General features: G+C 72.8%; 55 protein-coding genes and 1 pseudogene (2 of these 56 running past the window's edge). 32 read left to right on the top strand and 24 right to left on the bottom strand.

All coding sequences use genetic code 11. The annotated features are described in order from the left end of the window. Together AB0A74_RS04705 and AB0A74_RS04700 are read left to right on the top strand one after the other, a co-directional pair. Nucleotides 1-305, top strand: the 3' end of a protein-coding gene (locus AB0A74_RS04705; protein WP_358247513.1) for a DUF3027 domain-containing protein. 700 nt of this gene lie to the left of the window's left edge; only the last 305 of its 1,005 coding nucleotides appear in the window; the start codon falls outside the window, past its left edge; the stop codon is at nt 303-305. Further along, the gene (locus tag AB0A74_RS04700) at nt 302-3,130 is read left to right on the top strand and encodes a hypothetical protein (protein WP_358247512.1); all 2,829 of its coding nucleotides are present in this window, start codon (nt 302-304) and stop codon (nt 3,128-3,130) included. Before AB0A74_RS04705 ends, AB0A74_RS04700 begins: the two co-directional genes overlap by 4 nt. 436 nt (nt 3,131-3,566) lie before the next feature. Here AB0A74_RS04700 and AB0A74_RS04695 read toward each other — a convergent pair whose 3' ends face one another. Continuing rightward, nucleotides 3,567-3,827: a DUF2530 domain-containing protein gene (locus AB0A74_RS04695; RefSeq protein WP_358247511.1), complete on the bottom strand. Its 261-nt coding sequence runs from the start codon at nt 3,825-3,827 to the stop codon at nt 3,567-3,569. Nucleotides 3,828-3,901: 74 nt separating this feature from the next. Between AB0A74_RS04695 and AB0A74_RS04690 the strand changes: the two genes are divergently transcribed. The 4 genes from AB0A74_RS04690 (at nt 3,902) to AB0A74_RS04675 (ending at nt 7,965) form a co-directional block, all read left to right on the top strand. Beyond that, the gene (locus AB0A74_RS04690; protein WP_358247510.1) at nt 3,902-5,374 is read left to right on the top strand and encodes an NCS2 family permease; all 1,473 of its coding nucleotides are present in this window, start codon (nt 3,902-3,904) and stop codon (nt 5,372-5,374) included. Between the two features lie 49 nt (nt 5,375-5,423). After that, nucleotides 5,424-5,855, top strand: a complete 432-nt coding sequence (locus tag AB0A74_RS04685; protein WP_358247509.1) for a MarR family transcriptional regulator — start codon at nt 5,424-5,426, stop codon at nt 5,853-5,855. Nucleotides 5,856-5,936: 81 nt separating this feature from the next. Beyond that, the gene (locus AB0A74_RS04680) at nt 5,937-7,184 is read left to right on the top strand and encodes an MFS transporter (RefSeq protein WP_358247508.1); all 1,248 of its coding nucleotides are present in this window, start codon (nt 5,937-5,939) and stop codon (nt 7,182-7,184) included. A gap of 16 nt (nt 7,185-7,200) precedes the next feature. Continuing rightward, complete coding sequence (locus tag AB0A74_RS04675; RefSeq protein ID WP_358247507.1) at nt 7,201-7,965, top strand: ABC transporter permease; 765 nt, start codon at nt 7,201-7,203, stop codon at nt 7,963-7,965. Nucleotides 7,966-8,134: 169 nt separating this feature from the next. On the opposite strand, the gene AB0A74_RS04670 is transcribed toward AB0A74_RS04675, so the two are convergent. Continuing rightward, entirely contained in the window at nt 8,135-8,758 is a 624-nt protein-coding gene (locus tag AB0A74_RS04670) for a superoxide dismutase (RefSeq protein WP_358247506.1), read from the bottom strand. A gap of 103 nt (nt 8,759-8,861) precedes the next feature. Between AB0A74_RS04670 and AB0A74_RS04665 the strand changes: the two genes are divergently transcribed. After that, nucleotides 8,862-10,472, top strand: a complete 1,611-nt coding sequence (locus AB0A74_RS04665) for an ABC-F family ATP-binding cassette domain-containing protein (RefSeq protein WP_358247505.1) — start codon at nt 8,862-8,864, stop codon at nt 10,470-10,472. Nucleotides 10,473-10,476: 4 nt separating this feature from the next. Further along, complete coding sequence (locus AB0A74_RS04660; protein ID WP_358247504.1) at nt 10,477-10,887, top strand: hypothetical protein; 411 nt, start codon at nt 10,477-10,479, stop codon at nt 10,885-10,887. Between the two features lie 257 nt (nt 10,888-11,144). Here AB0A74_RS04660 and AB0A74_RS04655 read toward each other — a convergent pair whose 3' ends face one another. Then, nucleotides 11,145-12,647 (bottom strand): glutamate-cysteine ligase family protein, encoded by a 1,503-nt coding sequence (locus AB0A74_RS04655; RefSeq protein ID WP_358247503.1) that lies wholly within the window; start codon nt 12,645-12,647, stop codon nt 11,145-11,147. Nucleotides 12,648-12,852: 205 nt separating this feature from the next. On the opposite strand from AB0A74_RS04655, the gene AB0A74_RS04650 reads away from it, so the two are divergent. Further along, a complete protein-coding gene (locus AB0A74_RS04650; protein ID WP_358247502.1) occupies nt 12,853-13,629 on the top strand; it encodes an RNA methyltransferase in 777 nt (258 codons plus the stop codon). Between the two features lie 46 nt (nt 13,630-13,675). Continuing rightward, nucleotides 13,676-14,275 carry a DUF2537 domain-containing protein gene (locus AB0A74_RS04645; RefSeq protein WP_358247501.1) on the top strand — a complete coding sequence of 200 codons (600 nt, stop codon included), beginning with the start codon at nt 13,676-13,678 and terminating at the stop codon, nt 14,273-14,275. Here AB0A74_RS04645 and AB0A74_RS04640 read toward each other — a convergent pair. Both AB0A74_RS04640 and AB0A74_RS04635 read right to left on the bottom strand, forming a co-directional pair. After that, entirely contained in the window at nt 14,272-16,116 is a 1,845-nt protein-coding gene (locus AB0A74_RS04640) for an ABC transporter ATP-binding protein (protein WP_358247500.1), read from the bottom strand. The two genes, AB0A74_RS04645 and AB0A74_RS04640, sit on opposite strands and share 4 nt — an antisense overlap. Beyond that, the gene (locus AB0A74_RS04635; protein WP_358247499.1) at nt 16,113-17,927 is read right to left on the bottom strand and encodes an ABC transporter ATP-binding protein; all 1,815 of its coding nucleotides are present in this window, start codon (nt 17,925-17,927) and stop codon (nt 16,113-16,115) included. The genes AB0A74_RS04640 and AB0A74_RS04635 overlap by 4 nt, the downstream gene beginning before the upstream one ends. Nucleotides 17,928-18,022: 95 nt before the next feature. Between AB0A74_RS04635 and AB0A74_RS04630 the strand changes: the two genes are divergently transcribed. Further along, nucleotides 18,023-18,262 (top strand): hypothetical protein, encoded by a 240-nt coding sequence (locus AB0A74_RS04630; RefSeq protein WP_358247498.1) that lies wholly within the window; start codon nt 18,023-18,025, stop codon nt 18,260-18,262. Between the two features lie 15 nt (nt 18,263-18,277). Here the strand turns inward: AB0A74_RS04630 and AB0A74_RS04625 are convergent, their stop codons facing one another. The 5 genes and pseudogenes from AB0A74_RS04625 to AB0A74_RS04605 form a co-directional block, all read right to left on the bottom strand. After that, nucleotides 18,278-18,700 carry a hypothetical protein gene (locus tag AB0A74_RS04625; RefSeq protein ID WP_358247497.1) on the bottom strand — a complete coding sequence of 141 codons (423 nt, stop codon included), beginning with the start codon at nt 18,698-18,700 and terminating at the stop codon, nt 18,278-18,280. After that, nucleotides 18,693-19,067, bottom strand: coding sequence for a hypothetical protein (locus AB0A74_RS04620; protein WP_358247496.1), 375 nt, complete (start codon nt 19,065-19,067; stop codon nt 18,693-18,695). Before AB0A74_RS04620 ends, AB0A74_RS04625 begins: the two co-directional genes overlap by 8 nt. A gap of 278 nt (nt 19,068-19,345) precedes the next feature. Beyond that, a complete protein-coding gene (sepH, locus tag AB0A74_RS04615) occupies nt 19,346-20,227 on the bottom strand; it encodes a septation protein SepH (RefSeq protein WP_358247526.1) in 882 nt (293 codons plus the stop codon). 93 nt (nt 20,228-20,320) lie between these two features. Further along, the gene (locus AB0A74_RS04610) at nt 20,321-21,454 is read right to left on the bottom strand and encodes a HAMP domain-containing sensor histidine kinase (RefSeq protein WP_358247495.1); all 1,134 of its coding nucleotides are present in this window, start codon (nt 21,452-21,454) and stop codon (nt 20,321-20,323) included. A gap of 7 nt (nt 21,455-21,461) precedes the next feature. Next, nucleotides 21,462-22,109 (bottom strand): annotated as a pseudogene (locus AB0A74_RS04605) (response regulator transcription factor); the annotation flags it as partial. An 88-nt stretch (nt 22,110-22,197) separates the two neighbouring features. On the opposite strand from AB0A74_RS04605, the gene AB0A74_RS04600 reads away from it, so the two are divergent. The 4 genes from AB0A74_RS04600 to AB0A74_RS04585 all read left to right on the top strand — a co-directional run bounded on the left by AB0A74_RS04600 (nt 22,198) and on the right by AB0A74_RS04585 (nt 25,831). After that, nucleotides 22,198-22,722: a hypothetical protein gene (locus tag AB0A74_RS04600; protein WP_358247494.1), complete on the top strand. Its 525-nt coding sequence runs from the start codon at nt 22,198-22,200 to the stop codon at nt 22,720-22,722. Next, the gene (locus AB0A74_RS04595; RefSeq protein ID WP_358247493.1) at nt 22,715-23,764 is read left to right on the top strand and encodes a peptidoglycan-binding domain-containing protein; all 1,050 of its coding nucleotides are present in this window, start codon (nt 22,715-22,717) and stop codon (nt 23,762-23,764) included. Before AB0A74_RS04600 ends, AB0A74_RS04595 begins: the two co-directional genes overlap by 8 nt. 169 nt (nt 23,765-23,933) lie before the next feature. Continuing rightward, nucleotides 23,934-24,584, top strand: coding sequence for an ABC transporter ATP-binding protein (locus AB0A74_RS04590; RefSeq protein WP_358247492.1), 651 nt, complete (start codon nt 23,934-23,936; stop codon nt 24,582-24,584). 134 nt (nt 24,585-24,718) lie between these two features. After that, nucleotides 24,719-25,831: an ABC transporter permease gene (locus tag AB0A74_RS04585; RefSeq protein WP_358247491.1), complete on the top strand. Its 1,113-nt coding sequence runs from the start codon at nt 24,719-24,721 to the stop codon at nt 25,829-25,831. Between the two features lie 91 nt (nt 25,832-25,922). Here the strand turns inward: AB0A74_RS04585 and serC are convergent, their stop codons facing one another. Continuing rightward, nucleotides 25,923-27,056: a phosphoserine transaminase gene (gene serC, locus AB0A74_RS04580; protein ID WP_358247490.1), complete on the bottom strand. Its 1,134-nt coding sequence runs from the start codon at nt 27,054-27,056 to the stop codon at nt 25,923-25,925. Nucleotides 27,057-27,436: 380 nt separating this feature from the next. Beyond that, a complete protein-coding gene (locus AB0A74_RS04575; protein WP_358247489.1) occupies nt 27,437-28,552 on the bottom strand; it encodes a citrate synthase 2 in 1,116 nt (371 codons plus the stop codon). Nucleotides 28,553-28,736: 184 nt separating this feature from the next. On the opposite strand from AB0A74_RS04575, the gene AB0A74_RS04570 reads away from it, so the two are divergent. The 7 genes from AB0A74_RS04570 (at nt 28,737) to pdxH (ending at nt 33,933) form a co-directional block, all read left to right on the top strand. Next, on the top strand, nt 28,737-29,039 hold the full coding sequence (locus AB0A74_RS04570; RefSeq protein WP_309111838.1) for an urease subunit gamma: 303 nt from the start codon (nt 28,737-28,739) through the stop codon (nt 29,037-29,039). A gap of 11 nt (nt 29,040-29,050) precedes the next feature. Next, a complete protein-coding gene (locus tag AB0A74_RS04565; RefSeq protein ID WP_343932818.1) occupies nt 29,051-29,362 on the top strand; it encodes an urease subunit beta in 312 nt (103 codons plus the stop codon). Beyond that, nucleotides 29,359-31,056, top strand: a complete 1,698-nt coding sequence (locus tag AB0A74_RS04560) for an urease subunit alpha (protein ID WP_358247488.1) — start codon at nt 29,359-29,361, stop codon at nt 31,054-31,056. Before AB0A74_RS04565 ends, AB0A74_RS04560 begins: the two co-directional genes overlap by 4 nt. Beyond that, a complete protein-coding gene (locus AB0A74_RS04555; RefSeq protein ID WP_358247487.1) occupies nt 31,056-31,706 on the top strand; it encodes an urease accessory UreF family protein in 651 nt (216 codons plus the stop codon). The genes AB0A74_RS04560 and AB0A74_RS04555 overlap by 1 nt, the downstream gene beginning before the upstream one ends. Further along, nucleotides 31,696-32,388, top strand: a complete 693-nt coding sequence (gene ureG, locus AB0A74_RS04550; protein ID WP_358247486.1) for an urease accessory protein UreG — start codon at nt 31,696-31,698, stop codon at nt 32,386-32,388. Before AB0A74_RS04555 ends, ureG begins: the two co-directional genes overlap by 11 nt. Continuing rightward, complete coding sequence (locus tag AB0A74_RS04545; RefSeq protein WP_358247485.1) at nt 32,385-33,134, top strand: urease accessory protein UreD; 750 nt, start codon at nt 32,385-32,387, stop codon at nt 33,132-33,134. The genes ureG and AB0A74_RS04545 overlap by 4 nt, the downstream gene beginning before the upstream one ends. Nucleotides 33,135-33,276: 142 nt before the next feature. Further along, nucleotides 33,277-33,933 carry a pyridoxamine 5'-phosphate oxidase gene (pdxH, locus tag AB0A74_RS04540; protein WP_358247484.1) on the top strand — a complete coding sequence of 219 codons (657 nt, stop codon included), beginning with the start codon at nt 33,277-33,279 and terminating at the stop codon, nt 33,931-33,933. On the opposite strand, the gene AB0A74_RS04535 is transcribed toward pdxH, so the two are convergent. The 4 genes from AB0A74_RS04535 to AB0A74_RS04520 are packed head-to-tail and all read right to left on the bottom strand — an operon-like array spanning nt 33,930 to nt 39,276. Then, complete coding sequence (locus AB0A74_RS04535; protein WP_358247483.1) at nt 33,930-35,195, bottom strand: DUF2079 domain-containing protein; 1,266 nt, start codon at nt 35,193-35,195, stop codon at nt 33,930-33,932. The genes pdxH and AB0A74_RS04535 overlap by 4 nt on opposite strands. Before the next feature lie 56 nt (nt 35,196-35,251). Continuing rightward, nucleotides 35,252-36,598, bottom strand: a complete 1,347-nt coding sequence (locus AB0A74_RS04530) for an ATP-binding protein (RefSeq protein WP_358247482.1) — start codon at nt 36,596-36,598, stop codon at nt 35,252-35,254. Continuing rightward, on the bottom strand, nt 36,591-37,250 hold the full coding sequence (locus AB0A74_RS04525; RefSeq protein ID WP_358247481.1) for a response regulator transcription factor: 660 nt from the start codon (nt 37,248-37,250) through the stop codon (nt 36,591-36,593). Before AB0A74_RS04525 ends, AB0A74_RS04530 begins: the two co-directional genes overlap by 8 nt. A 4-nt stretch (nt 37,251-37,254) precedes the next feature. Further along, nucleotides 37,255-39,276: a tetratricopeptide repeat protein gene (locus AB0A74_RS04520; RefSeq protein WP_358247480.1), complete on the bottom strand. Its 2,022-nt coding sequence runs from the start codon at nt 39,274-39,276 to the stop codon at nt 37,255-37,257. Nucleotides 39,277-39,321: 45 nt separating this feature from the next. Between AB0A74_RS04520 and AB0A74_RS04515 the strand changes: the two genes are divergently transcribed. From AB0A74_RS04515 to AB0A74_RS04505, 3 genes are all read left to right on the top strand, one after another. Beyond that, entirely contained in the window at nt 39,322-40,647 is a 1,326-nt protein-coding gene (locus tag AB0A74_RS04515) for an MFS transporter (RefSeq protein WP_358247525.1), read from the top strand. A gap of 36 nt (nt 40,648-40,683) precedes the next feature. Beyond that, complete coding sequence (locus tag AB0A74_RS04510) at nt 40,684-40,902, top strand: hypothetical protein (RefSeq protein WP_358247479.1); 219 nt, start codon at nt 40,684-40,686, stop codon at nt 40,900-40,902. Nucleotides 40,903-40,974: 72 nt separating this feature from the next. After that, nucleotides 40,975-42,357 (top strand): APC family permease, encoded by a 1,383-nt coding sequence (locus tag AB0A74_RS04505; RefSeq protein ID WP_358247478.1) that lies wholly within the window; start codon nt 40,975-40,977, stop codon nt 42,355-42,357. 48 nt (nt 42,358-42,405) lie between these two features. On the opposite strand, the gene AB0A74_RS04500 is transcribed toward AB0A74_RS04505, so the two are convergent. Both AB0A74_RS04500 and AB0A74_RS04495 read right to left on the bottom strand, forming a co-directional pair. Then, entirely contained in the window at nt 42,406-43,227 is an 822-nt protein-coding gene (locus AB0A74_RS04500; protein WP_358247477.1) for an MBL fold metallo-hydrolase, read from the bottom strand. Beyond that, nucleotides 43,224-43,781 (bottom strand): TetR/AcrR family transcriptional regulator, encoded by a 558-nt coding sequence (locus tag AB0A74_RS04495; RefSeq protein WP_358247476.1) that lies wholly within the window; start codon nt 43,779-43,781, stop codon nt 43,224-43,226. The genes AB0A74_RS04500 and AB0A74_RS04495 overlap by 4 nt, the downstream gene beginning before the upstream one ends. A gap of 56 nt (nt 43,782-43,837) precedes the next feature. On the opposite strand from AB0A74_RS04495, the gene AB0A74_RS04490 reads away from it, so the two are divergent. Together AB0A74_RS04490 and AB0A74_RS04485 are read left to right on the top strand one after the other, a co-directional pair. Continuing rightward, entirely contained in the window at nt 43,838-44,710 is an 873-nt protein-coding gene (locus tag AB0A74_RS04490; protein WP_358247475.1) for an aldose 1-epimerase family protein, read from the top strand. 19 nt (nt 44,711-44,729) lie between these two features. Then, nucleotides 44,730-45,923, top strand: a complete 1,194-nt coding sequence (locus tag AB0A74_RS04485) for an amidohydrolase (RefSeq protein ID WP_358247474.1) — start codon at nt 44,730-44,732, stop codon at nt 45,921-45,923. A gap of 46 nt (nt 45,924-45,969) precedes the next feature. Here AB0A74_RS04485 and AB0A74_RS04480 read toward each other — a convergent pair whose 3' ends face one another. Further along, nucleotides 45,970-47,112: an acyl-CoA dehydrogenase family protein gene (locus AB0A74_RS04480; protein ID WP_358247473.1), complete on the bottom strand. Its 1,143-nt coding sequence runs from the start codon at nt 47,110-47,112 to the stop codon at nt 45,970-45,972. 113 nt (nt 47,113-47,225) lie between these two features. Here AB0A74_RS04480 and AB0A74_RS04475 point away from each other — a divergent pair, with 113 nt between their 5' ends. The 4 genes from AB0A74_RS04475 (at nt 47,226) to AB0A74_RS04460 (ending at nt 51,990) form a co-directional block, all read left to right on the top strand. Next, complete coding sequence (locus tag AB0A74_RS04475; RefSeq protein WP_358247472.1) at nt 47,226-47,825, top strand: TetR/AcrR family transcriptional regulator; 600 nt, start codon at nt 47,226-47,228, stop codon at nt 47,823-47,825. Beyond that, on the top strand, nt 47,822-48,757 hold the full coding sequence (locus AB0A74_RS04470; RefSeq protein WP_358247471.1) for a carbohydrate kinase: 936 nt from the start codon (nt 47,822-47,824) through the stop codon (nt 48,755-48,757). The genes AB0A74_RS04475 and AB0A74_RS04470 overlap by 4 nt, the downstream gene beginning before the upstream one ends. Nucleotides 48,758-49,027: 270 nt before the next feature. Continuing rightward, nucleotides 49,028-50,341 (top strand): citrate synthase, encoded by a 1,314-nt coding sequence (locus AB0A74_RS04465; protein WP_358247470.1) that lies wholly within the window; start codon nt 49,028-49,030, stop codon nt 50,339-50,341. A gap of 377 nt (nt 50,342-50,718) precedes the next feature. Then, complete coding sequence (locus AB0A74_RS04460; RefSeq protein ID WP_358247469.1) at nt 50,719-51,990, top strand: deoxyribodipyrimidine photo-lyase; 1,272 nt, start codon at nt 50,719-50,721, stop codon at nt 51,988-51,990. Here the strand turns inward: AB0A74_RS04460 and AB0A74_RS04455 are convergent. The 5 genes from AB0A74_RS04455 to AB0A74_RS04435 form a co-directional block, all read right to left on the bottom strand. Next, nucleotides 51,980-52,840 (bottom strand): hypothetical protein, encoded by an 861-nt coding sequence (locus tag AB0A74_RS04455; protein ID WP_358247468.1) that lies wholly within the window; start codon nt 52,838-52,840, stop codon nt 51,980-51,982. The genes AB0A74_RS04460 and AB0A74_RS04455 overlap by 11 nt on opposite strands. Before the next feature lie 75 nt (nt 52,841-52,915). After that, nucleotides 52,916-53,695, bottom strand: a complete 780-nt coding sequence (locus tag AB0A74_RS04450; RefSeq protein ID WP_358247467.1) for a hypothetical protein — start codon at nt 53,693-53,695, stop codon at nt 52,916-52,918. Nucleotides 53,696-53,762: 67 nt separating this feature from the next. After that, complete coding sequence (locus AB0A74_RS04445; RefSeq protein WP_358247466.1) at nt 53,763-54,950, bottom strand: ABC transporter permease; 1,188 nt, start codon at nt 54,948-54,950, stop codon at nt 53,763-53,765. Next, nucleotides 54,947-55,858: an ATP-binding cassette domain-containing protein gene (locus AB0A74_RS04440; RefSeq protein ID WP_358247465.1), complete on the bottom strand. Its 912-nt coding sequence runs from the start codon at nt 55,856-55,858 to the stop codon at nt 54,947-54,949. Before AB0A74_RS04440 ends, AB0A74_RS04445 begins: the two co-directional genes overlap by 4 nt. 19 nt (nt 55,859-55,877) lie before the next feature. Then, the gene (locus tag AB0A74_RS04435; protein ID WP_343932792.1) at nt 55,878-56,135 is read right to left on the bottom strand and encodes a helix-turn-helix transcriptional regulator; all 258 of its coding nucleotides are present in this window, start codon (nt 56,133-56,135) and stop codon (nt 55,878-55,880) included. Nucleotides 56,136-56,328: 193 nt separating this feature from the next. Between AB0A74_RS04435 and AB0A74_RS04430 the strand changes: the two genes are divergently transcribed. Beyond that, nucleotides 56,329-56,339, top strand: the 5' portion of a protein-coding gene (locus AB0A74_RS04430) for a YbaB/EbfC family nucleoid-associated protein (protein ID WP_358247464.1). Its footprint extends 442 nt past the window's final position; the window shows 11 of its 453 coding nt (coding positions 1-11); its start codon is at nt 56,329-56,331; the stop codon falls past the right edge of the window.

The raw sequence follows: 56,339 nt of genomic DNA, 5'->3' as shown, positions 1-56,339 counted from the left end.
AGGGCGGCCCGGCGGTGCCGGTGGCCGACCTGGTCTACGACGACGCCACCCTGGACGTCGAGGTCAACGAGCCCACCGCCGAGAGCGCGCCCGCGCCGGCCGAAGCCGCTGAACCGGCGCCTGCCGAAGCCGCTGAGCCCGCCGACGCCGAGCCCGAGCCCGCCGAAGCCGCTGAGCCTGCCGAAGCCGAGCCGGCCGCCGAAGCTGCCGCGCCCGTCGCCGAGGCCCCCGCGCCCGTCGCCGAGGCCGCGCCCGCCGACGCCGACGAGACGCCCGCCGAGCAGGCGGACGAGTCCGGGCGGTGAGCCGGGACCCGTTCGGCACCGAGGCGTTGCGGGACTCGGTGCTCGCCGCCTGGCGCGGCTCGCCCACGCGGTTCCGCGAGGACGCCAACGCCGAGGAGGACCTGCGCCTGGGCGGCTACCGCGACCGCCTGCTGGTCGAGCTGGCCCAGAACGCCGCCGACGCCGCCGGCCCCACCCCGGGCACCCTCCGACTGTCCGTCGTGGACGGTGAGCTGCGGGCCGCCAACACCGGGCACCCGCTGACCGCCGAGGGCGTGGCGGCCCTCGCCTCGCTGCGCGCGTCCGCCAAGTCCGCCGACACCGTGGGCCGGTTCGGCGTCGGTTTCGCCGCCGTCCTCGCCGTCACCGACGCCCCGCGCGTGGTCTCGACGTCCGGTGGCGTGCTGTTCTCCGCCTCCCGCACCCGCCAGGCCGTCCCGGAGCTGGCCGAGGCGCGCGGCGGGGACGTGCCCGTCCTCCGGCTGGTCTGGCCGACCGACGAGGCCGACCTGCCCGACGGCTTCGACACCGAGGTCCGCCTGCCGCTCAAGGTCGACGCCGCCCCGCTGCTCGCCGAGTTCGCCGACCAGGTCCCGGACCTGCTGCTCGCGCTGCCCGGCCTCCGCCGGATCGAGGTCGGCGACCAGGTCTGGGAGCGCACCGAGGACGACGGCGTGGTCGTGCTGCACGGCCCGGCCGGGACGCAGCGGTGGCGCGTGCACCGCGTCGGTGGCGAGCTGCCCGCGCGCCTGGTGCAGGGCGTCGAGGCCCGGCCGCACTGGAACGCCTGCTGGGCGTGGCCGATGGACGAGCCGCTGACCGGCGACGTCCTGCACGCCCCGACCCCGACCGACGAGAAGATGTCCCTGCCGGCGCGGCTGATCGCGTCCCTGCCGGTGGAACCGTCCCGCCGGCGCGTGCTGGTCGGCGCGGCGGCCGAGCACGTGCTCGACCGGGCCGCGCAGGCCTACCCGGACCTGGTCCTCGCGCTGCCCGCGATCGACCGCACGTCCCTGGTGCCGCTGCCCGGGTTCCCGCTGTCCGAAGTGGACGGTCTGCTGCGCGAACGCGTCCTGGCCGCGCTGCGGAAGGCGTCCTGGCTGCCGCTGGCCAGCGGCGAGTGGACCGCGCCGGAGGGCGCCCGCGTGCTCGACGCCCCGTCCGAGCCGCTGGTCGAGCTGCTGGAGGACGTCGTCCCCGGCCTGCTGGACGCCGAGCTGACCCTGCCCGAGCACGCGAAGGCGTTGGCGGCGCTGGAAGTCCCGCGCATGTCGGTCGCCGAGGTGGTCGAGGCGCTGGCCGGGATCGGCGGCGAGCCGGGCTGGTGGCACGAGGTCTACGACGCCCTGACCCCGCTGGCCGACGTGGACTCCGCGGCCCGCGAGGAGATGGGCAGCCTGCCCGTGCCGCTCGCGGACGGCCGCCTGGTCAGCTCGCCGCGCGGCGTCTACGTGCTGCCCGCCGACGTGTCGTTCGACGTGTCCGGCCTGCGGATCGTCCACCCGGAGGCCGCGCACCCGCTGCTGCTGCGCCTGGGCGCGCTGGAGGCCGGTCCGGGCGAGCTGCTCGACTCCGACGCCCTGCGCGAGGCCGTCAAGCACAGCCTGGACGACCCCGCGATGGACGGCCCGGACCTGGTCCGGACGGTCCTGTCGCTGGTCGCGCGGGCCGGCGGACGTCCGTGGCTGGGCGAACTGGCCCTGCCCGACGCCGAGGGCGACTGGCGGCGCGCCGACGAACTGGCCCTGCCCGACTCGCCGCTGCTGTCGGTGCTGGAGTCCGACGCCCCGATCGGCGTGCTCGACGCCGAGCTCGCCGCCCGGTGGCCGCGCGAGGTGTGGACGGGCGTGGGCGTGATCGACGGGTTCACCGTCGTGGACGACACCGCGCCCACCGAGCCGGACCACGACCTGGCCGACGAGGGCTACTGGTGGGACGGCGCGGACGAGCCGCCGACCCGCGTGCTGGGCATCCGCGACCTGGACCTGGTGGCCCGCGACAAGTGGCCGGCCGCCCTGCGCCTGATGGCCGCCGACCCGGTCGCGTGGCGCGCGGTGACCGAACCCGACGGCTACACGGGCTGGTGGCTGGCCCGCTACGCGACCATCGAGGGCTGCCCGCTCAACGGGTGGCGCCTGCCGGACGCGGAGGGCCTGGACGGCCTGTACGACGTGGTGCCCGACGTGGACGTCCCGCCGCACGTGCTGGCGGCGGCCGGTGTGCGGACCGCGTTGACGGTGCTGGACGAGGACGACGTCACCGACCTGCTGACCCGGTTGGGCGACCCGGAGCGCAAGCTCGCCGACGCGTTGGTGCTGCGGGTGCACGCGGCCCTGGCGGAGGTGGCGGACTCGGTGGGCGTCGAGCCACCGGACCGCGTGCGGGTGCTGACCGGCGAGGCCGTGGCGGCGGATGACGTGGTGGTGCTGGACCTGCCGTGGCTGCTGGGCGTCCTGCCGGGCAACCAGGTCCTGGCCGCCGAGGGTCACGCGGAGGCGTTGGCGGAGCTGCTCGCCCTGCCGCTGGCCTCCGAGGAGGTCGCCGGCGAGGTCGAGACCGCGGGCGACGAGGTCGTGTGGGCCGAACTGGGCGCGGTCCGGCTGGCCTGCGACCTGCTCGGGGTGGAGCTGCCGACCAGCCCGGTGATCGTCCACGACGAACTGCACGTGGCGTTCGAGGGCGAGTCGCACGAGGTGTCGTGGTGGGTCGAGGACGGCGTGCCGCACGCGGCGGACACGCCGGAGGGGCTGGCGCGGGCGCTGGCGTGGGCCACGAACAGGTGGTCCGACCGGCACACGTTCGCGGCCCTGATCGCCGACCCGACCCCGACCGTCCTTCTGGGCTGATCGGAGCACGCGGAGCGGGTCGGCTGGGCGGGCCGGCTGGGCGTGCGGCTGGGCGTGCGGCTGGGCGGGCCGGCTGGGTGGTGCTGGCTGGGTGGTGCCGGCTGGGTGGTTCGTGGGCGTTTCAAGATTAAAAGCGCCTCGCCGGCGGGCAGGCCGCCAAGGATGACACAAGAGCAAGGGCGGGGGCTTCTTGCTTGTGCCATCCCCGTATGGCCTGGCGGAGCCGACCACACTTTGCCGGGGTCGGTCGAAAAACTTTTGCTCGTGCCTCGCAAAACTTTTTGGCCCGACCCCGGCAAAGTGCGGTAGCCCTTCGGGCAGGCCATACGGGGATGACACAAGCAAGAAGCCCGGGTTGGGTGGTGGCCCGGCGGGGCCCTTCGCGGCGCTGCGCGCCGGGCGGGTGTGTCGAAAGTGGTGTGTGGGCTTGTGCTGGTCAGTCGAGGCCGGATTGGGCGGTGCGCGAACCCCTTCGGGCGGCTGATCGTTGCCACCTGAAGACGCCGTAGCCGATCACGCCCAGGCCCGCGCCCGACGCGCACGTCCACAGCAACGTGGTCTGGTCGCGTGCGAACAGGAGGACCGCCGCGAACGCCAGCAGCCACAGGGCCGTGCCGCCCGCGATGGCGGGGACCGGGTCGGTCAGCCGCACCGGCAGCGGGGGCGGGGCGGGCAGCGATTGGGTCTGTTCGGCCACGTCAGGCAGGCTACCTGGCGGAAACACCGGTGCGGCACGCTCTGCGCACCTGGACTACCCGGAGTGGAGGCGAGATGGCCGCGAAGACCGGCGGTGAGGTGTCGAGGACAGGGCTCGACGGCTTCTTCAAGATCTCCGAGCGCGGCTCGACGGTGGGGCGGGAGGTGCGCGGCGGGCTGGTCACCTTCGTGACCATGGCCTACATCGTCGTGCTGAACCCGCTCATCCTGGGCAGCTTCGCGGCGGACGACCCGTCGGCCAAGAAGGACGTGCTCGGCGCGATCCTGCCGGTGTCGCAGGTCGCTGCGGTCACGGCGCTGGTCGCCGGGGTCATGACGATCCTGTTCGGACTGGTCGCGAACTACCCGTTCGCGCTGGCCACCGGGCTCGGCATCAACTCGTTCGTGGCCGTGTCCCTCGCGCCGCAGATGACCTGGCCCGAGGCGATGGGCCTGGTCGTGATCAACGGGCTCGTCGTGCTCCTGCTCGTCGTCACGGGCGTGCGCACGGCCGTGTTCAACGCCGTGCCGCCGGAGCTGAAGGCGGCGATCGCCGTCGGCATCGGCCTGTTCATCTGCTTCATCGGCCTGGTCGACGCCGGTTTCGTGCGGCGGATCCCGGACGCGGCGGGCACGACCGTCCCGGTCGGACTGGGCATCGGCGGGTCCATCGCGTCCTGGCCGACGTTCGTGTTCGTGGTCGGCCTGGTGCTGACCGGCATCCTCGTCGCCCGCAAGGTCAAGGGCGCGATCCTCATCGGCGTGCTCGCCTCGACCGTGCTGGCCATCGTGGTGGAGGCGGTCGCGCAGGCCGGGCCGTCCAAGGGCACCAACCCGGCCGGGTGGAACCTGGGCTACCCGGCGCTGCCCGACCAGGTCTTCGGCCTGCCGGACCTCGCCCTGCTGGGTGACGTGTCGTTCGGCGCGTGGACCCGGCTGCCCGCCCTGACCGCCGCCCTGCTGGTGTTCACGCTCGTGCTGACCGACTTCTTCGACACCGTCGGCACCATGACCGGCCTGGGCAAGGAGGCCGGGCTGATCGGCAAGGACGGTCAGCTGCCCGGCGTGAGCAAGGCGTTGTTCGTGGACGGCGTGGGCGCGGTCGCGGGCGGGGCGGCGTCCAGCTCGTCCAACACCGTCTACATCGAATCGGCGGCCGGCATCGCGGAGGGCGCGCGGACGGGCCTGGCGAACGTCGTCACCGGCCTGCTGTTCCTCGCCGCGATGTTCCTGACCCCGCTGTACTCGATCGTGCCGGTCGAGGCCGCGGCCCCGGCCCTGGTCATCGTCGGCGCGCTGATGATCGTGCAGGTCAAGGAGATCGACTTCGGCGACTTCTCCGTGGCGCTGCCCGCGTTCCTCACGATCGTGGTGATGCCGTTCACCTACTCGATCGCCAACGGCATCGGCGCGGGCTTCGTCAGCTACGTGGTGCTGCGGGCGCTGACCGGGCGGGCGCGCAGCGTGCACCCGCTGATGTGGGTGGTCGCCGCGGCCTTCGTCGTCTACTTCGCCATCGGACCCATCCAGGCTGCTCTCGGCAGCTGAATGGGCGGGTTCACACGACGGGTGCGAGATCGTGAGGTATGCTAACTACGTGGCGGAGAGCGACGCGGAACGGGGACTGGCGAGCCGGTTGCGGCTGGCCGTGGTCCGGCTGACCCGACGGCTCCGCGCGCAGCGGGTGAACTCCGCGATCTCGCTCACCCAGGTGTCCGCGCTGTCCACGCTGCACAAGTGCGGGCCGCTGACGCCGGGCGAGCTGGCCGCCAAGGAAGGCGTCCAGCCGCCGTCCATGACGCGGGTGATCGCGGCGCTGGAGGAGTTCGGCTTCGCCACGCGCCGCCCCCACCCGACCGACGGGCGGCAGGCGATCGTGGAGCTGACCGACGCCGGGCTGGCCTACATAGACGAAGAGGTGTCCGCGCGCGAGGCGTGGCTGGACAAGCGGCTGGCGGAGCTGACACCGGAGGACCGGGCGGTGCTGTCGCGCGCCGCCGAGATAATCGACAGGATGGCGGGGCAGTAACGGGTGCCGGCGTACGCGGGTGGTAACGAGTCCGATCGGGTCGATCGAGGCAAAGCGCTACCCCCGCCGCCCAAACCCCGCATGTTCGGGTCCCTGCGCGTCCGCAACTACCGGCTCTACGCGTCCGGCCAGGTCGTGTCCCTGGTCGGCGTGTGGATGCAGCGCGTCGCCCAGGACTGGCTGGTGCTGGAGCTGTCCGACGGGTCGCCGGTGGCGCTCGGGATCGCGGCGGCGCTCCAATTCGCGCCGACCCTGTTCCTGTCGCTGTGGGCGGGCGTGCTCGCCGACCGGATGGACAAGCGGCGGCTGCTGCTGGTCCTGGAGGTCGGCCTCGGGCTGTGCGCCCTGACGCTGGGCCTGCTCGACGTGCTCGGCGTCGCCGAGCTGTGGCACGTCTACCTGCTGTGCCTGCTGCTCGGCGCGGTCGCGGCCATCGAGACGCCGGTGCGGCAGTCGTTCGTGGTCGAGATGGTCGGGCGCGACCAGCTGACCAACGCCGTCGCGCTGAACTCGATGACGTTCAACCTGGCCCGCATGGTCGGTCCGGCCGTGGCCGGCGGGTTGATCATCGTCGTGGGCACCGGGTGGGTGTTCCTGCTCAACGCCATGACGTTCGTCGGCGTGATCGCGGGCCTGCTGCTGATGCGCCCGGCGGAGCTGCACCGCGGCGACCCCGTGCCGCGCGAGAAGGGCCAGTTGCGCGAGGGCCTGCGGTACGTGCGGGGTCGGGGCGACCTGGTGATCCTGCTGTTCCTCGTGTTCTTCGTCAGCACGTTCGGGCTGAACTTCCACGTGACGCTGGCGGTGCTGGCGCGCAACACGTTCGGGGGCGACGCCGACGCCTACGGCCTGCTCTCGACGCTGATGGCCGTCGGCACGCTGGCCGGCGCGACGCTCGCGGCCCGCCGCAGCGCCAAGGGCAAGCCGAAACCGGGGTTGCTGATCATCGGCGCGCTGGCGTTTGGCGCGCTGGAGATCGTCGCCGGCCTGATGCCGTCCCTGTGGCTGACCGGCGCGCTGCTGATCCCCGTGGGCATCGCGATGATGACCTTCACGACCACCGCGAACTCGACCGTGCAGCTGGCCGTGACCCCGGCCATGCGCGGCCGGGTGATGGGCCTCTACATGCTGGTCTTCCTCGGCGGCAACCCGCTGGGCGGCCCGGTCATGGGGTGGCTCGCCGAGCACTTCACCGCCCGCGCGCCCCTGGTGGTCGGCGGGGTGGTCTCGATCGTGGCGGCCCTGGTCGGCGGCGTCGTCCTGGCCCGCCGCGGTGGCCTGACCCTGCCCTCGTACCGGCTCGGCCTGCGGCGGCGCGCCCGGCTCTGAGGCGATGATGACCTCCGTGGTCATCGCGACGGACTGGGTGCGGCTGCTCGTCATCTGCGTGTTCTTCACCGGGGCGGCCGGGGCGGTGCTGTGGTGGGCGCGGCTGGCCTCCCCGCGGCCGGTGGTCCGGGCGGCGGTGCGGGCGGCCGTCCAGTTGGCCGTCGTGTCGGCGGTCATCACGGTGGTGCTGGCGTCGTTGCCGTTGACGGCCGGGTTCCTGGTGCTGATGGCGGCGGTGGCGACCTGGACGTCGGCGGCGCGGACGAAGACCGGGCGGCGCGGGGTGTGGGTCGGGGTCGCGATCCTCGGCGGGACGGTCCCGGCGCTGGCGGCGCTGGTGCTGAGCGGGCTCGTGCCGGTCAAGGGCATCGCGCTGGTGCCGGTCGGCGGGATCCTCATCGGCGGCGCGATGACCGCGACGACGTTGTCCGTGCGGCGGGCGCTGGACACCCTGCGGGACCGGCACGGCGAGTTCGAGGCGGCCCTGGCGCTGGGGTTCACCGAGGCGGTGGCGGTGCGGGAGTTGGTGCGCGGGCCGGCGGGGGAGGCGTTGTTGCCCGCCCTGGACCAGACGCGGACTGTGGGGCTGGTCACACTTCCGGGTGCTTTTGTGGGCATGCTGCTGGGCGGGGCGCCGGTGTGGCAGGCCGGCGCGTTGCAGTTGGTGGTCCTGTTGGGGCTGCTCGCGGTGGAGGCGGCGGCGATCGCGGTGGTCGTGGAACTGGTCGCGCGGGGGCTCGTGCGCCGGACTTCCCCTCAAGGCGAAGTTAGGCTAACCTAACCGTCGTCGCTTCGTGGTGGGAGCGGCAGTCAGTTCGGGAACAGACGAGGCCCCGCCTCCCGGTCGTACCGCCGGGGAGCGGGGCCTCGTCGTGTCCGGTGGTGGGGCTTGTCGGAGCATCCACCACGGGACCGGCGCGGGGCTTGTCGGAGCACCCACCGCCGAGTTCTCAGGGCAGCTGGAGACCGTTCCGCCCGGCGCGGGCGGCCTCGAAGCGGGCGTTCACGTCGTCCCAGTCGACGACGTTCCACAACGCGGAGATGTAGTCCGCCTTCAGGTTGCGGTACTGCAGGTAGTACGCGTGCTCCCAGATGTCGAACACCAACAGCGGCGTGGTGGCGATCGACAGGTTGGAGTGGTGGTCCTTGAGCTGCTGGGTGATCAGCCGCTGACCGACCGGCTCCCACGCGAGGATGCCCCAGCCGGACCCCTGGATGGACGACGACGCGGCGGTCAGCTGGGCGCGCAGCTTGTCGAACGACCCGAAGTGCTCGTCGATCGCCGCGGCCAACTCGCCGGTGGGCTTGTCGCCGCCGTCGGGGGACAGGTTCTTCCACCACACCTGGTGCAGCGCGTGGCCGGCGAGGTGGAACGCGAGCGTGGTCTCCAGGCCGACGATCGAGCCGAAGGACTCCTTGTCGCGCGCCTCGGCGATCTGGTCCAGCGTGTCGTTCGCGCCCTTGACGTAGGCCGCGTGGTGCTTGGAGTGGTGCAGCTCGTTGATCTCGCCGATGATCGCCGGCTCCAGGTCGCCGTAGTCGTAATCCAGGTCGGGCAGGACGTACTGGGCCATGACATCCCCTCGTTGCAACTCTCTGGTACTTGCAATCTACTTGCAACTAGGGCGGCCGGAAACTGAGGTGCTGATCACCGGCGATCCTGCGACGATCGGGGGCGTGTCCGTACTGGCAGCCCGGAACGTCACGCTGTCGTTCGGTCCGCGGACCGTGCTCCAGGAGGTAGATCTCGATGTCCACCCCGGTCACCGCGTAGGGCTCGTCGCGCCCAACGGCGTCGGCAAGTCCACCCTGCTGCGCGTGCTCGCCGGTGAGGTGAAGCCCGACGAGGGCACCGTCACCGCGCGCGGCAGCGTCGCGTTCCTGACCCAGGAGACGACCGTCCGACCCGGCGAGTCGCTGCGGGCGCACCTCGCGCGCCGCACCGGCGTGGCCGAGGCGGTGCGGTCGTTCGAGGCCGCGACGCGCGCGCTCGCCGAGGGCGGGCCCGGCGCGGAGGACGCCTACGCGCACGCCTTCGACGTGTGGACCGCCATCGGCGCGGCCGACTTCGACGAACGCGCGGACGAGGTGTGCGAGCGGCTCGGGCTGCCCGCCGACCTGCTCGACGAGCACCGGACCCTGTCCGGCGGCCAGTCGGCGCGGCTGCGGCTGGCGTCGGTGCTGCTGGCGCGCGCGGAGTTCCTGCTGCTGGACGAGCCGACCAACGACCTCGACGCGACGGGCCTGGACCTGCTGGAGTCCCACGTCCTGGCCAGCCCGGCGGGCATGGTCCTGGTCAGCCACGACCGGGAGTTCCTCGCCCGGACCACCACGCACATCGCCGAGCTGGACGAGTTCAGCCACGGTCTGACGGTGTTCGGCGGCGGCTGGGACGCGTACGTGGCCGAGCAGGCGGCGGCCCGCCGGCGCGCCCGCGAGGAGTACGAGACCTACGCCGCCAAGCGCGACGCGCTCGTCCACCGGGCCCGCGAGGTCCGCGAGTGGTCCCGCGCCGGCGTGCGCCGCAACGCGAAGTCCGACGAGCCGGACAAGAACATCAAGTTCTTCCGCAAGCAGGGCGCGGAGAACACCGCCGCGAAAGCGTCCACAGTGGACCGTGCGCTGGGCCGGCTGACGGAGGTGGAGGAGCCGCGTGAACCGTGGGAACTCCGCCTGACCCTGCCGTCGGCGGGGCGGGGCAGCCAGATCGCCTTCACGCTGCGGGACGCGGTCGTCCGGCGCGGCGAGGTCACGCTCGGCCCGATCGACCTGACCGTCGGCGCGGGGGAGCGGTGGCGGATCACCGGGCCGAACGGGTCCGGCAAGAGCACGCTGCTGGGCGCTCTGCTGGGCCGCGTCCCGCTGGTCTCGGGGAACCGCAGCCAGGGGGCGTCGGTGGTGGTCGGGGAGGTGGACCAGATCCGCGAAGGCTTCGCCACCGACCGCACCGCGCTGGCGGTCGTCGCCGAGGCCACCGGCCTGCCGGAGGTGGAGGTCCGCACCCTGCTGGCCAAGTTCCGGGTGGGCGCGGACGCGGTCCTGCGCCCGGCCCGCTCCCTGTCGCCGGGCGAGCGGACCCGGGCGGGCCTGGCCGTGCTCCAGGCGCGGGGGACGACGTGCCTGGTGCTGGACGAGCCGACGAACCACCTGGACGTCCCGGCCATCGAGCAGTTGGAACAGGCCCTGGAGAGCTACGAGGGCACCCTCCTGCTGGTCACGCACGACCGGCGGCTCGCCGACGCGGTGGGGGTGGACCGCACACTCGACGTGCGGACCCTGGCAAGATGAGCGCATGGGCACGGAGGACGACTGGCCGATCGAACAGACGTGGTCGCTGCGCAACACCCACTGGCACGCCTACGTCGAGCACACCTCCCTCGACCACGCCTCGCCACGCCAGGACCGCCTGGAGCGGACCCCGGAAGAGGTCCTGACCACGCCCACCGAGGTGGCCGCGTGGCTGGAGGTCAACCTCCGCAGCGCCACCAAGCCGGAGGAGGCGGGGAAGAAGCGCACCAAGGACGAGCGCGACTTCTCCGACTCGAACCGGGTGCACGCCTCGCTGGCGTCCCGGGGCGAGTCGATCTACACCGGCGTGAAGGGCATGCTGACGCTCGCGGTGGAGGCCGTCACCCCCGACGAGTGCCGCAGTTCCCACGACGGCGCGGACGTGGCCCCCCTGAAAGCCGGCCGCCGCCGCTAGCAGGGCGGTCCGCCGCTTCGAGGAGACCGGCCGCCGCCGCTAGTCAGCCGCTGCTCGCAGGCCCGCCGCCAGCCGGGCCGCCGCCGACCGCTGGCCTGCCGCCGCTGCTTGCCGTTGGCCGGGCCTGCCGCCAGCCGGGCCGCTGCCTGCCGCCGCTGCTTGCCGTTGGCCGGGCCGCCGCTGCTTGGCCGGCCGCTCGCTCGCCGTTGCCCGGCCGCCGCTGACCCCGCCGCCCGCCCTTCGCCGCCGGCGGGGGGCTACAACCCCACCGGCCAGGTGTGCACGGGCTCCCCGTGGTGCATCAGCTCCACGTACCGGGCCAGCATGGCGCTCAACGCCACCTCCCGCTCGACCCCGCGCTCCTCCAGCAACGCGACCGTGTCCCGCTGCCACGTGGACCCGGTCCGCCGCGACAGGCACCGCGCCTCGATCACCCCGAGGTACCGCTCGCGCGCCTCGTCGGACACCCCGCACGCCGTCAACCCCTCGTGCGCCAACGGCAGCAGCCGCCGCAGCACCAGCTCGTCCGGCGGCACCCAGCCGATCCCGGGCCAGTACAGGTGCGCGCCCATCCCGTGCCGCGACCCGGCGTACAGGTTCTCCTCGGCCGCGTCGAACGACATCTGCGTCCACAAAGGACGTTCGAGTGTCGTCAAAGCCCGTTGCGCGCCGTAGAAGAACGCGGCGTTGGCCATCGTGTCCAGCACCGTCGGCCCGGCCGGCAGCACCCGGTTCTCCACCCGCAGGTGCGGCACGCCGTCCACCACGTCGTACACCGGCCGGTTCCAGCGCCACACGGTTCCGTTGTGCAGCCTCAGTTCCGTCAACGACGGCGTCCCGCCCGCGCCCAGCACGTCCAACGGGTCCTCGTCACCGGTCTCCGGCAGCAGCGCCGGGAAGTACCGGACGTTCTCCTCGAACAGGTCGAAGATCGACGTGATCCACCGCTCCCCGAACCACACCCGGGGCCGCACGCCCTGGTTCTTCAGCTCGACCGGCCGCGTGTCGGTCGCCTGCAGGAACAACGGGATGCGCGTCTCGTGCCACAGCGCCCGGCCCAGCAGGAACGGCGAGTTCGCCGCGATCGCGACCTGCACGCCCGCCAACGCCTGGGCCGCGTTCCAGTGGGCGGCGAAGTCGTCCGGCGCCACCTGCAGGTGCAGCTGCACGGACGTGCACGCCGCCTCGGGCAGGATGGATTCCGCGTAGCTCAACAACTTCTCCGGCGCGGCGCTCCCCGGCATCGGGGTGCCCTCCATGTTCAGCACGACCTCCTCGCCGCGCGCGGCGAAGATCTGGTCGTTGAGCAGCGCGTAGCGCGGGCTGTCGGACAGCCAGCGGCGGTCGAAGTGCTCGTGCCGCAACGTGGGCAGCACGCCGATCATCACCAGGGACGTGCCCGCGTCGTGGGCCTTGTCGTCGGCGCACGTCAGCGTCTGCTTCAGCTCCCGCTCCAGGTCCAGCGTCTCGTCACCGGCCAGTTCGCGCGGCGGGACGTTGACCTCCAGGTTGTGCTGCCCCAGTTCCAGGGTGAACGACGGGTCGTCGATCTTCTCCAGGACCTCGGCGTTGGCCATCGCGGGGCGGCCCGAGTCGTCCACGAGGTTGAGCTCGATCTCCAGGCCCATCTGCTGGCGCGGGAAGGAGAAGCTGTCCTCCGCCAACATGGTCCCCAGCGCGTCCAAGCACCGCTGCACCCGCTCGCGGTAGCGCTGGCGGTCCTCCCTGGTGAACGTCCGACTGGACACATTGCTACCCATGCCGCCTCCCAATCGGTCGGGCTGCTCCGGCGGGCTCAGCGGAGGTCAACCGTGACACGGCTGCCCTGCGCCCGCCAGCGCCCAAATCGGTGCTCTCTGTCACATGCGGGTAACAATCAGCGAGAAAACGCTGGTCCAGCGCTTGCGGTTCGACCCGTTGGACTACGAGGGGTGTTCACATGCCGGGAAGTGGGACACTGCCCGGGTGATCGAGATCGACGATCCGGCGGACCCCCGACTGGACGATTTCCGCGACCTCTCCACGGCCGACCGCAGGCCCGACCGACCCGGTGGCCGGGGGCTGGTCATCGCCGAGGGCGTGGTGGTCGTCGAACGGCTGCTCGCCTCGCCGTACCCGGTGCGCGCGCTGCTCGGCGTGCGCCGCCGGGTGGAGGCGCTGGGCGACCTGCCCGCGCCGGCGTACGTGACGTCGCCCGAGGTCATGGCCGAGGTCGTGGGGTTCCACCTGAACCGGGGCGTCCTGGCGGCGGCCGACCGCGCGCCGCAGCCCGCCGTCGAGGACCTGGCCCGGCGCTCCACCCGCCTGGCCGTGCTGGAAGGCGTGGGCGACCACGAGAACCTGGGTTCGCTGTTCCGCAACGCCGCCGCGCTGGGCGTCGACGGCGTGCTGCTCGGCCCGGGGTGCAGCGACCCGCTCTACCGGCGCAGCGTGCGCGTCTCGATGGGGCACGTGCTGCGCGTCCCGTTCGCCACGGTGCCGGACCTGGGTCATGGATTGGACGTGTTGCGGCACAACGGCTTCCGCGTCGCCGCGCTCACGCCGCGCGCGTCGGCGGTCAACCTCCAGGACGCCGGGCTGCGCGGGCAGCGGGTCGCCGTCATGCTGGGCTCGGAGGGCCACGGCCTGACCGAGGAGGCGATCACCGCCGCCGACCTGGCCGTCCGCATCCCGATGGCCTCGGGCGTGGACTCGCTCAACGTCGCCACGGCCGCCGCGATCGCCTTCTACGCGATCGCCTGACCGACTACGTTCACCCTGGAGCACCCCGTCGCCGAGGAGGGCATTCGTGGAACTGCGGGTCCGGGGCGGCCGTGCCGTGCTGGCGGGCCGCGACGACGCGGGCGAGCACGAGGTGGACCCGCACACGCTGCCGCTGGGCGCGGGACTCGCCGACGCGCTGCACGAGTGGGCCAAGGTCGCCGAGGCGGTCCTGCGCACCGACCCGCCCGCGAACGGCGCGGCGGGCGCGCTGGTCACCCGGCGCGGACGCCAGTTGGCGGGCCGGCTGGCCGCGGACATGGGCACGCCCGTCGCGTACACCGACCCGGTGACCGGCGAGCAGTTCGTCGTGGAAGCGCCCCCGGTGGAACGCCTGCCCCTGGTCGAGCCGGAGCCGGAGCCCCGGGAGGAGCGGCCTCCCTGGGGCACCGGCCTGACCGTGAGCGTGTTCACCGCGGCCGTGGTGACGTTCATGGTCGTCACCCTGTCGCTCGGCCTCGGCGAGACCAGCCCGTGGCTGGCGCTGCTGGCGAACGTGCTGGTCGTGGGCGGTATCGCCCCGTCCGTCTGGCTCGCCCGCAAGGTGCTGGTGTGGCGCTGGGTGGCCTACGGCGTGGTGGCCGGCGTGCTCTTGGCCTGGTTCGCCCTGATCACCACCCTGCTCTAGGCCAGCGAGTCCCGCCACGCGGTGTGCAGGGCCGCGAACCGGCCGCGGCCGTCGATCAGCTCCTCGGGTGAGCCGTCCTCCACGACCCGGCCGCCGTCGAGCACGAGCACGCGGTCCGCGATCATGACCGTGGACAGGCGGTGCGCGATGATGAACGCCGTCCGGTCCGCCAGCACCGTCTCCAGCGCGTGCTGCACCAGCCGCTCGGTCGGCACGTCCAGGCTCGACGTCGCCTCGTCCAGCACCAGCACCGCCGGGTCGGCCAGGAACGCCCGCGCGAACGCCACGAGCTGCCGCTGCCCGGCCGACAGCCGCCCGCCGCGCTTGCGCACGTCCGTGTCGTACCCGTCGGGCAGCGCCGAGATGAACTCGTGCGCCCCGACCGCGCGGGCCGCCGACACGACCTCCTCGCGCGTCGCCGAGGGCCGGCCCAGGCTGATGTTGTCCGCGACCGACCCGTCGAACAGGAAGTTCTCCTGGGTCACCATCACCACCGCGCGCCGCAGGTCGGTGTCCGCGACCTCGCGCAGGTCGATGCCGTCCAGCCGCACCGCGCCCTCGGACGGGTCGTAGAACCGCGCCACCAGCTTGGCCAGCGTGGACTTGCCCGCGCCGGTCGCGCCCACCAGCGCCACGGTCTGCCCGGCCGGCACGTGCAGGTCGAACGCCGGCAGCACCACCGGCGTCTCCGGCGTGTAGCGGAACTCCACCCCGTCGAACGCGACCTGCCCGCGCACGTCCCGCAGCGGGGCCGGGTCGTCCGGCTCCGGCACGGTCGGCCGCTCCTCCAGCAGGCCGGAGATCTTCTCCAGCGCGGCGGTCGCCGAGGCGTAGGAGTTGGCGAACATGGCGATCTCGTCGAACGGGTCGTAGAACCGCCGCACGTACAGCGTGAACGCGGCCAGCACGCCCAGTTCGAGGTCGCCCTGCGCCACCCGCCACGCACCCCACGCGAGGATCACGGCCAGCGACACGTTGCCGATCACCCGAACCAGCGAGGTGAACACCGCCACCACGCTGAACGCCTCGGTGTTGGCGTCGCGGAACCGGTCGTTGAACTCGCCCATGATGTGCGCGTTGCGCTTCTCGCGGCGGAACGCCTGCACCGCGCGGATGCCGTTCATGGTCTCCACGAACTGCACGATGATCTTGGCGATGGCCCCGCGGGTGCCGCGGTAGGCGCGGGCCGACCGGCGGCGGAACCAGCGGATGAGCAGCAGCAGCGGCACGAACCCGAACAGCACGACCGCGGCCAGCGGCGGGTCCAGGGTGAGCATCACGATCGAGATGCCGACCACGGACAGCATGGACGTGAAGAACCCGTCCAGGCCGTGTTCGAGCAGGTCCTGCAGCGAGTCGACGTCACTGGTCAGCCGCGAGATCACCTTGCCGGAGGTGTAGCGCTCGTGGAAGGACACCGACAGCCGCTGCGCGTGCCGGAAGATGCGCTCCCGCAGGTCCAGCAGCAGGTCCTGGCCGATCCGGCCGGTCAGCCGGACGAACGACCAGCGCAGCAGCGTCGCCGAGAACGCCACGCCGACGTACCCGCCGACGCACCACGCCAGCACCTCCGGCCGCCCGTCCAGCGCGGCCGGCACGCCCCGGTCGATGGCGGCGGCGATCAGCAGCGGCCCGGCCAGGGTGACCAGGTTCTCCAGCACCACGATCGCCAGCGCCAGCACCGCCGCCCGCGTGTGCGGGCGCAGCAGCGAGCCCAGCAGCCGGCGCGACCGGGCCTGCAGCTTCGCGCCGGTCGCGTGGTCCAGCTCCTCGACGTCCTCGGCGGCGACGCCCCGCCACTTCTCCTCGCCCTGCTCCGGCGCCTGTTCGACGGTGGTCACGCCGCCACCTCCTCGTCTTCCAAAGTGGACAGGAGGTAGCGGTACTCCTCGTTGTCCGCCAACAGTTCCCGGTGCGTGCCGACCGCGGCGATCCGCCCGTCCACGAGCATCGCCACCCGGTCGGCCAGCTGCACGGTGCTGGGCCGGTGCGCGACCACCAGCGCGGTCACGCCCTTGAGCACGCGGTGCAGCGCGGCCTCCACCTCGGCCTCGGTGTGGACGTCCAACGCGGACAGCGGGTCGTCCAGCACGAGCACCGCGGGGTGCCCGACGACCGCGCGCGCCAGCGCCAGCCGCTGCCGCTGACCGCCGGACAGGGACAGGCCCTGCTCGCCGATCCGGGTGTCCAGGCCCCACGGCAGGGCGTCCACGAACTCCTCGGCCCGCGCGACCCGCAGCGCCTCCCGGACCCGCGCCGTGGTCTGGTCTCCGGCTCCGCCGGGGGCGTCCGCGCCGATGCCGCCGAGCGCGACGTTCTCGGTGACGCTCGCGGAGAACAGGATCGGCTCCTCGAACGCGGTGCCGACGACCCGGCGCAGCTCCGCCAGGTCCAGGTCGCGCACGTCCACGCCGTCGATGGTGACCCGGCCGCGCGTCACGTCGGCCAGGCGCGGCACCAGGGCGGTGACCGTGGTCTTGCCCGATCCGGTGGCGCCGACCAGCGCGACCGTCTCGCCCGGCCGGATGTCCAGATCGACGCCGCGCAGCACCTCGCGGTCGCCCTCGGCGTGGGCGAAGTGGACGCCCTCGAACCGGACGTGCCCCTTGACCTGCGCCGGGAGCTTCTTCGGGGTGGCGGGCGAGGTGATGGCGACCGGGGCGTCCATGACCTCGAAGTACCGCTCGGACGCGGCGGCGGTCTGGTTCGTCTCGGCCAACAACCACCCGATCGAGTCGATCGGCCAGCGCAGGTAGGCGCTCACCGTGACCGCTGCGACGAGCGTGCCCGCGGTGACCGTGCCGTCGGTGATGCCGACCGCGCCGAACGCGAGCTGCCCGGCGATCGCCAGCTCGGGCAGCACGATCAGCACCGCCCACAGCAGCGCGAACACGCGGACCTTGGCCAGTTCGGTGTCCCGCAGCTCGCGCGCCTGGCGCAGGAACCGCCGGGTCAGGTGCGGTCCGCGGCCGAACGCCTTGAGCACCCGGATGCCCAGCACGGACTCCTCGACCACGGTGGTCAGGTCGCCCGCCTGGTCCTGCGCCCGCCGCGCGACGACCTTGAACTTCGACTCGAACAGGTAGGACAGCAGGATCAGCGGCAGCGTGCAGGCCAGCACGATCCCGCCCAGGACGGGCGACAGCCAGAACAGGATGCCCAGGCCGGTCAGCACGACCAGCGTGTTGACCACCAGGAACGTGCAGACGAACGCCACGAACCGGCGCACGGTGTTGAGGTCGGTGGTGGCGCGGGAGAGCAGCTGGCCGGACTGGAACCGGTCGTGGAACGACACCGGCAGCCGCTGGAGGTGGTCGTACATCGCGACCCGCATGCGGGCCTCGACGTCGGACGCGGGCCGCGCGATGAACTTGCGGCGCGCGTAGAACAGGGCCGCCTCGCCGATGCCGAGCAGCAGCACCAGGCCGACCATGGCCGGCAGGGCCCCCAGGTCGCGGGCGGCGATCGGGCCGTCCACGATGCGTTGGGTGATGAGCGGGATGCCCAGGCCGCAGAGCATCGCCAGCAGCGCCGCGGTCATGCTCAGCAGCATCTGGGTGCGCACGGGCCGGAAGTACGGCCACAGCCTGCGCACGGTCGAGAACGTGGTGGTTCGCGGGTGGTCGGGTGGCGACGTCGCGGACTCGGTCACTTCGGTGGTCCCCCTCAGGCTCACTGCCACGGTACGAAGGTCACCCCCCGTAAGCATCCGGTTTTCCCGCTGTCGAACATGCAGGCTCTAGCTAGGTGGAGGTCAAGATGGACGTGCGCTACCTGCGCACCGAGCCGACCATGGCGTTCCCGCACGGCCGTCTCCTGGCGGTCCGGGCCGGCAGGCTCTACGTGCTGGCTCCCGACGGGTGGGACGTCATCGGTGGTCGGGCGGAACGCGCGCACCCGGTGTCACGGGAGGACGCGGAGGACTGGTGCGAGCGCGAGGGCTGGGACCTGGCCTTGCTGGACGCCGTGCCGCATGCGGAGTACTGACGGCGGCCCGCGGGACTACTTGTCCCGGCGCAGCATGGCGGGGGCGGTGAGCAGGCCGGCCAGCCCGTAGCTGACGCCCGCGAGCAGGGTGAGCACCGTCCAGCGGTCGCCGAGCCAGGAGAACCGCTCCTGCAGCTTGAAGTAGTGCGCGAGCCCGAGCAGGACCGGTCCGATGAGCACCACCGGCCACACCGGGCGCACCTTGAGCAGCCACAGCACCGGCCCCGCGAGCAGGGCGCTGAACAGCAGCGCGACCGGCAGCCCGATCACCACGAGCAGCAGGAACTCGCTCAGCGAGGTCTCGTTGACCACCCGGTCGAGCACGCCCGCCCGGTACGCCCAGATCCAGGCGACCAGCAGCACCGCCCCGACCGCCCCGGACACGACGACGCGCAGCAGCACCCTGAAGGCGAAGCCACCGGTCGTCGTCTCAGCCACGGCCGGCAGTCTGCCCCACGCGGTGCCGGGCTGTCACCGGCGCGGCCAGCGCGAACCCCAGCGCGCCCGCCAGCACGCCGCCGGCCGGCACGGACACCCACACGGTGGTCAGGGTGAGGACGGCGCTGAAGAACATCCCGACGGCGGCCATCCCCAGCGCCCGCTCGACCCCGAACACCCGGAGCACGGCCCACGCGACGAGCACCCCGGCCACCAGCATGATCGGGATGCTGAACAACCCCATCGCGAGGCAGTTCCAGTTCTCCTCGGAGCACACGGCGCCGGCCGCGATCATCTCCCGCACACCCCACCAGGCAGCACCGAGCCCGGCGCCGAGAACGGCGCCGATCAGCATTCGTGCCAGCATGCCCGGAGGGTTACCCGATCACCGGCCGACGAACCGCGATCCGCCCAACGGCCCATCGTCGGTCCCGGTCGGCGGCTCGGGTCGTCGGGTTCGGCCGGCGGTTCTGGTCGTGGGGCCCGGTTGGCGGCGCGGCAGCAGCCCACTACGGCCACCCCGACCAGCGGCCGGCCGACCGCCGCCCGAGTAGCGCCCACGACCCGCCGGTCACCCGGGCCCGGGCACCCCCCAACGCGAAAGGGCCCCCGCACGTGGCGGAGGCCCTTCCGTGGTCCGGCGGATCAGCCCCGGTTGGAGCGGACGCCCAGCAGGACGTCCTCCCACGACGGCACGATCGGGTGGTTCTTCTTGCCCCGCTTGGGCGGCTGCGGGTCCTTCTTCGCCGCGGCCGGCGCGGGGGCCGGCGTGGGCTGCGGCGCGGGGGGCTCCTCGACGACCACCGGCTCCGGCTCGGGTTCCGGCGCGGGCGGCGGGGTCGGGAGGGGCTCCTCGCGGACCAGGATCTCCGGCTCCGCCGGCTTCTCCAGCTCCAGGGCCTGGCGGGCCAGCTGGGTCACCGGGCGGACCGTGCGCAGCGTGCGGTTCGGGTTCGGGTCCATCAGCTCGACGGCCGCGTCGTCCAGCGCGGTCACCGTGCCGCCGTGCGCGCCCGGGTGGAACGCCCAGTGCGCCCGGTTGTCGGACCGGCCCGCCGTCCAGTGCAGCTGCACGACCCAGCGGCCGTCCTCACCGCGCCACGAGTCCCAGCTCACGTCGGTGTAGTCCTGGCCGCGCAGGCCGAACGAGTGCGCGACGACCTCGCCGAGCGTCTGCACGTCCGGCCCGTCCTCGCGCACCGGGTGCGCCCGCTGCGCCAGCTCCGCGGTCCGGGACCGCTCCAGCAGCACGGGGTAGGCGAACCGCTCGACCCGGTGGGTCGGGATGCCCGCCGCCGCGGCGACCTGCTCGATCGACTCGCCGGCGCGGATGCGCGCCTGGATCTCGCGCGGGCGCATCTGGCTCTCCACCTCGATCTCGATCTGGCCGAGTCGGGTGAGGTCGCCCCGCGCCGCCGCGCGCAGCCGTTCGTCGGCGGGCAGCACGAAGCGCTCGCCGCGTTCCGGGTCTTCGAGGATGACGGATTTGCCGTCCTCTTCGAGCCCGATGACCCGCAGCGCTCGCATCATGGCCTCCCGTGTGACTTCACCTCGCCAGGTGCCGACGTTAATCCGGCGCGCCTCCTTGACGGGGGAGGCTCGCCGCGTTCACCGATATCTTCATGTGATCTTGCCGTATGTCGCCGTGATCCGCACGTCCGTTACCGGAAGGTTCACCTCGACGCACAAACCGCCGCCGGCCGCGGGATACGCGCGCACATTTCCCTGATGGGCCAATGCGATCGAACGCACGATCGAAAGACCCAGTCCCGCGCCGCCGCCGCGAGCGCCCGCGAGTCGCCGGAACGGCTCGAAAAGACCCGGCACCGACTCCTCCGGGACGACCGGGCCGGTGTTCGCGACGACCAGCACCGGGTTGGCGCCGCGGACCGTGACGGACACGTTCCCGTCCTGGTGGTTGTGGGTGCACGCGTTGCGCAGCAGGTTCGTGACCAGGTGCGCGAGCAGCACCGGGTCGCCCAGGACGGCCACCGGTTCCGCCCGCAGGCTGATGTCCTGCGGCTCCCGGCGGAACGTGTGGACCACGTCCTCCACGAGATGGTCGAGCTCCACGGGTTCGCGCCGGCCCAGCCCCCGGTCGCTGCGGGCGAGCAGCAGCAGGCCGTCGATGAGCCGTTCCGAGCGCACGTTGGTGGCCAGCAGGTGGCCGCCGAGCCGCTTGACGTCGGCCGAGGCGTGCTCGTCCGCCAGCGCCACCTCGATGAGGGTGCGCTGGATGGCCAGCGGGGTGCGCAGCTCGTGGGAGGCGTTGGCGACGAACCTCTTCTGGCTGTCGAACGCGGTGGCCAGCCGGTCCAGCATGCCGTCGAAGGTGTCCGCCAGCTCCTTGAGCTCGTCGTCGGGCCCGTCCAGGTTGATCCGCCGGCCGAGGTCCTCGACCTCCAGCCGGTGCGCGGTCGCGGTGATCGACTGCAGCGGCTCCAGCACCCGGCTCGCCAGCACCCAGCCCACGATGCCCGCCAGCGCGGTGGTCACCACCAGCCCCACGCCCGACTGCAGCAGCAGCGTGTTGAGCGCCTCGGACCGGTAGTCCTCCAGCGTGGTCACCACCTGCGTCTGGTCCGACGGCGCGAGCGGCGGCCCCTCCACCGCGATGGCGAACGAGTCCACCTGCGGTAGCTGGGCGCTGACCAGCACGTAGTTCAGCGCGACCAGCACCACCCCGGAGAGCAGGAAGAACCCGCCGTACCAGGCGGTCAGCCTGGCCCGCACCGACAGCCGCAGCGCGCTCACCCCCGAACCGGTACCCGGCGCCGGGCACCGTCTCGATCACGCCGGGCTCACCGAGCTTGCGCCGCAGCGTCATCACCGCCACCCGGACCGCGTTCGTGAACGGGTCCGCGTACTCGTCCCACGCCTTCTCCAACAGGTCCTCCGCCGTCACCACCGTCCCTTCCGCCCTCATCAGCACCTCCAGCACCGCGAACTCCTTGCGCGAGAGCTGGATGAACCGGCCGTCCCGCGACACCTGGTGCCGCGGCAGGTCGAGCACCACCCCCGCCCGGCGCAGCACCGGCGGCAGCGCCGGCCGCGCGCGCCGGCCCAGCGCCTGCACCCGCGCCACCAGCTCGGCGAACGCGAACGGCTTGGTCAGGTAGTCGTCCGCGCCCAGGCCCAGCCCCGCCACGCGGTCCTCCACCTGCGCCGCCGCCGTCAGCATCAGCACCTTCGCCTCGCCGCCCGCCGCCAGCACGGCCGCGCACACCTCGTCCCCGTGCGCCACCGGCAGGTCGCGGTCGAGCACGACCACGTCGTAGTCGTGCACACCCACCCGTTCCAGCGCCTCCCCTCCGTCGTAGCAGACGTCCACCGCCATCGAGACCCGGCGCAATCCCTCGGCGATGGTGTTCGCCAACAACTCCTCGTCCTCGACCACCAGAACCCGCATGGCGGCCAGTGTGCCGGAGGGGAGATAAGCGCCCGATAAGCGAATTCGCTTATCGGGCGCAGATCGACCGGCCGGTACCAATCGGACCATGCGAAAACCGATCTGGTTGGTGTTGGGAGCACTCCTGCTGGCGGGCTGCGGCGCCGCCGCGCAGGGGGACGGGGTGGCGTCGATCTCCGGCGGTCCGACGAGCGGTTCGTCGGCCGCGCCGCAGGACGGCGCGCGGGACGAGGACAAGGTGCGCGAGTTCGCCAAGTGCATGCGGGAGAACGGGGTGGACATGCCCGATCCCGAGGTGGACGGCCGGGGCGGGGTCGCGATGCGGGTCGAGGGCGGCGACATCGGGATGGAGGAGATGAAGAAGGCGGAGGAGGCGTGCAAGCGGTTCCTGCCCAATGGCGGGGAGATGCGCAAGCCGACACCGGAGGAGATGGACCGGATGCGCGAGGAGATCAAGTGCCTGCGCGAAAAGGGCATCGACGTGCCGGACCCGGATTTCGAGAAGGGCGGCGGCATCTCGTTGCCGTTCGGCGACGACACCGAGAGGACGCAGAAGGCATTGGAGGAATGCGGATTCGGTGGCGGCGGGAAGGTGTCGAGGGCCGATGGCTGAACGGAGGAGGTGGGTCGTCGGGGGCGTGGTGGCGTTGGCGTTGCTGGGCACCGGGACGGCCGTGGCGCTGACCAGGGTGTCGGCCGACCGCGCCGGCGCCGAACCCGAACGCGGCCGGCCGGCGGCGACGGCGGAGGTCGAGCGGACCACGTTGGCCGACCAGCAGACCGTCACGGGGACCGTCGCGTACGGCGCGGAACGGCCGCTGGCGGGGCGCAGACCCGGGACCGTGACCGGGCTGCCGGCGGCCGGCGAGGTGCTGGAGCGCGGCGAGGCGGTGTACGCGGTGGACGCCGACCCGGTGCCGCTGTTCTACGGCGGGCTGCCGCTGTACCGGGACCTGTCGGCGGGGGTGGACGACGGGCCGGACGTGAAGGTGGTGGAGGAGAACCTGGCCGCGCTCGGGTTCACCGGGTTCGGCACACCCGACGAGAAGTACACGGCCGCCACAGCGGCGGCGGTGAAGAAGTGGCAGAAGGCGAACGGCCTGGAGCAGACCGGTGCGGTGGGGCAGGGGGACGTGGTCGTGCAGCCGGGGCCGGTGCGGGTGGCCTCGGTGACCGCGCAGCTCGGTGCGCCGGGCGCCGGTGACCTGATGAAGGTGACCGGCACGGAGCGGGCGGTGACGGCGGAGCTGGAGAAGTCGAAGCAGCGCTACGCGAGGACGGGGGACAAGGTGGAGGTGGAGATCACCGGCGGCAAGCCGACCACCGGCACGGTGACGTCGGTGACCCCGGCGGCGGCGACGGGCAGCCCGGGCGAGAAGCCGAAGGTGACCGTGACGATCGCGCTGGACGACCCGAAGGCGGCGGAGGGCGTGGACACGGCGTCCGCGAGCGTGCTGTTCACGGTGGGCAAGCGCGAGGACGTGCTGACCGTGCCGGTCGGCGCCCTGCTGGCGTTGGCGGAGGGCGGCTACGCGGTCGAGACGGCCGACGACCGCCGCCTGGTCCCGGTGAAGACGGGCCTGTTCGCGAAGGGTCGGGTGGAGATCACGGGCGAGGGCGTGACCGAGGGCCTGAAGGTGGTGACCACCTCATGACCACTCCACCCCGGCCCGCGCGCCAGGGGCCACCGGGTGAGCGGAATCGGCTGGAAATGCGCCCGATGCGACTGGCCGCCCTCCGAACACCGCCGGCCGCCCGTCGGGCACTGCTCGCGGTCCGCCGCGTGTCGCTGGTCGTGGGCGGTTCGCAGGGTGGTGGGGGCGGGTGATCGTCGTCGATCGGGTCAGTCGGAGTTATCCCGGTGGCGTGTGGGCGTTGCGGGAGGTCTCCCTGAGTGTCGGCGCGGGGGAGATGCTCGCGATCGTGGGGCCCTCCGGGTCGGGCAAGTCCACGTTGCTCCAGCTCATGGGCACGCTCGACCGGCCCACCAGCGGTCGGGTGGAGATCCGCGGGCAGGACGTGTCCGGTCTGTCCGATCGGCGGCTCTCCGCGTTGCGCGCCGGGTGGATCGGGTTCGTGTTCCAGCAGTTCTTCCTCAGCGACGGCGTGCCCGCGCTCGACAACGTCGCCACCGGGCTCCTCTACGCGGGCGTCCCGCACAAGCGCCGCCGGGCGATGGCGGCCGAAGCGCTGGAACGCGTCGGGTTGGCGCACCGGGCCACGCATCGGCCCGGGGAGTTGTCCGGCGGCGAGCGGCAGCGGGTGGCCATCGCCCGGGCCGTGGTCAACCGGCCGGCGATCCTGTTGGCGGACGAACCCACCGGCAACCTCGACAGCCGCAACGGGTCCGGGGTGCTCGACCTGCTGCGCGGGTTGAACCGGGACGGCACGACCGTCGTGATCATCACCCACGACCGGGACGTGGCCGCCGCCGCCCCGCGTCGGGTCGAGGTGCGGGACGGGGTGATCGTGTGACCAGCCCACCGCCGACCAGCCCACCGCCGCGCAACTCGCCGCCACCCAGCCCGTCGCCACACAGCCCGCCGGACGACCCGCCGGGGGCGGTTCGGTTGCGGCCGGGGGACGTGTTTCGGCTTGGCGCGCACGGCATGCGGACGCGGCCGTTGCGGGCGGTGTTGTCGGCGTTGGGGATCGCCATCGGCATCGCGGCCGTCGTCGCCGTCATCGGGATCCCGGCCTCCGGGCAGCGCGCGCTGCGGGACCAGCTCGACCGGCTCGGCACGAACCTGCTCCAGGCCCAGCCCGGCCACACCTTCGGCGGCGACGACGCGAAGCTGCCGCTCACCGCCGTCCCGATGGCCCAGCGGATCGGGCCCGTGACCGCCGCGAGTGGCACCGGTAAAACCGGGCAGACCGTGCGGCGCAACGATCGCGTGCCCGCCGACGAGACGTCCGGCCTGGCCGTCCTCGCCGCGCGGCCCGACCTGCTCGACGTGCTGGAGGGCGAGGTCGAGAGCGGGCGGTTCCTGGACGACGAGTCGCCCGGGGTCGTGCTCGGGTCGGTCGCCGCCACGCGCCTGGGTGTAGACCGACCGGGACGCCAGGTGTGGATCGGCGGCAAGTGGTTCACCGTGGTCGGCGTGCTGCGGCCGATGCCGCTCTCGCCCGAGGTCGAACGGTCCGTGCTGGTCGGGTGGACGACCGCCGAGCGCGAGTTCGGGTTCGACGGCCACCCGGGCACGGTCTACGTCCGCGCCGCCGACGCGGCCGTCGAAGCGGTGCGCGCCGTGCTCGGGCGCACGCTCAACCCCGAGCAGCCGAACGAGGTGGACGTGGCCCGCCCGTCCGAGGCGCTGGCCGCGAAGCGGCTCACCGAGAGCTCGTTCAGCGCCCTGTTCCTGGGGCTGGGCGGCGTCGCGCTGCTGGTCGGCGGGGTGGGCGTGGCGAACACGATGGTCATCTCGGTGCTGGAACGGCGTCGGGAGATCGGCCTGCGGCGGGCGCTGGGGGCGACCCGTCGGCAGGTGCGCGGGCAGTTCCTCGCGGAGTCGGTGCTGCTGTCCGGGCTCGGGGGCCTGGTCGGCGTGCTGGTGGGGGTGGCGGTGACGGCCGGGTACGCGGCGAGCCGGCAGTGGCCGGCCGTGGTCCCGGTGCCCGCCCTGCTCGGCGGGGTCGTGGTGGCGATGGTGGTCGGGGCCGTCGCCGGCGCGTACCCGGCGGTGCGGGCCGCGCGCCTGGCGCCGACCGAAGCGCTCGCCTAGAGCGCGGAGGCGCGGGAACCGCCCGCGGAAACGGGTGCGGGGACCCGACCGGCGTCCCGCCGGAGGGGTCCCCGCACCCGCGAACAGGGGGTCAGAGCTGGGACACGACCCAGTCGACGGCCTTGGTCAGCGTCGTCACGTCGGCCGGCTCGATCGCCGGGAACATCGCGACGCGCAGCTGGTTGCGGCCGAGCTTGCGGTACGGCTCGACGTCCACGATGCCGTTGGCGCGCAGCACCTTCGCCACCACGGAGGCGTCCACCGAGTCGTCGAAGTCGATCGTGCCGACGACCTGCGAGCGGTACGCCGGGTCGGCCACGTACGGCGTCGTGTACGAGGTCGCCTCGGCCCACGAGTACAGCCGCGACGACGAGTCCGCGGTGCGCTCCACGGCCCAGGACAGGCCGCCGTTGCCCAGGATCCACTTGACCTGGTCGTCGAGCAGGAACAGCGTGGCCAGCGACGGCGTGTTGTAGGTCTGGTCCTTGGTGGAGTTGTCCAGCGCCGTGGTCAGCGACAGGAACTCCGGCACCCACCGGCCGCTCGCGCCGATCTCCGCGACCCGCTCCAGCGCGGCCGGGGACATCAGCGCGATCCACAGGCCGCCGTCGGAGGCGAAGCACTTCTGCGGCGCGAAGTAGTAGACGTCGAAGTCCTCGGCGTTCACCGGCAGGCCGCCGGCGCCGGAGGTGGCGTCGATGGCGACCAGCGCGCCGTCGGACCCGGCGGGCCGCGACACGGGCACCGCGACACCGGTGGACGTCTCGTTGTGCGCCCAGCCGACCAGGTCCGCGCCCTCGGCGTAGGCGATCTCCGGCGCGGAGCCCGGGTCGGCCTTGACCACGATCGAGTCGCCGAGGAACGGCGCGTCGGAGGTGACCTTGGCGAACTTCGACGAGAACTCGCCGTAGGTGAAGTGCTGCGCCCGCTCGCGGACCAGGCCGAACGCGGCGGCGTCCCAGAACGCGGTGGTGCCGCCGTTGCCCAGGACGACCTCGTAGCCCTCCGGCAGCGAGAACAGCTCGCGCAGACCGGACCGCACGGAGCCGACCAGGGACTTCACCGGCTTCTGCCGGTGCGAGGTGCCCATCAGGGCCGCGCCCTCGGTGGCCAGGGCCTGCAGGGCCTCGGGCCGGACCTTGGACGGTCCGCAGCCGAACCGGCCGTCGGACGGCCGCAGGTCGGAGGGCAGGACCAAGGTGGTCGGATCGGCGGTCTGGGTCATAGCGGAGCCTCCGGTCACGGGGGAGGTGTTGGGACAGCCTGACCGGCGCCGTTGCCGGGGGTCACCAGTGTTGCAGCCGCGTGGCCGAACGGTGACAACCGGGTGTCGCTGCTCACGTTGAGCCGGACCGCCGAGCCGACGCGAACAGCGGAACTGTCGTACCCCGGTGGGAAGATGGAACCGGGGGCCGGAGGCCGGGCCGGAGGCCGGGCCGGAGGCTGGAGGCCGAGCCGGGGCCGGGGCCGAGCCGGGGCCGGAGGCCGAGCCGGGAGCCGGGGCCGGGGCCGAGCCGGGGAGCCGGGAGCCGAGCCGACGAGCCGGGAGGCGGAGGCCGAGCCGGCGTGCGAGGCGCGGCGGCTCGACCTCCTGCGGTCACACGATCAGGCGATCTCTTCCCAGCCCTCGACCTCGGACGGCTTGCGGGGGCCCGGGCCCACGTACGTCGCCGACGGGCGGACGAGTCGGCCCGTCCGCTTCTGCTCCAGGATGTGCGCCGACCAGCCCGCCGTCCGGGCGCAGGTGAACATCGCGGGCATCATGTGCGGCGGGACCTGGGCGAAGTCCAGGATCACGGCCGCCCAGAACTCGACGTTGGTCTCGATCGCCCGGTCCGGGCGGCGTTCGCGGAGTTCGGCCAGGGCCGCCTGTTCCAGGGCCGCCGCGACCTCGTAGCGCGCCGCGCCCAACTCCTGGCACGTCCGCCGCAGCACCCGCGCCCGCGGGTCCTCCGCCCGGTACACCCGGTGGCCGAAGCCCATCAGGCGCTCACCGCGGTCGAGGATGCCCTTCACGAAGCCGCGCGCGTCGCCGGTGCGCTCGACCTCCTCGATCATCGGCAGCACCCGCGCCGGGGCGCCGCCGTGCAGCGGACCGGACATCGCGCCGATCGCGCCGGACATGGCCGCCGCCACGTCCGCGCCGGTCGAGGCGATGACGCGGGCGGTGAAGGTGGAGGCGTTCAGGCCGTGCTCGGCGGCGGACACCCAGTACGCGTCCAACGCCTTCACGTGCGCCGGGTCCGGCTCGCCGCGCCAGCGGGTCAGGAAGCGCTCGGTGATGGTCCGGCACTCGTCGATGCGCTTCTGCGGCACGGCGGGCCGGCCGATGCCGCGCGCCGACTGCGCCGCGTACGACAGCGCCATCACCGAGGCGCGCGCGAGCTGCGCGCGGGCGTCCTCGTCGCTGATGTCCAGCAGCGGCTGGTAACCCCATATCGGCGCGACCATCGCCAACGCCGCCTGCACGTCCACCCGCACGTCTCCGGTGTGCACGGGGATCGGGAACGGCTCGGCGGGCGGCAGGCCCGGCCCGAAGCGGCCGTCCACCAGCAGGGCCCACACGTTGCCGAAGGTGACCTTCCCGGCCAGGTCCTCGATGTCCACCCCGCGGTAGCGCAGCGCGCCACCGTCGCGATCCGGCTCGGCGATCTCGGTGCGGAAGGCGACGACGCCCTCCAGGCCCGGCCGGAATCCGTCCTGCTCGGTTTGCTGCACCACGCTGTGCGCTCCTCTTCCGCGAGAGTCAAGAGTTGGGAAAACCTTGCTCCCCTCGACACGGAGTGGCAACGACGCTTTTCCGTGTCGTCGGTCACGATTCAGGAACCGATTCAGATGAAGATCACCTGTTAAGTGCTTGTTTCCGCCAGGCGGTACCGCGGTTTCGTCTGGTAGACCTCACGGGATGCACCTCACGCCCCACGAGCAGGAAAAACTGCTGGTCCACGTGGCGGCCGACGTCGCGCGACGCCGGCTGGAACGCGGAGTCGTGCTCAACTACCCCGAAGCCGTGGCGTTGATCACCGACCACGTCCTGGAGGGCGCGCGGGACGGCCGCACGGTCAGCGAGCTGATGGACAGCGGCCGGCACGTCCTGACCCGCGCCCAGGTGCTGCCCGGCGTGCCCGAGATGGTCGAGTCCGTGCAGGTGGAGGCCACCTTCCCGGACGGCACGAAGCTGGTGACCGTGCACCACCCGATCGTGTGAAGGAGCCCCGCGTGCGCCCTGGCGAGATCATCACCGGTGCCGACCCGGTCGTGCTGAACCCCGGCCGCCCGCGCACCACGCTGGTCGTGGTCAACACCGCGGACCGGCCGGTGCAGGTCGGCTCGCACTACCACTTCGCCGCGGTCAACCCGGGCCTGGAGTTCGACCGCGAGGCGGCGTGGGGCAAGCGGCTGGACGTGCCGGCGGGCACGGCGGTGCGCTTCGAACCGGGCGTGGAGCGCGAGGTGGTCCTGGTGCCGCTGGCCGGCGCGCGCCGGGTGCCGGGCCTGCGCCCCGAGTGGGCGGGGGACCTGGACCGGTGACGGAGATCAGCCGCGAGCGCTACGCCGAGCTGTTCGGCCCCACGACCGGCGACCGCGTCCGGCTCGCCGACACCGACCTGACCATCGAGGTCACCGAGGACCGCAGCCGCGGCCCGCACGCCGGCGACGAGGTGATCTTCGGCGGCGGCAAGGTCATCCGCGAGTCGATGGGGCAGGGCATGGCCACCCGCGCCGAGGGCGCCCCCGACCTGGTCATCACCGGCGCGGTGGTCCTCGACCACTGGGGCGTGGTCAAGGCCGACGTCGGCGTGCGCGACGGCCGGATCGTCGGCATCGGCAAGGCCGGCAACCCCGACGTGATGGACGGCGTGGACCCGGCGCTGGTGATCGGCCCGGCCACCGAGGTCGTCGCGGGCAACGGGAAGGTCCTCACCGCCGGCGGCATCGACTGCCACGTCCACTTCATCTGCCCGCAGATCGTGGACGAGGCGCTCGCCTCCGGCCTGACCACGCTCATCGGCGGCGGCACCGGCCCGGCCGAGGGCACCAAGGCCACCACGGTCACGCCCGGCGCGTGGAACCTGGGCCGCATGCTCGCCGCGATGGACCACATGCCGGTGAACGTCCTGTTGCTGGGCAAGGGGAACACCGTCCGCGACGACGCCCTGCGCGAGCAGCTGCACGCCGGCGCGGGCGGGTTCAAGCTGCACGAGGACTGGGGCACCACGCCCGCCGCCATCGACGCCGCCCTGCGCATCGCCGACGAGTCGGGCGTGCAGGTCGCCATCCACACGGACACGTTGAACGAAGCCGGGTTCGTCGAGTCCACACTGGACGCCATCGGCGGCCGGTCGATCAACGCCTACCACTCCGAGGGCGCGGGCGGCGGCCACGCGCCGGACATCATCCGCGTGGTGTCCGAGCCGAACGTGCTGCCCTCGTCCACCAACCCGACCCGCCCGCACACCGTCAACACCCTCGAAGAGCACCTGGACATGTTGATGGTCTGCCACCACCTCAACCCGTCCATCCCCGAGGACCTGGCCTTCGCCGAGAGCCGCATCCGGCCGACCACCATCGCCGCCGAGGACCTCCTGCACGACCTCGGCGCGATCTCCATGATCAGCTCCGACTCCCAGGCCATGGGCCGCGTCGGCGAGGTCATCATCCGCACCTGGCAGACCGCGCACGTCATGCACGGCCGGCGCGGCGAACTCCCCGACAACCTGCGCGCCCGCCGGTACGTCGCCAAGTACACGATCAACCCGGCCATCGCGCACGGCATCGACCACGAGGTCGGTTCGGTCGAGGTCGGCAAGCTCGCGGACCTCGTGCTGTGGGAGCCGAAGTTCTTCGGCGTCCGACCGTCGGTGGTGCTCAAGGGCGGGTTCATCGCGTGGGCCGCGATGGGCGACGCGAACGCGTCCATCCCCACGCCGCAACCGGTGCTGGCCCGGCCGATGTTCGGCGCGCACGCGGGCGCGCGCACCAGCGTGCACTTCGTGTCGCAGGAGGCCGTGGACCGCGACCTGGCCGACCTGCTGCGCCTGTCCCGCCCGCTGGTCCCGGTGCGCAACACGCGCGAGGTCGGCAAGCAGGACATGGTGCTCAACGACGCCATGCCCGACGTCCGCGTGGACCCGGACAGCTTCGCCGTGCACGTGGACGGCGAGCTGGTCGAACCGCACCCGGTGGCGGAGCTGCCGATGGCCCAGCGCTACTTCCTGTTCTGATGGACCTCGCGGCGCTGATGCTCGCCGACTCCCGCTTCCCGGGCGGGGGTCACGTCCACTCCGGCGGGCTGGAGGAGGCGGTCGCGCGCGGGCTGGTCACCGATCTCCGTTCCCTCCAACGGTTCCTGGTCGGCCGCCTGCGCACGACGGGCTTGCTCAACGCCGTCTTCGCCGCCGCCGCGACCCGGGGCCGCTACGCCGAGCTGGACGTGGAGCTGGACGCCCGCACCCCGTCCCCCGCGCAGCGGAAGGCCTCCCGTGTGCAGGGCCGCGGAATCGCCCGTGCCGCACGGAAAGCGTGGCCGTCGGACCGGCTGGCCGACCTCCTCGGAGCCACCCCCGAACCGCACCACCCGATCATCGTCGGCACGCTGGTCCACGACCCGCGCGCCGCCGCCCAGGTCGTCGCCTACCACGCCGTCACCGGCCCGGCCACGGGCGCGATCCGGTTGCTGGGCCTGGACCCGTTCGGCGTCAACGCCATCATCGCGAACCTGGGAGCGGACCTCGAAGACGTCGCGGCGCAGGCGGAGGGGCACGCCGACACCGACCCCGCCGACCTGCCCGCGCCCGGCGCCCCCGGCCTGGACCTGCTGGCCGAGGCCCACGACCGCCACCACAGGGAAGAGGTGCGTCTCTTTGTCAGCTGATCACGTCCACCCGGTCAACTTCGACCCCACCGACCCCGGCCACGACCACCACGCCGACAACCACCACCACGGCGCGATCCGGATCGGCATCGGCGGACCGGTCGGCAGCGGCAAGACCGCGCTCACCGCCGCCCTGTGCCGGGCCTTGGGCGACAGCGTCGACCTCGCCGTCGTCACCAACGACATCTACACCACCGAGGACGCGGACTTCCTGCGCAGGACCGGCGTGCTGGACGTGGACCGCATCGAGGCCGTGCAGACCGGCGCCTGCCCGCACACCGCGATCCGCGACGACATCACCGCCAACCTGGACGCCGTGGAACGGCTGGAGCACCGGTTCCCCGGCCTGGAACTGGTGCTGATCGAGAGCGGCGGCGACAACCTGACCGCCGTGTTCAGCCGGGGCCTGGTGGAGCGGCAGATCTTCGTGGTGGACGTGGCCGGCGGCGACAAGGTGCCGCGCAAGGGCGGTCCGGGCGTCACCACGGCCGACCTGCTGGTGATCAACAAGACCGACCTCGCGCCGATGGTCGGGGCCGACCTCGACGTGATGACGTCCGACGCCCACCGGATGCGCGGTGCACTGCCCGTGATCAGCCAATCCCTGGTGGAAACACCGGACGCGCCCGCCGTCGCGGAATGGGTGCGCGCCCAACTCCGCGCGCTCACGACCGTCGCGTGAAAGCGCGGGCATTCCTTTCCGCCGAACTGGTGGACGGGCGAACGGTGGTGCGCGAAATGAGATCCGCGGCACCGTTGCGCCTCGTTCCGCGCCGCGACGGCGTGGTGCACCTGGTGAGTTCGGTGACCGCGCCCCTGGGCGGGGACGACCTGGAACTCCACGTCCGCGTCGGGCCCGGCGCGCACCTGGAACTGCGGGGCGTCGCGGCGACGCTCGCCCTGCCCGGCCACCGGCCGGGTGGCAGCCGCGCGGTGGTCCGGGTGGAGGTCGCCGCCGGCGGCAGCCTGGACTACGCGCCCGAGCCGACCGTGATCACGCGGCGGGCGTGCCACGAAGCGGTGTTCCGCGCCGACCTTGCGCCCGACGCCCGGTTGCGCTCCCGGGAGCTGCTGGTCCTCGGACGGGTGGGTGAACCGCCGGGCACGCTGGTCAGCACGCTGGACGTGCGCCGGGACGGGCCGCTGCTGCGCCAGACCACCCGCGTCGGCGACCCGGCGATCGACGGCAGCCCCGCCGGACTCGCGGGGATGCGGGTCCTCGGCACCGAAGTGCTGTGCTGGGGCGAGGACGTCGCCGCGCCCGTGTCACACGACTGGTGGTCCCTCGTTCCGCTGGCGCGCGGCGGGAGCCTGGCCACCGCGCTGGCACCCGACGCGGTGACGGCGGAACGCGCGCTGGCGGAGGCCAGGCGCGAACATCCCGGATCGAGTGACCATCTGACTCGATCTCGAACTCGATTCCGTTAGGTGCTTCACACGCATAGTCACGGTGCTGGTGGTACTCATCACCACCCAGGCGGTTTCGCGCACGGCCGGAAACCCGTACGGTCGCTGGATCGCCGGGTGCCACAAGTGCCTTGCCAGGAAAAACCTGCTCGGGAGGTTCGGGATGTCGGAGACGACGAACATCGCGTTGCCGTCGATGCGCGTGTCTTACGAACAGGGATCGCTCACGGAGAGCGACTTGCTGCCCACCTGGCACGAGCAGCTGCAACTGTGGCTGGACCAGGCCGCCGGCACCGGCCTGCCCGAGCCGAACGCGATGGTCCTCGCCACCGCCGACCCCGAGGGCCGCCCGTCGTCCCGCACGGTGCTCGCCAAGGGCCTCGACGCCCGCGGGCTGGTGTTCTTCACCAACTACACCTCCACCAAGAGCCACGACCTGATGGCCACCCGGTACGCGTCGGCCACCTTCCCGTGGTTCGCGATGCAGCGGCAGGCCCACGTGCGCGGCACGGTCGAGAAGGTCGGCCCCGAGGAGACCGCCCGCTACTGGGAGAGCCGCCCGCGCGGCTCGCAGCTCGGCGCGTGGGCGTCGCCCCAGTCGCGCGTGGTATCCGGCCGCTCCACTTTGGAGAGCGCGCTGAACAAGATCGAGCGCCAGTTCGCCGACGCCGACCGCGTCCCGGTCCCGCCGCACTGGGGCGGCTGGCGCATCCGGCCCGAGGAAGTCGAGTTCTGGCAGGGCCGCCGCGACCGCATGCACGACCGCCTGCGCTTCCGCCTCGGCCGTGACGGCTGGGAGCTCCAGCGGGTCGCCCCCTAGCGCTTGAGCAGGACCACGTGCCCCCGGTCCGCCACCACGGTGTGCGGCAGGGACGCGAGGGTCCGCGCCTCGTCGTCGGCCGGCACGGGCCACCCCGCCGCCGGCCGCGACACCACCACGTACTCGGCGTCGGTGTGCCACGGGAACAGGCCGACCTCGCACCGGTTCGTCAGGTGCGGGGCGAGCCGGTTCGACGCGGCCACCCGCGCGCCGTCGGGCACCAGCGCCAGCACCGCCTCGACCTCGGCCCGCCGCCCGTGGTCCCACTCGGGTTGCGGCAGTGGCCGCAGCGCCAGGACCAGCGTGAACACCGCCGTCACCACCCCGCACACCCACGTCCGGGTGGGCCGGGCCGCGAGGAACGCGCCGAACACGATCGGCATCAGCACGGCGCTGTAGTGGAAGTCGACGCCCCAGTACGCGGGGTTGCCGGAGGTGAACCGCCACGCCAGCGTCGGCACGGCCAGCAGCACCAGCGGTGACCGCAGCGCCACGAACCCCGTCGGCGCGAGCAGCGCGACCAGCGTGCCCAGGCGGGTCCCCAGACCCGACCCGGACGGCTCCAGCTTCGCCCAGTACGCGTACCCGCCGTCGGGGTTGAACCACGGCAGCACCACGACCACGATCACCGCGAACGACACCGCGCCGAACGCGATCATGGCCCAACCAAGCCGTTTCCGGCCCCGGTACACCAGGTAGCAGCCGATCGCCGCGACCGTCAGCGGCAGGTCTTCCTTCACCAGCACCAGGGGCAGCGACCACAGGACCGCCGCGTGCCACCGCTCCCCGACCAACGCCTCCACCGCGAACGCCAGCAGCGGCACGGCGAAGCAGATCTCGTGGAAGTCGAACGCGACCGCGTTGAGGATGCCCCACGAGAACCCGTACGCCACCCCGACCACCACGCCGCGCCGACCGAGGCGGGACGCGAGGCGCGTCACCGGGACCGCCGACACCGCGAACAGGAAAGCCTGTGCCACCAACAGGGTCTCGGCGCGCGGCAGCACGGCGTAGAACGGCGCGAGCGACGCCAGAACCGGGTGGAAGTGGTCGCCCAGCAACGGGAATCCCGGACCCTTCAGCTCCGACGTCGGCAGCCGGCCCTCGGCGTAGGAGCGCACCGCCTGCTCGAAGATCCCCAGGTCGTAGCCCGTGCTCTGGAAGAGCCGGTGCCGCCACAGGGAAATCGCCGAGTACAGGACGAAGAGACCGGCCGCGACGACGTGGGCGGCCCGAACGGTCGGACGGGTTCGCAGGAGCACCGGCGCAGCGTCCGGTCACCGCCCTGAACCCGACCTGAAACCACCTGAAGGACCCTTCAGGTCAGCGGCAACCGGACCACGAACCGCGCCCCGTCCTCGGCCACCGCCGTGCCGCCGTGGGCCTGGGCGATCTCCCGCACCAGCGCCAACCCCAGCCCCGCGCCGCCCTCGTCCCGCGCCCGGCCCTCGTCCAGCCGCACGAACCGCTCGAACACCCGCTCGCGGTCCGCCTCCGGGACGCCGGGACCGTCGTCGGCCACGGTCAGCACCGCCCACCCGTCCCGCGCCTCCACCGCGGTCGTCACGGTGGACGCCTTGTGCCGCTCGGCGTTGTCCACCAGGTTGCGCACCAGCCGCTGCAACTGCGACGGGCTGCCCGCCACCACCACCGGCGGTCCGGGCACGCCGGCCAGCGCGGCGAGGTCCACGTCCTCGCGGACCGGCGGCCCGCCCTCGACCCGGGTCAACAGCATCAGGTCCGCCACCACGGCCCGCATCCGCTCCAGGTCGAGCACGGCGTTCTCGGTGGTGCGCCGCCAGTCCACGCGGTCGGGGTGGGCCAGCAGCACCTCCAGTTGGGTGCGCAGCGACGCCAGCGGCGTGCGCAGCTCGTGCGAGGCGTCGGAGGCGAACCGGCGCTGCCGCTCCATGCCGGCGGCCAGGCGCGCCAGCATGTCGTTCATGGTGTCGGCGAGGTCGGCGATCTCGTCGCGCGCCGGCGGCACCGGCACGCGGCGGTCCGGGTCGTGCGCGCTGATGTCGGCCACCTCCCGCCGGATCGCCGCCACCGGCCGCAGCGCGCGGCCCACCGCGAACCACGCCACCAGGCCGATCAGCAGCGCGGTCAGCGGGACCGCCCACCACAGGAAGGCGCGCACGGCGTCCACCAGCCGCACGGCCTCCGGGATCGGCACGGTCGCCACGTAGACGACGTGCCGGCCGGACTCGGGGTAGTGCTCGGTGACCCGCGTCTCGGCCCTGCCGTCCAGGTTGAACGTCCAGACGCACGGCGGGTTGTCGCCCTGGTCGAGCACCAGGTCCAGCCGGACGGTCCGGGTGTGCGCGAACGTCGGCGGCGCGACGCCGGGCCCGTCCGGCCGCAGGAACGGGCGGTCCGCGTAGCCCTCCGGCAGCGTGGGGCAGGTCGCGAGCCGGTTGCCCTCCATGTCGATGACCTCGTAGGCCCCGACGCCCACCATCGGCGGCAGGTCCGCCGGCGCGATGCCCGCGTCGAGCATGTCGCCGATCCGGCGCGCGCCCGCGATCGCCAGGTCGTCCGCGCCCGCGCGGAGCTGGTTCTCCATCTGCCGCACCAGGTACACGGCCCCCGCGGTGAGCAGCAGCGCCGACACCAGGGCCGCGAGCGCCGCGACCCGGACCCGCGTCGTGGCCGCCCTACGCACGCGGCACCAGGTAACCCGCGCCGCGCACGGTGCGGATGGCGTCGCGCCCGAGCTTGCGGCGCAGCGAGCTGACGTAGACCTCGACCAGGTTCGGGTCCGGGTCGGCCGCGAAGTCCCACAGGTCGGTGAGCATGTCCGCCTTGGCGACCACCTCGCCGGACCGCTCCACCAGGTGCGCCAGGACGCTGAACTCCTTGCTGGACAACGCGACCGGCTCACCGCCCCGGCGGCACTCGCGCCGCCCGAGGTCCAGCGCCAGGTCCCCGGCCCGCAGCACGCTGCCGCGCGCCGAGCCGCCCCGCCGGATCAGCGCCCGCAGGCGGGCCAGGAACACCACGTAGGAGAACGGCTTGGACAGGAAGTCGTCGGCGCCGGTGTCCAGCGCGTCGGCTTCGTCGTGCTCGCCGTCCTTGGCGGTGAGCATGAGGATCGGCGTGTCGTTCCCCCGCGCCCGCAGCTCGGCGCACACCCGGTAGCCGTTGAGACCGGGCAGCAGGATGTCCAGCACGACCGCCGCGTACCGGTGCTCACCGGCCATCCACAGCCCGTCGGGCCCGGTGTGGGCGAGGTCGACCGCGTACCCCTCGGCCTCCAGCCCGGCCCGCAACGACTCGGCCAGCCGCTTCTCGTCCTCGACCACCAGCAGGCGCACCCGGTCAGCCTAGGAGCCGCCCGACCCGCTCGGCGTCGGCGGCCCGGTGCTGCTCCCGGTACAGCCGCGCCGCCTCGCGCCACGCGGCCCGCGCCTCGTCGTGCGCGCCCAGCGCGGTCAGCGGGTGGCCCATGCCCGCGAGGGTGTCGGCCGCCTTGTACGGGTTGGTCTCGAACAGGACGAGCGCGGCGCGGTAGTGCTCGACGGACTCCCGGTGCCGGCCGGTGCGGTGGTCGATGAGGCCGAGGCTGTCCAGGGTGGCGGCCTCGCCGGTCCGGTCGCCGTTCGCCCGGTGCAGCGCGAGGGCTTCGACGCAGTGCCGCCGCGCCAGGTCGTGGTCGCCCACCGCCGAGCGGTACCAGCCGGCCGTGTTGAGCGCGGCGGCCGTCCACACCGGGTGGTCGCCCGCTCGGTGCAGGTCCAGGGCACGGGTCGCGTGCCGGCACGCCCGCCGGGCGTCGCCCCGCCGCCCCCACGTGAACGCGAGCCACTGGTGGGTGTGCGCCTCGGACTCCCGGTCGCCCGCCGACAGCGCCAGCGACGACCGCAGGTGCCGGACCGCCTCGGCGTGCCGGCCGAGCTGGGTGCACACGTGGCCGAGCGCGCGGTGGGCCAGGGCGTGCAGCACCGGGTCGTCGAGGTGGGGCGCGGCCTCCAGCGCCGCCCGCCACGCGTCCAGCCGCTGCGTGCGCAGCCCGCGCCGGGTGACGAACGTGTCGGTGGACCAGGCCAACCCCAGCACGGCCCGGTGCAGGCCCAGCGCGGCGGCGGCGCGCTGGGCGGCGGCCAGGGCCGGCAGTTCCGCCGCGAACCACGCCAGCGCGGCCGGTTCGTCCGGTGGCGGGTGCGGTGCGGTGCTCGGCGGGTCCAGCGGGACGTGCCGGCGGTGCGGGTGCAGGACGCGGTCGGCCGCGTAGGCGGTGTGCAGGAGGAAGTCGACCACGCGGCGCAGCGCGGCGTCCCGGTCGGCCGGGTCGAGGTCGCGCCGGGCGCGGTCGGCGGCGAACCGGCGGACCAGGTCGTGCATCCGGTAGCGGCCGTCGAACCCGACCAGCGACACGGCCGCCAGCCGCCGCAGCACCGCCCGCGCCCGCGCCACCGGCAGACCGGTCGACGCGGCGGCCGTGAGCGGGCCCGCGTCCGGGCCGGGGGCCAGGCCGAGCAGGCCGAACACCCGCGCCGCCGCCGGGTCCAGCGCCCGGTAGGCCGAGCTGAACACGGCGGGCAGGCTCGCCGCCGGGTCGCCGTCGTCCAGCGCGTCCAGCCGGTCCTCTCGCAGTTCGGAGACCAGGGTGGCCAGCGGCAGGGCGGGGTGGGCCTGCGCGCGGCCCGCCGCGATGCCCAGCGCCAGCGGGAACCCGCCGCACAGCGCCACCAGGTCGGCCGCGGCGCCGCCGGCGGTGCGGTCCGGGCCGAGCCGGGCGGTGAGCAGGGCGCGGGCCTCGTCGTCGGCGAGCACGTCGAGCGCGACCGGCCGCGCGCCGTGCCCGGTGACCAGCCCGGACAGCGTCGACCGGCTGGTGACCAGGACCTTGCCGGTGGACGTGCCCGGCAGCAGCGGCGCGACCTGGGCGGTGTCGGCGGCGTCGTCCAGCACGACCAGCAGCCGCCGGCCCGCGACCACGCTGCGGAACAGGGCGGACCGGGCCGCCACGTCCGCCGGCACGCGGTCCGGCGGGACGCCGAGCGCGCCGAGGAACCCGCCCAGCACCGCGGCGGGCGGCAGGGCGTCGGGGCCGGCCCCGCGCAGGTCGGCGTGCAGGTGGCCGTCGGGGAACTCGTCCGCGTGGTCGTGGGCCCACCGCAGTGCGAGCCAGGTCTTGCCGATGCCGCCGGTGCCGTGGACGGCCGTGATCGCGCCCGTGCCGAGCGCGGCGAGTTCGGCGGCTCGTCCGGTGAACGGAGTGGGCGCGGGCGGCAGTTGGCGCGGCGCCGGCACCCCGGGTGGCGCCGGGTGCAGGTGCACGTCGCCGTGGATGGCACCGGCCTGGACGACGGTGTCGGCCGTGTGCACGTGGTTGTGCATGCCCCCGGATGGTCCTCCGGCCGGCGGGCGGGCGGCATCGTCCGGATGGTGGGCCGTGGTCCACGTCTCGGTAAACAAGTTGTTAGTTGTCGTACGCTAACGAGAGTGAGGAAGCTGCTGGGGAAGGTCGCCATCGACACCCGACCGCTCAAGGTCGTGGCGTATCGGCGGCTGTGGCTCTCGACCGTCGTGACCGCCGTGGGCAGCCAGCTGACCGCGGTGGCCGTGCCCAAGCAGGTCTACGACATCACCGGCTCGTCCGGCTGGGTGGGCGTCGCCGCCGGCGTGGCGCTGGTGCCGCTGCTGGTGTTCGGGCTCTGGGGCGGCGCGGTCGCGGACGTGGTCGACCGGCGCAAGCTGCTCGTGGTCACCAACGTCGGCATCGCCGTGACGTCGATCCTGCTGTGGCTGCAGGCCGCCTTCGACATGCGCAGCGTGTGGCTGGTCATCGCCCTGCTCGGGCTGCAACAGGTGTTCTTCGCCGCCAACGCCCCGGCGCGCGCCGCGTCCGTCGCCCGGCTGGTGCCCGTCGACCAGGTGCCCGCGGCGGTCGCGCTCGGCTCCACCGTGATGACCTTCGGCGGCGTCTTCGGCCCGATGCTGGCCGGCGCGCTGATGCCGGTGATCGGCCTGCCCACGCTGTACCTGATCGACTCGGTCGCGCTGACGATCACGATCTGGGCGGTGTGGAAGCTGCCGCCGCTGCCCCCGCTGAACGGCGTGAGCCGCCGCGCCGGGCTCAAGGACGTGGTGGACGGGTTCCGCTACCTGGCCGTGCAGAAGATCCTGCTGGCCTCCTTCGTGCTGGACATCATCGCGATGGTCTTCGGCATGCCGCGCGCCCTGTTCCCGGAGATGGCCGAGGTGACCTTCGGCGACCCGCCCGGCGGCGGCCTCGCGCTGGGCTGGCTGTTCGCCTCGATCTCGTTGGGCGCGATGCTGTGCGGGCTGGTGTCGGGCTGGACCTCCCGCGTCCACCGGCACGGCGTCGGCACGGCGGTGGCCGTCATCGCCTGGGGCTTCGCGATGATCGGCTTCGGGTTCTCCAACGCCCTGTGGCTCGCCGTGGTGTTCCTGGCCATCGGCGGCGCGGCGGACATGATCAGCATGGTGTTCCGCAGCGCGATCCTCCAGTCCGCCGCCACCGACGAGATGCGCGGCCGGATGCAGGGCGTGTTCATCGTCGTGGTGGCGGGCGGGCCGCGGCTGGCCGACCTGGTGCACGGCACCGCGGGCGCGGCGGTCGGACCCGGTGTCGCGACGGTGTTCGGCGGGGTGGCGGTGGTGGTCGCCACGGTCGTCGCGGTGCTGCTGATCCCGGCGGTGTGGCGCTACCGGTTCACCCCCGAACCCGCTCCCACGATCGTGTGATTGCCGCCCGTGCTCGCTTGCGCCATCCTCGGCCGGGTGCGAAGCGACGGGCGTGAGTGGCGGGTGGAGGCCGAAGGCGCGCGGCGGGCCGGGCTCGCCCTCGGGGTGACCCGGGGGACCGTGGAGATCTACCTGCCGGGCGGCGGCGGCGCGGTGGCGCTGGACCTGCAACAGGCGGTCGCGTTCCGGGCGGCCCTGGACGAGGCGGTCGCGGTGGCCCGCATCGACGTCCGCGAGGGGCTTTCCCTGCTGTAGAACATCAAGCCTTGCCCAAGGTTCGGTGGGTCAACTATCCGGGCCAGGTGTGATCCGGCACACTCATCCGGCATGGCGGAAGCGACGAGCGCACCGGCGCAACCGGAACTGAACCGGGCCATCGGGCCCAAGCTGCTGCTGTTCTTCGTGGTCGGTGACATCCTCGGCACCGGCATCTACGCCCTCACCGGCAACGTCGCGGGCAAGATCGGCGGCGCGCTGTGGCTGCCGTTCCTGATCGCCTTCGCGGTGGCCTTCCTGACGGCGTTCAGCTACCTCGAACTCGTCGGCAAGTACCCGCGCGCGGCCGGCGCGGCGCTCTACACCAACCGCGCGTTCAAGATCCAGTTCCTGACGTTCATGGTGGCCTTCGCCGTCATGAGCTCCGGCATCACGTCCGCGTCGTCGGCCGCGCTCGCGTTCGGCCGCACCTACCTGCAGTCGGTGATCAAGGAGTTCTTCTCCGACACCTTCACCGTGTCGGCCACGCTGGTCGCCATCCTGTTCATCGTCGGCCTGGCCGCGATCAACTTCCGGGGCGTGTCCGAGTCGGTCAAGGCCAACGTGGTCCTGACCTGCATCGAGCTGTCCGGCCTGGTCATCGTCATCGCGATCGGCGTGTGGGCGGTGCTCGCGGGCGACGGCGACCCGGGCCGGCTGACCCAGGTGGACCCCGCGCCCGGCCAGTCGGCGCTGGTGGCGATCACGTCGGCGACCGCCCTGGCGTTCTTCGCGATGGTCGGCTTCGAGGACTCGGTCAACATGGCCGAGGAGTGCCGCGACCCGGTCCGGATCTTCCCGCGCGCGATGCTGTGGGGCATGGTCATCGCGGCCACGATCTACGTCCTGGTGGCCATCACGTCGTCGCTGCTGATCCCGGCGGGCGAGCTGTCCAAGGCGGGCAGCTCGGCGTTGCTGAAGGTCGTCCAGGTGGGCGCGCCGGGCTTCCCGCTGTGGGTGTTCTCGCTGATCGGCCTGTTCGCGGTCATCAACTCCGCGCTGATCAACATGCTGATGGCCAGCCGGTTGATCTACGGCATGGCCAACGAGCGGATCATCCCGAAGGTGTTCGGGACCGTGCACCCGTTCCGCCGCACGCCGTGGATCTCCATCGTGTTCACCAGCGGCGTGGCGATCATCCTGGTGTCCACGGCCGACATCGCGAAGCTCGGCGGCACCACGGCGTTGCTGCTGCTGGTCGTCTTCACCATCGTCAACATCGCGGTCCTGGTGCTGCGCAAGGAGAAGGTCGAGCACAAGCACTTCCGCGCGCCCACCTGGGTGCCGGTGCTGGGCGCGATCACGTGCGCCTACCTGGCCAGCCCGCTGTCCGGGCGGCCGGCGGACGACTACAAGATCGCCCTGTACCTGCTCGCCGCCGGCCTGGTGCTGTGGCTGATCAACCGGGTCGTGCACGGCAAGGTCGAGTTCGACGCGGAGAAGCTGTCGAAGTAGGCACAGCGGACGCCGCGCCGCCCGGTCCGGCGCGGCGTCCCCGGACCGTCAGACCGGCTGGAGCTGGTGGCGGCGCAGCTCGGTCGCGTCGTGGGCGTTGACGATGTCGATCCCGTGCGTCCGCTTCAGCTCGCGCAGGCGGTCCTGGTTGTGCAGGCGCAGTTCGCGCACCTGTTCCACCCGGTTCTGCATCATCGTCAGGGCGGGCGTGCAGTACGGGTCGTCGCTCATCTCCCGGTGGTGGAAGTAGGCGTCGCCGGCGTGCAGCAACCAGCCGTCGTCCTTCTTCACCGCGACGCCGGTGTGGCCCCTGGTGTGGCCGAACAACGGGACCAGCAGGACGTCCTCGCGGAACTCCCGGACGCCTTCGAACCCGAACCACGCCTCGCCGCGAGGCTCGTGGGTGACCCACTTCGGGCCGTGCGACCACTGCTTGTCCGGGTACCGCACGGCGTCGTTGCCCCGCTTGTCCGGCTGGAGGGCGTTGGTCAATTCCTCTTGCAGGACGTGGACTTCCGCGTGCGGGAAGTCGCGCAGGCCGCCGCCGTGGTCGAGGTCGAGGTGGGTCAGGACCACGTGGCGGACGTCGTCCGCGCGGAAGCCCAGGGCCTCGACCCGGCGGACGGCGGTCTCCCGCTCGTCCAGGACCGGCTGGGACATCCGGCGCCAGCCCCGGGACAGGGTCTCCGCGGGGCGCCGCACGTCGTCCACGCCGAGGCCGCTGTCCACCAGGACCAGGCCGTCGTGCTCGGTCTCCAGCAGCAGGCAGTGGCAGACCAGTTCGGCCCGGCGGAACACGGATCCCCTGCCGTCGACCAGCTTCCCGCCGAACGGGCGCATGGTGCCGCAGTTGAGGTGGTGGACCTTCACTTGGTCGTCCTTCCCAGGAGGGCGGGCAGGCGGGCGCCCACGGCGCGGAGCGGGGTCAGGTCGCGGCGGGTCCGGGCCAGCAGGACCGCGCCCTCGATGGCGGCCAGCACGACCGCCGCCGCGTCCTCGTCGCCGCCCAGGTGGTCGGCGATGACCCGCTGCCACTGGTCGTAGGCGGAGGCGCAGGCGGTGCGGATGGGTTCGCTCTCGGCGCTCGCGTCGAGAGCGACGGTGGCGACGGGGCAGCCCTCGCGGAAGTCGGTGCGTTCCAGGCGTTCGCCGAGCATGGTCAGGACTTTCTCCAGTGCCCGCAACGGGTCCGCGGTGGTCTCGAAGATCGTGCGGAGAGCGGCGCACAGGTCGTCCGCGGCCAGGGCGACGGCCTCGACGGCCAACTGCTCCTTGCCGCCCGGGAAGTGGAAGTACAGGGAGCCCTTCGGGGCCCCGCCCTCGGCCAGCACCTGGTTCAGGCCGGTGGCGTGGTAGCCCTGCGCGTGGAACAGGTCCGCGGCGGTGCGGACCATGCGCTGTCGGGTGTCGGTGCGGCGTGCCATGCCGTGAACTATACAGACCGGTCTAGTTGTTTGGTCCTGGCCGCTACGCTTGATCGATGCTGGAGATCGCCCACGGCGCGGCGCGCGCCGTCATCGACCCCGACGGTGCGGGGCTGAAGTCCTTCGACGTCGGCGGTGTGCCGTACGTCGAGACCTACGACGACGAACCGCCGATGGGCAGTGGCGCGGTGCTCGTACCGTGGCCCAACCGCACGGCCGGCGGCCGGTGGACCCTCGACGGCGTCGAGCAGCGGCTGGAGATCACCGAGCCCGCGCGCGGCAACGCGATCCACGGGCTGGTGCGGCGTGCGGTGTGGACCGTCGTCGAGCACACCGGGTCGCTGATCTCGCTGGAGGTCCCGGTCGCGGGCTTCGGCTGGCCGGTCGAGCTGCGCACGACGATCTCCTACGCGCTGGACGACAACGGGCTGACCGTGTCGCACGGCGTGCAGAACGTCGGCGACGCCCGCACGCCCTTCGGCGTCGGCACCCACCCGTACCCGCGCGCGGGCCTGTCCCCGACCGACGAGTCCACGCTGTCCCTCGCGGCCACGACCGTCCTGCCGGTGGACCCCGACACCATGATCCCCAACGGCCCCGCCGAGCCGGTGTCCGGCGACTACGACTTCCGCGTGGCCCGGCTGCTCGCCGGGGTCGAGCTGGACACCGCCTTCGGCGGCTGCGAGCCGGTGGACGGGCTGGTGCGGCACGTCCTGCGCGGCCCCGGCGGCGGCGTGGAGGTGTGGGCCGACCCGGACTTCAAGTGGGTGCAGGTCTACACGCCCGACGACTTCCCCGGGCGTGGCCGGGCGGTGGCGATCGAGCCGATGACGTGCCCGCCGGACGCGTTGAACTCGGGCGTGGACCTGCTGTGGCTGGAGCCGGGCGACTCGTGGGCCGGCCGGTGGGGTTTGCGTCCCCTGGCGTAGACCGTTAGCGTCGCTAACTATGAACGTCGCTATCACGGGTGGGTACGTCGTCCCGGTCGCGGGCGAGCCGATCGAGAACGGGACCGTGCTGGTCCGGGACGGGAAGATCGTCGCGGTGGGCGCCTCCGTCGAGGTGCCCGCCGACGTCCCCGTCGTGGACGCCGGGGGCTCGTGGGTGCTGCCCGGGTTCGTGGAGGCCCACGGCCACCTCGGCGTGCACGAGGAGGGCGAGGGCTGGGCCGGTCAGGACACCAACGAGATGACCGACCCCAACGGCGCCCGCCTCAAGGCCCTGGACGCCATCAACCCCGCCGACGTGGGCTTCGCCGACGCCCTGTCCGGCGGCGTCACCACGGCCGTGATCAAGCCCGGCTCCGGCAACGTCATCGGCGGCCAGACGGTGGCCGTGAAGTGCTGGGGCCGGACCGTGGACGACATGCTCCTGCGCGACCCGGTCAGCGTGAAGAGCGCGCTCGGCGAGAACCCCAAGCGCGTCTACGGCGACCAGAAGAAGCTGCCGTCCACCCGCCAGGGCGTGGCCGCGGTCATCCGGGACGCCTTCACCAAGGCGCAGGACTACGCCGCCCGCAAGGCCGCCGCCGACGGTCCGTTCGACCGGGACAACACGCTGGAAGTGCTGTCGAAGGTGCTCGACGGCACGCTGCCGTGGTGCCAGCACTGCCACCGCGCGGACGACATCGCCACCGCGCTGCGGCTGGCCGACGAGTTCGGCTACCAGCTGATCGTCAACCACGGCACCGAGGGCCACCTGATCGCGGACCTGCTGGCGGAGAAGGGCGTTCCGGTCGTCATCGGGCCGCTGTTCACCACCCGCTCCAAGGTCGAGGTGCGCAACCGCAGCCTGCGCACGCCGGGCGTCCTGGCGCGCGCGGGCGTGCGGATCGCCATCACCACCGACCACCCGGTGGTGCCGATCCACTTCCTGGTGCACCAGGCGACCCTGGCCGTGAAGGAGGGCCTGGACCGCCGCGTGGCACTGGAGTCGATCACCGTGAACCCGGCCCACATCATGGGCCTGGACGACCGCGTGGGCTCCCTCGCGCCGGGCCTCGACGGCGACGTGGTGATCTGGTCCGGCGACCCGCTGGACGTGATGAGCCGCGCGCTGAACGTCTTCGTCCAGGGCCGCGAGGTGTACCGGTGGGCCGACGGCGAGGGCGTGGTGGCGAACCCGTTCTACTCGGAGGCCTGAGCGGGCCACCGCGCCCGGGCGGCCTTCGCCCGGGCGCACACCGGGTTCAGCGGCGCAGGTCGCGGCCGATCACCAGGCGCTGGATCTGGTTGGTGCCCTCGAAGATCTGCAGCACCTTGGCCTCCCGCATGTACCGCTCCACCGGGAAGTCCCGCGTGTAGCCGGCCCCGCCGAGCACCTGCACGGCGTCCGTGGTGACCTTCATGGCGGTGTCGGTGCACACCAGCTTCGCGATGGCCGCCTGGCGGGTGAACGGCAGCCCCCGGTCCCGCCGGCGCGCCGCCGACAGGTAGGTGGCGCGCGCCGACTCCACCGCCGCCGCCATGTCGGCCAGCAGGAACTCCAAGCCCTGGAAGTCGATGATCGCCCGTCCGAACTGGGTGCGCTGCTTGGCGTAGGCCACCGCCTCGTCCAGCGCCGCCTGCGCCAGGCCCACGCCGCACGCGGCGATGCCCAGCCGGCCGGAGTCCAAAGCGGACAGTGCGATCTTCAGGCCGTCGCCCTCCGCGCCGACCAGGCGGTCGGCGTCCACGCGGACGTCCTCGAACCGCAGCTGCGCGGTGACGGACCCGGTCAGGCCCATCTTGCGCTCGGGCGCGGCGGCGGACAGGCCGTCGGCGCGGCCGGGCGCGAGGAAGCAGGAGATGCCCCGGCCGCCGGTGTCGGCGGTGCGGGCCATGAGGGTGTAGAAGTCGGCGACGCCGGCGTGCGTGATCCACGCCTTCGTGCCGTTGACGACGTAGTGGTCGTCCTGCTTGACCGCCCGCGTGGACAGCGCGCCCGCGTCGGACCCGGCGTGCGACTCCGACAGCGCGTACCCGCCGAGCAGGTCGCCGGCGAGCATGTCGGGCAGCCACTTCTCCTTCTGCGCCTCGGTGCCGAAGGTCGCCAGCCCGTAGCTGGACATGATGTGCACGGACAGGCCGACGCCGACCGACATCCACGCCGACGCGATCTCCTCCAGCGCCTGCAGGTAGACCTCGTAGGGCTGCTCGCCGCCGCCGAACCGCTCCGGGTACGGCAGGCCCAGCAGGCCGGTCTTGCCCAGCAGCCGGAACTTGTCGCGCGGGAACCGCTCGTGCTCCTCCGCCTCGGCCGCGTGCGGCGCCAGCTCCTCCCGGGCGATCTCGCGGACCAGGGCGAGCAGGTCCTCGGCCTCGGTGGTGGGCAGCAGGCGTTCGGCGGGCATCGTCGACCTCCGACTACGGCGGCCGGGCTCGTGACCCGACGCGGCAAGTACTGGTGAGAGTACTGTAGGACGTACGCCAGTACTGCCGCCAGGGAGTGTGACAGAGTTCCGCCATGACGTCCTCGATCACGCGCAGGCCGCTCACGCCCCGGCAGGTCGACCTGCTGGGCAGGTTGGAGCAGCTCGTGCTGGCCGAGGGGTTCGCCCACTTCACGCTGGACGACCTGGCCGCCCGCCTGCGCTGCTCGAAGTCCACGCTGTACGCGCTCGCGGCGAGCAAGGAGCAGCTCGCGGTCCGGGTCGTCGGGCGGTACTTCAAGGGCGCGGCCGAGCGCATCGAGCGGCGCGTGTCCGAAACCGGCGATGTGCGTGCCCGAGTCGGGACCTACCTGGCGGGCGCCGCCGAGGAGCTCAGACGGGCGTCCGCCCAGTTCATCGCCGATGTGTCGGCCTTCGCCCCCACCCGGTCCACCTACGAGCGCAACGCCCGGGCCGCCGCCGAGCGGATCCGTTCGTTCATCCAGGAAGGCGTCCGGGAAGGCGTGTTCCGCGAAGTCCATGCCACGCTCATCGCCGAGATGGCAGGGCTGCTCATCGAGGGCATCCAGACCGGCGTCCTCACGCGCCGCGCCGGGGTGACCGACGCCGAGGCGTTCACCGCGTTGGGCGAACTGCTGCTGGACGGGCTGCGCAGAGAACGGAGCGAGGCGTGATCGTCGTCGCGGGAGAGTCGCTGGTCGACCTCGTGCCCACCCCGGAGGGCCACCTCGCGCCCCGGCTGGGCGGCGGGCCGTACAACGTGGCGGTCGCCGCCGGCCGGCTGGAGGCCCCGGTGCGCTTCCTGTCCCGGATCTCCACCGACCTGTTCGGCGACCGGCTGGTGGAGCGGCTGCACGCCTCGAACGTGCGCACCGAGCTGGTCCAGCGCGGCCCCGAGCCGACCACCCTGGCCGTGGTGGGCCTGGCCGAGGACGGCTCCGCCCGGTACTCCTTCTACGTCGACGGCACCGCCGACCGGCAGGTGACCGACCCCGGCCCGCTGCCCGGCGACGTCCGCGCCGTCTCGTTCGGCACGTTGTCCCTGGTCCTGGAGCCGGGCGCGAGCACCTACGAGCGGGTGCTGTGGCGCGAGTCCGAGCGCGGCGCGCTGACCGTGCTGGACCCGAACATCCGGGCGGGCCTCATCCGCGACCCGCTGGCCTACCGCGACCGCTACGACTCGTGGCTGCCGCACGTCGGCCTGCTCAAGGTGTCCGTCGACGACGCCCGCTGGCTGGCCGAGCTGCCCGACGACGCCCCCGAGGCCGACGTGCTGGAGGTCGCCCGCGACTGGCTCGCGGCGGGCCCCGCGGCGGTCGTGCTCACCCGGGGTGGTGACGGTCTCGCCGTGCTGACCGCGACCGACGTGATCCACGTCCCACCGACCCCGGTCAGCGTGGTGGACACCATCGGCGCGGGCGACACCGTCCAGGGCGCCCTGCTGGCGTGGCTGCACCACCACGACGCCCTGTCCACCGAGGCCGTCCGCGGTCTGGAGGCCGGGAAGTGGGCCGAGGCGCTGGCGTTCGCGGGCGCGGCGGCGGCCATTACCTGCTCGCGCGCCGGCGCGGAACCGCCATTCAAACGCGAGCTGGGGATGACCTAGCTCTCACCCCTCTTGAGGTGGAGAAACACCGCAAAAGGGCTACGGTGGGGGATGCACGCTAGCCACCGTGCATCCAGGTGTGATGCCGGTCCCATCTCGCAGAATCGGTTCATGCCGCGGCTGTGGAGCGGGTTGTCCGCCGACTAGCGTGGCACAACTGACAGGACCCCAACGGGGTGGTGCTGCGGTGCGGGACACCTCACGTCCGCGCGCCCTGACGTGCGAGAACCCGCACGGGGCCACCCCGCCCTAGCGTGAGAGGGACTCTGAATGCCCGACGCGACGACTGCGCCGAACGACACCCGTACCGTCGCGCTGCGCCATCAGGGCGGAGAGCACGAGATGAAGGTAGTACCGGCCACCGAGGGTGCGCCCGGTATCGATCTCGGCAAGCTCCTGGCCACCACCGGCCTGGTCACCCTGGACAGCGGCTTCGTCAACACCGCGTCCTGTTCGTCCGAGATCACCTACATCGACGGTGACGCGGGGATCCTGCGCTACCGCGGCTACCCCATCGAGCAGCTCGCCCAGCGGTCGAACTTCATCGAGGTCAGCTACCTGCTGATCTACGGCGAGCTGCCGACGCAGGCGCAGTTGGACGAGTTCTCGTCCAAGATCAGCAGGCACACCCTGCTGCACGAGGACCTGAAACGGTTCTTCGACGGCTTCCCGCGCGACGCGCACCCGATGCCGGTGCTGTCCTCCGCGGTGTCCGCGCTGTCCACGTTCTACCAGGACAGCCTGAGCCCGTTCGACGCCAACCAGGTCGAGATCTCCACCATCCGGTTGCTGGCGAAGGTGCCGACCATCGCCGCGTACGCCTACAAGAAGTCGGTCGGCCAGCCGTTCCTCTACCCGGACAACTCGCTGGGCCTGGTGGAGAACTTCCTGCGCATGACGTTCGGCTTCCCGGCCGAGCCCTACGACGTGGACCCGGACCTGGTCCGCGCCCTGGACCTGCTGTTCGTCCTGCACGCCGACCACGAGCAGAACTGCTCCACCTCGACGGTGCGGCTGGTCGGCTCGTCGGAGGCCAACCTGTTCGCCTCCATCTCGGCCGGCATCAACGCCCTGTTCGGCCCGCTGCACGGCGGCGCGAACAGCGCGGTGCTGGAGATGCTGGAGAAGATCAAGGCGGAAGGCGGCGACGTCGACGCCTTCGTCCGCAAGGTCAAGAACAAGGAGGACGGCGTCCGCCTGATGGGCTTCGGCCACCGGGTCTACAAGAACTACGACCCGCGCGCCGCGATCATCAAGAAGACCGCCGACGAGATCCTGGGCAAGCTGGGCGCCGACGACCAGCTCCTGGACATCGCGAAGAAGCTGGAAGAGACCGCGCTCGCGGACGACTACTTCATCGAGCGCAAGCTCTACCCGAACGTGGACTTCTACACGGGCCTGATCTACCGGGCGATGGGCTTCCCGACGAAGTTCTTCACGGTCCTGTTCGCCCTGGGCCGCCTGCCGGGCTGGATCGCCCACTGGCGCGAAATGATCAAGGACCCGGCCACCAAGATCGGCCGCCCGCGCCAGATCTACGTGGGCTCCCCCGAGCGCGCCTACGTCCCCGTCGCCGAGCGCTAACCCCAACCCCCGACACGGCCCGCACCCCAACGGGGTGCGGGCCTAATCGTCTTCCCCGGTGCATTCATGCACAAACCGAGGGCTTCGTGTCCCCCACCGTATGGCCTGCCCGAAGGGCTACCACACTTTTCGGGGGTCGGGCCAAAAAGTTTTGCGAGGAACGAGCAAAAGTTTTTCGACCGACCCCCGAAAAGTGTGGTCGGCTCCGCCAGGCCATGCGGTGGGGGACACGACGCCCGTCACCCCCATTGGCGGCCTCCAGGCCGCCCTTAATCCTGAGAGCGCGAAGCGCGTCCGCTTGAGAGCGCCAGCGTCACGCTTGAAGCTCTTGAAGCTCTTGTCATGCAGAGCGACAGAAGCGCTCCTAAAGTCGGAGAGTGGATTCAGCGACCGTTGTCTGGTTCCGGCGTGACCTGCGGGTAGCCGACCACCCGGCGTTGCTCGCCGCCGCCGAAAGGGCGTCCCGGGGCCTCGCGCTGTACGTGCTCGACCCCCGCCTCCTCAACGTGGCCGGACGGCCTCGGGTGGACTTCCTGTTCCGGTGCCTGCGGACGTTGGACGCGAAGCTGGGCGGCCGGCTCATGGTGGTGTCCGGGGACCCCGTCGAGGTGGTTCCCGAAGTGGCCGCGAGTGTCGGAGCGTCCTCGGTGCACGTGTCGGCCGACGCCGGCCCGTACGGGCGCGAACGCGACGAGGCGGTGGGGGAGCGCGTGGAACTGGTGCGGGCCGGGTCTCCCTACGCGGTGACGCCGGGGCGGGTCCTCAAGGGCGACGGCAGCCCGTACCGCGTGTTCTCGCCGTTCCGCAAAGCCTGGGCCGAACACGGGTGGCGCGCGCCGGCCGACACCGACGAGTCCACAGTGGACTGGATCGAGCCGGCGAAGAGCGAACGGTTGCCCCAGGGCGACCTCCTGCCCGACGTCCGGGAACTGTGGGAGAAGTTCCGGGACGAGCGGTTGCCGGACTACGCCGACGACCGCAACCGGCCCGACCTGGACCGGACCAGCCGGATGTCGGCGTTCCTGCGCTGGGGTGTGGTGCACCCGCGCACGTTGTTGGCGGATCTGGGGCGGGACAAGGGGTCGGTGGCGTTCCGGTCGGAGTTGGCCTGGCGGGACTTCTACGCCGACGTCCTGTGGCACCAACCGGGATCCGCGCGGCGGAACCTCGACCGCCGGTTCGACCGGATGGAGCTGGACCTCGACCGGGAACGGTTCGCGGCGTGGTGCGAGGGGCGGACGGGGTACCCGTTCGTGGACGCCGGGATGCGGCAGCTGCTGGCCGAGGGCTGGATGCACAACCGGGTCCGCATGGTCGTGGCCAGCTTCCTCGTGAAGGACCTGCACCTGCCGTGGTGGTGGGGCGCCCGGCACTTCATGAAGCACCTCGTGGACGGGGACCTCGCGTCCAACCAGCACGGGTGGCAGTGGGTCGCCGGCACGGGCACCGACGCCGCGCCCTTCTTCCGCGTGTTCAACCCCGTCACCCAGGGGGAGAAGTTCGACCCTGAGGGCGACTACGTCCGCCGGTACGTCCCGGAACTGCGGGACGTGCCCGGCCGCAAGGTCCACCAGCCGCGCGACCCCGTCGTGGACCACGCCCACGAGCGGGCGGTCGCGTTGGCCCGGTACGCGGCGATCAAGGGTTAGCGCCGGGCAGGAACTGCACGCGGACCTCGCTGTCGTAGGGCACGACGACGGTCCGCGCGCCGCCCTCCCACCGCTCGGGCACCAGGAACAGCCGCCCGCCCGCCTCGGTCAGCAACCGCAGCCCCTGGCACCGGACGCGGAACGGGTTCCCCTCCTGCGCCGGCAGCGCGAACTGGTGCACGCCGGGCAGGTTCTCGGGCAGGTACAGCGGCTGCGCCAGGTCCAGCACCACCACCGGGCGGTCGTGCAGCTCGCGGGCGTCCTGCACCGCCCGGCCGCGCCCGTACCCGCCGGCGAAGATGTTGGTGGCCCAGAACAGGCCCAGCACCACCATGCCGGTCAACGCGGTCAGCAACAGCACCTCCGACGGCGTCCGCCGCCGCGCCGGCGGGGCACCGCGGTACACCCACAGCCCGTACGCGACCAGCGGCAGCCCCAGCCCGAGGCACACGGCGGTCAGGCCGGGCGTCTCGTGCCGCGACACGCTCGGGAACAGCACCCCGACCACGGCCCGCCCGAACGCCACCGCCCCCACCGCCACGAGGACCGCGCCGACCGGCCTCGCCCAGCGCCCGCGGTGCAGCAGGCGGACGGCCCGGTGGGCGAGCAGGGCCGCCATCACCAGCAGGAGCAGGCCCACGAGCGGCGGGAGGACTACCTCGGTGCCGAGCAGGAGGAGTTCGGCGGTGGAGAGGTCCAGCGCGCCCAGGTCCACGCCGAAGTACCGGTAACGGGTGAGCGTGGCGACGTAGCCGAAGTAGAACAGCAGCGCGGTGGCCAGCGTGGTCGGCGCGGCGATGGCCGCGAACGACTGGACCCGGTCCAGGAGGCCGACCTCCGACTTGGCCATCACCACTCCGCCTCGGCCATCACGACTCCGCCATCACGACTCCGCCATCACGACTCCGCCACCGCGACTCCGCCATCACGACGTCGTCGGGGTCGGCTCGGCGGTCGTGGTGGTCTCCGGCGGGTCCGTGGTGGTCTCGTCCGAAGGGCAGCCGTCGTCGTGCTCCTCCGTCGTGCACGGGTGCCACACCGTCGTCAGGGTCTCGCTGTAGGTCCATTCGAGGAACACCGGCTGCGCGGCCGACGGTCCCCGCTCGACCACACGGGCGTCGTCGCACGGCTTGGCGGCGGCGGACGAGCACGCGGCCCGGAAGGTGAGCGTCACGGTGGTCGTCGCGCGGTCCCCGGGCGGTTTCCGCGCGACGACGGGGACGCCGCACTTGGGCTTGTCGCTGTTGGGCGGCGCGAACGTGTGGCCCCGGCAGTCCACCTCCGCGCCCGTCCGCTCGCACAGGTCGAACGCCTGGGACGAGTGCGCGACGGTGCCGTTGGAGAACGCGACCCCGACCACCGTGATGGGCACCGAGGTCTGGTCCCTCCAGGCGAACGCCTTGCAGTCAAGCTGCGTGGGTTCGTCGGTGAACAGGTCGAACACCGGCGGGCGCTCGCCCCACGGCGACCCGTTGGGCGTGCTGCCGTCCAGCCGGGCCGTGCCGATGGTGATCGTCAGCCGCCCGCCCGCGGTGGTGCTCGTCGTGGTCGTGGACGGCGGGGTCGAGTCCGTGGTCATGAACCCGGTGTCCGTGGTGGTCGTGGTGCTCGGCGGTGCGGTGCCCGTCGATCCACCGCAGGCCGCCAGCGCCAGCGCGCACAGGGCGACCACGCACTTCGCCGCCATCACGATCGCCTCCCTCACGCAGGGTGCGTTCACCCGTGAGATCGGCGTTTGCGCTGCTGGGATTAGCGGGCGTCCCCCGAACGGGTTAACGCAGGGCGTCGCGCAGGCGCACCCGCGCCCCGGTGCGCAGGACGGCGTTGGCGTACACCCGGCCGCCCAGCCACGTGATGGCCGCGATGGCCGCGAGCGCCAGCACCACCGCCAGCACCACCTGCCACGCCGGCGCCACGCCCATCGCCATCCGCCCCGGCATCAGGATCGGCGCGAACGGCGGCAGCACCGACAGGACCGCCACCAGCGAGTCCGACGCGTCCTGGATCATCAGGTTGATGCCGACCACGAACGCGATGACGATCGCCATGCTGATCGGCGTCAGCACCGACTGCAGCTCCTCCTGCCGCGACACCAGCGACGCCGCCGCCGCGAACACCGTCGCGTAGAGGAAGAACCCCAGCAGGTACCAGAGGACGCCGGTCGCCAGCGCGCCGCCCGCCACGCCGGTCACGTCGATGATCCCGGACACCGACGCCAGCACCAGCCCGGTGACCCCGATCAGCACCAGTTGCGCGAGCCCGACCAGCCCGAGCCCCACGACCTTGCCCAGCAGCAGCTGCCACGGCCGCAGCGTCGAGAGCAGGATCTCCACCACGCGGCTGGACTTCTCCTCCACCACGCCCTGGGCGACCATCGTCCCGTAGACCAGCAGCGAGTAGTACAGCAGCGCCGCGATGACGAGCCCGATCGCCAACCGCTGCCCTTGCCGGTCGTCGTCGGGTCGCAGCGCGACGACGTCCACGCCGGCCTTCTCCACGTTGCGCGCCACGGTCGCGGGGTCCAGGCCCGCCTCGGCGAGCTGGGCGTTGAGCACCTGTTGCTTGACGATCAGGTCGATGGAGTTGCGCAGCTCGTCGTCCAGGCGGTCCTTGACCACCACCCGCAGCGCGTCCGGCGCGCCGGTCACCAGGGCGTCCACCTCGCCGGCGCGCACCTGCTCCTCGGCCGCCGCCACGTCCCCGACGTCCACGGTGACCAGGTCGCGCCCGAACGACTTCGCGGTCTGCTTGAGCGGCTCGGCCAGCACGGTCGCCTGACCGCTCAACGCCACGGTGTCCCGGTCGGACCGCTCGACCAGCACCGTCTGCAGCAGCACGTACCCGGCCAGCACGGCGATGATCACCAGCGTGCCGAGGACGAACGACCGCGTCCGCACCTTGGCCAGGAACTCCCGCCGGGCGACCAGGAAGACGGCCCGGCCGGGGGTGGGGTCGCTCATGCCGCGTGCTCCTCGGTGACGACGCTGCGGAACAGCTCGGTCAGCGTCGGCCGCCGCCGGGTGAACTCGTGCACCGGTCCGGTGGCCAGGGCCGCGTGCAGCACCGCCTGGTCGTCCGCGTCCGGGCCCAGCTCCAGGGTGGTGCGCGGGCCGTCCACGGCCACCGTGCGCACGCCGGCCAGGCCGTCGGCCCACCCGTCGGCCGCGCCGGGCGCGTGCACGACGAGCTGCGCGCCGCCGCCCGACCGCAGCTCCTCGACCGTGCCGCAGGCGACCAGCGACCCGGCGCGCACGATGCCGACCCGGTCGCACAGCCGCTCCACCAGGTCGAGCTGGTGGCTGGAGAACACCACCGGCACGCCCGCGGCGGCCTTCTCGCGCAGCACCTGGCTCATCACGTCCACCGCGACCGGGTCCAGCCCGGAGAACGGCTCGTCGAGCACCAGCACGTCCGGCTCGTGCACCAGCGCCGCCGCGAGCTGCACCCGCTGCTGGTTGCCCAGGCTGAGCTTCTGCACCTCGTCGTCGCGCCGGTCGCGCAGGCCCAGCCGCGCGATCCAGTCCTCGGCCGACCGGTGCGCCGCGTCGCCGCGCATCCCGTGCAGCTCGGCCAGGTACACCAGCTGGTCGTGCACCTTCATCTTCGGGTAGAGGCCGCGCTCCTCGGGCATGTAGCCGATCCGGCGGCGGGTCTCCAGCGTGACGGGGGCGCCGTTCCACCGGACCTCGCCCGCGTCGGCGGCGAGCACGCCCAGCGCGATCCGCATGGTCGTCGTCTTGCCCGCGCCGTTGCTGCCGACGAAGCCGAACAGCTCGCCGGCGCGCACGTCGAAGGTCATGTCCCGCAGGGCGACGACCGGACCGTAGCGCTTGGAGACCCGGTCGATCTCCAGCACTCCCTGTGCCACGCGTGCCTCTCTCTCCTGGTCAGCCGTACACCCGCGTGGACAGCGGCTCGAACGGCTCGCGGCTGAACACCGCTTCCACGGGCAGGCCGAACACCTCGCAGATCCGCAGCGCCAGGTCCAGGCCGGGGTAGTGGTCGCCCCGCTCCAACGCGCCGATGGTCTGGGGGTTGACCCCGACCGCCCGCGCCAGACCGACCCTGGTCATCCCCCGCTCGACCCGCAGCACCCGGATCCGGTTGTGGATCCGCTGTTCGACGTCCCGGCGTGCCGGACTCATGCTACGAAGTGTTGCGAAAACCCAACAGAACGGCAAGTAAACAATTCACACAATAGGCCGAACGGCGGTATCCAAGCCGGGCGGGTCCGGAAATCACGATTCGGTGAAACGATACGTTGCCCGGAACCGAATCGATGGTCGACCGGTCGAATGTGTCGCGGGCCGCAAACCCGGCGTCGTCTGGAGGGGACTTATGGAGCCGAT

Origin of the sequence: Saccharothrix sp. NPDC042600 (assembly GCF_040647305.1) — a bacterium.
GTDB classification, from domain to species: Bacteria; Actinomycetota; Actinomycetes; order Mycobacteriales; family Pseudonocardiaceae; genus Actinosynnema; species Actinosynnema mutabilis.
Note: the sequence above shows the minus strand (reverse complement) of the source record. Positions and strands in the feature narration are given on the sequence as shown.

What these genes read in the sequence shown, in the direction of transcription:
- AB0A74_RS04480 (WP_358247473.1), bottom strand. Translation starts at nt 47,112, where the DNA reads ATGCCCGCCGAACGCCTGCTGCCCACCACCGAGGCCGAGGACCTGCTC.
- serC (WP_358247490.1), bottom strand. Translation starts at nt 27,056, where the DNA reads ATGACCCAGACCGCCGATCCGACCACCTTGGTCCTGCCCTCCGACCTG.
- pdxH (WP_358247484.1), top strand. Translation starts at nt 33,277, where the DNA reads ATGTCGGAGACGACGAACATCGCGTTGCCGTCGATGCGCGTGTCTTAC.
- AB0A74_RS04505 (WP_358247478.1), top strand. Translation starts at nt 40,975, where the DNA reads ATGGCGGAAGCGACGAGCGCACCGGCGCAACCGGAACTGAACCGGGCC.
- AB0A74_RS04455 (WP_358247468.1), bottom strand. Translation starts at nt 52,840, where the DNA reads ATGGCCAAGTCGGAGGTCGGCCTCCTGGACCGGGTCCAGTCGTTCGCG.
- AB0A74_RS04670 (WP_358247506.1), bottom strand. Translation starts at nt 8,758, where the DNA reads ATGGCCCAGTACGTCCTGCCCGACCTGGATTACGACTACGGCGACCTG.
- AB0A74_RS04435 (WP_343932792.1), bottom strand. Translation starts at nt 56,135, where the DNA reads ATGAGTCCGGCACGCCGGGACGTCGAACAGCGGATCCACAACCGGATC.
- AB0A74_RS04680 (WP_358247508.1), top strand. Translation starts at nt 5,937, where the DNA reads ATGTTCGGGTCCCTGCGCGTCCGCAACTACCGGCTCTACGCGTCCGGC.
- AB0A74_RS04690 (WP_358247510.1), top strand. Translation starts at nt 3,902, where the DNA reads ATGGCCGCGAAGACCGGCGGTGAGGTGTCGAGGACAGGGCTCGACGGC.
- AB0A74_RS04600 (WP_358247494.1), top strand. Translation starts at nt 22,198, where the DNA reads ATGCGAAAACCGATCTGGTTGGTGTTGGGAGCACTCCTGCTGGCGGGC.
- AB0A74_RS04515 (WP_358247525.1), top strand. Translation starts at nt 39,322, where the DNA reads ATGGTGGGCCGTGGTCCACGTCTCGGTAAACAAGTTGTTAGTTGTCGT.
- AB0A74_RS04485 (WP_358247474.1), top strand. Translation starts at nt 44,730, where the DNA reads ATGAACGTCGCTATCACGGGTGGGTACGTCGTCCCGGTCGCGGGCGAG.
- AB0A74_RS04655 (WP_358247503.1), bottom strand. Translation starts at nt 12,647, where the DNA reads ATGGGTAGCAATGTGTCCAGTCGGACGTTCACCAGGGAGGACCGCCAG.
- AB0A74_RS04465 (WP_358247470.1), top strand. Translation starts at nt 49,028, where the DNA reads ATGCCCGACGCGACGACTGCGCCGAACGACACCCGTACCGTCGCGCTG.
- AB0A74_RS04555 (WP_358247487.1), top strand. Translation starts at nt 31,056, where the DNA reads ATGGACCTCGCGGCGCTGATGCTCGCCGACTCCCGCTTCCCGGGCGGG.
- AB0A74_RS04620 (WP_358247496.1), bottom strand. Translation starts at nt 19,067, where the DNA reads ATGCTGGCACGAATGCTGATCGGCGCCGTTCTCGGCGCCGGGCTCGGT.
- sepH (WP_358247526.1), bottom strand. Translation starts at nt 20,227, where the DNA reads ATGCGAGCGCTGCGGGTCATCGGGCTCGAAGAGGACGGCAAATCCGTC.
- AB0A74_RS04475 (WP_358247472.1), top strand. Translation starts at nt 47,226, where the DNA reads ATGACGTCCTCGATCACGCGCAGGCCGCTCACGCCCCGGCAGGTCGAC.
- AB0A74_RS04585 (WP_358247491.1), top strand. Translation starts at nt 24,719, where the DNA reads ATGCGGACGCGGCCGTTGCGGGCGGTGTTGTCGGCGTTGGGGATCGCC.
- AB0A74_RS04495 (WP_358247476.1), bottom strand. Translation starts at nt 43,781, where the DNA reads ATGGCACGCCGCACCGACACCCGACAGCGCATGGTCCGCACCGCCGCG.
- AB0A74_RS04445 (WP_358247466.1), bottom strand. Translation starts at nt 54,950, where the DNA reads ATGAGCGACCCCACCCCCGGCCGGGCCGTCTTCCTGGTCGCCCGGCGG.
- AB0A74_RS04520 (WP_358247480.1), bottom strand. Translation starts at nt 39,276, where the DNA reads ATGCACAACCACGTGCACACGGCCGACACCGTCGTCCAGGCCGGTGCC.
- AB0A74_RS04595 (WP_358247493.1), top strand. Translation starts at nt 22,715, where the DNA reads ATGGCTGAACGGAGGAGGTGGGTCGTCGGGGGCGTGGTGGCGTTGGCG.
- AB0A74_RS04660 (WP_358247504.1), top strand. Translation starts at nt 10,477, where the DNA reads ATGGGCACGGAGGACGACTGGCCGATCGAACAGACGTGGTCGCTGCGC.
- AB0A74_RS04490 (WP_358247475.1), top strand. Translation starts at nt 43,838, where the DNA reads ATGCTGGAGATCGCCCACGGCGCGGCGCGCGCCGTCATCGACCCCGAC.
- AB0A74_RS04570 (WP_309111838.1), top strand. Translation starts at nt 28,737, where the DNA reads ATGCACCTCACGCCCCACGAGCAGGAAAAACTGCTGGTCCACGTGGCG.